Annotated in this window: 58 protein-coding genes and 1 riboswitch (2 of these 59 only partly in view); of the genes, 31 read left to right on the top strand and 27 right to left on the bottom strand. The window is 72.2% G+C overall.

Annotated elements, in window-relative coordinates; translation table 11 throughout:
* The 9 genes from ACGF3J_RS27035 to ACGF3J_RS26995 all read left to right on the top strand — a co-directional run.
* Positions 1-650: the end of a mannose-1-phosphate guanyltransferase gene (locus tag ACGF3J_RS27035; RefSeq protein ID WP_161327925.1), read on the top strand. 1,846 nt of this gene lie to the left of the window's left edge; 650 of the gene's 2,496 nt are visible here — the last part of the coding sequence; its start codon lies beyond the left edge, outside the window; it ends in the stop codon at positions 648-650.
* A 167-nt stretch (positions 651-817) separates the two neighbouring features.
* The gene (locus tag ACGF3J_RS27030) at positions 818-1,654 is read left to right on the top strand and encodes a DUF881 domain-containing protein (protein WP_161327926.1); all 837 of its coding nucleotides are present in this window, start codon (positions 818-820) and stop codon (positions 1,652-1,654) included.
* Positions 1,651-1,983, top strand: coding sequence for a small basic family protein (locus ACGF3J_RS27025; RefSeq protein ID WP_003977440.1), 333 nt, complete (start codon positions 1,651-1,653; stop codon positions 1,981-1,983). The genes ACGF3J_RS27030 and ACGF3J_RS27025 overlap by 4 nt, the downstream gene beginning before the upstream one ends.
* A gap of 5 nt (positions 1,984-1,988) precedes the next feature.
* Positions 1,989-2,834 carry a DUF881 domain-containing protein gene (locus ACGF3J_RS27020; RefSeq protein ID WP_161327927.1) on the top strand — a complete coding sequence of 282 codons (846 nt, stop codon included), beginning with the start codon at positions 1,989-1,991 and terminating at the stop codon, positions 2,832-2,834.
* A gap of 61 nt (positions 2,835-2,895) precedes the next feature.
* Entirely contained in the window at positions 2,896-3,855 is a 960-nt protein-coding gene (locus tag ACGF3J_RS27015; RefSeq protein ID WP_161327928.1) for an FHA domain-containing protein, read from the top strand.
* Between the two features lie 22 nt (positions 3,856-3,877).
* Positions 3,878-4,615, top strand: a complete 738-nt coding sequence (locus ACGF3J_RS27010) for a MerR family transcriptional regulator (RefSeq protein WP_161327929.1) — start codon at positions 3,878-3,880, stop codon at positions 4,613-4,615.
* An 84-nt stretch (positions 4,616-4,699) separates the two neighbouring features.
* Positions 4,700-5,173, top strand: a complete 474-nt coding sequence (locus ACGF3J_RS27005) for a bifunctional nuclease family protein (RefSeq protein ID WP_030189411.1) — start codon at positions 4,700-4,702, stop codon at positions 5,171-5,173.
* Positions 5,174-5,305: 132 nt separating this feature from the next.
* A complete protein-coding gene (locus ACGF3J_RS27000) occupies positions 5,306-5,989 on the top strand; it encodes a MerR family transcriptional regulator (protein ID WP_161327930.1) in 684 nt (227 codons plus the stop codon).
* A gap of 78 nt (positions 5,990-6,067) precedes the next feature.
* Positions 6,068-7,447, top strand: coding sequence for a DNA polymerase IV (locus ACGF3J_RS26995; protein WP_393854965.1), 1,380 nt, complete (start codon positions 6,068-6,070; stop codon positions 7,445-7,447).
* A gap of 43 nt (positions 7,448-7,490) precedes the next feature.
* Here ACGF3J_RS26995 and ACGF3J_RS26990 read toward each other — a convergent pair whose 3' ends face one another.
* Complete coding sequence (locus ACGF3J_RS26990; RefSeq protein ID WP_125494522.1) at positions 7,491-7,868, bottom strand: PRC-barrel domain-containing protein; 378 nt, start codon at positions 7,866-7,868, stop codon at positions 7,491-7,493.
* Positions 7,869-8,017: 149 nt separating this feature from the next.
* A riboswitch (glycine riboswitch) is annotated at positions 8,018-8,113 on the top strand.
* A 176-nt stretch (positions 8,114-8,289) separates the two neighbouring features.
* Here ACGF3J_RS26990 and gcvP point away from each other — a divergent pair.
* Positions 8,290-11,175, top strand: coding sequence for an aminomethyl-transferring glycine dehydrogenase (gene gcvP / locus ACGF3J_RS26985; RefSeq protein ID WP_161326675.1), 2,886 nt, complete (start codon positions 8,290-8,292; stop codon positions 11,173-11,175).
* Positions 11,176-11,255: 80 nt separating this feature from the next.
* Here gcvP and ACGF3J_RS26980 read toward each other — a convergent pair whose 3' ends face one another.
* Positions 11,256-11,675 (bottom strand): molybdopterin-binding protein, encoded by a 420-nt coding sequence (locus ACGF3J_RS26980; protein WP_161326674.1) that lies wholly within the window; start codon positions 11,673-11,675, stop codon positions 11,256-11,258.
* Positions 11,676-11,804: 129 nt separating this feature from the next.
* Here ACGF3J_RS26980 and ACGF3J_RS26975 point away from each other — a divergent pair, with 129 nt between their 5' ends.
* Positions 11,805-12,461, top strand: a complete 657-nt coding sequence (locus ACGF3J_RS26975; RefSeq protein WP_161326673.1) for a DUF1707 domain-containing protein — start codon at positions 11,805-11,807, stop codon at positions 12,459-12,461.
* A gap of 99 nt (positions 12,462-12,560) precedes the next feature.
* Here ACGF3J_RS26975 and ACGF3J_RS26970 read toward each other — a convergent pair whose 3' ends face one another.
* The gene (locus tag ACGF3J_RS26970; protein WP_125494525.1) at positions 12,561-12,764 is read right to left on the bottom strand and encodes a DUF5999 family protein; all 204 of its coding nucleotides are present in this window, start codon (positions 12,762-12,764) and stop codon (positions 12,561-12,563) included.
* Between the two features lie 272 nt (positions 12,765-13,036).
* Positions 13,037-13,621, bottom strand: coding sequence for a hypothetical protein (locus tag ACGF3J_RS26965; RefSeq protein ID WP_161326672.1), 585 nt, complete (start codon positions 13,619-13,621; stop codon positions 13,037-13,039).
* 551 nt (positions 13,622-14,172) lie between these two features.
* On the opposite strand from ACGF3J_RS26965, the gene ACGF3J_RS26960 reads away from it, so the two are divergent.
* On the top strand, positions 14,173-15,690 hold the full coding sequence (locus ACGF3J_RS26960) for a glutamate--cysteine ligase (RefSeq protein WP_161326671.1): 1,518 nt from the start codon (positions 14,173-14,175) through the stop codon (positions 15,688-15,690).
* Positions 15,691-15,788: 98 nt separating this feature from the next.
* Positions 15,789-16,616, top strand: coding sequence for a CPBP family intramembrane glutamic endopeptidase (locus ACGF3J_RS26955; RefSeq protein WP_161326670.1), 828 nt, complete (start codon positions 15,789-15,791; stop codon positions 16,614-16,616).
* A gap of 22 nt (positions 16,617-16,638) precedes the next feature.
* Here ACGF3J_RS26955 and ACGF3J_RS26950 read toward each other — a convergent pair whose 3' ends face one another.
* Entirely contained in the window at positions 16,639-17,448 is an 810-nt protein-coding gene (locus ACGF3J_RS26950; RefSeq protein WP_161326669.1) for a PhzF family phenazine biosynthesis protein, read from the bottom strand.
* Positions 17,449-17,658: 210 nt separating this feature from the next.
* On the opposite strand from ACGF3J_RS26950, the gene ACGF3J_RS26945 reads away from it, so the two are divergent.
* The 4 genes from ACGF3J_RS26945 (at position 17,659) to ACGF3J_RS26930 (ending at position 21,319) form a co-directional block, all read left to right on the top strand.
* The gene (locus ACGF3J_RS26945) at positions 17,659-18,306 is read left to right on the top strand and encodes a PadR family transcriptional regulator (RefSeq protein ID WP_161326668.1); all 648 of its coding nucleotides are present in this window, start codon (positions 17,659-17,661) and stop codon (positions 18,304-18,306) included.
* 186 nt (positions 18,307-18,492) lie between these two features.
* On the top strand, positions 18,493-19,032 hold the full coding sequence (locus tag ACGF3J_RS26940; protein ID WP_161326667.1) for a Clp protease N-terminal domain-containing protein: 540 nt from the start codon (positions 18,493-18,495) through the stop codon (positions 19,030-19,032).
* A 150-nt stretch (positions 19,033-19,182) separates the two neighbouring features.
* Positions 19,183-20,187, top strand: coding sequence for an EamA family transporter (locus ACGF3J_RS26935; RefSeq protein WP_161326666.1), 1,005 nt, complete (start codon positions 19,183-19,185; stop codon positions 20,185-20,187).
* Positions 20,188-20,374: 187 nt separating this feature from the next.
* Positions 20,375-21,319, top strand: a complete 945-nt coding sequence (locus ACGF3J_RS26930) for a DMT family transporter (RefSeq protein WP_161326665.1) — start codon at positions 20,375-20,377, stop codon at positions 21,317-21,319.
* Between the two features lie 13 nt (positions 21,320-21,332).
* On the opposite strand, the gene ACGF3J_RS26925 is transcribed toward ACGF3J_RS26930, so the two are convergent.
* Entirely contained in the window at positions 21,333-22,019 is a 687-nt protein-coding gene (locus tag ACGF3J_RS26925) for a pyridoxamine 5'-phosphate oxidase family protein (RefSeq protein WP_161326664.1), read from the bottom strand.
* Positions 22,020-22,054: 35 nt separating this feature from the next.
* On the opposite strand from ACGF3J_RS26925, the gene ACGF3J_RS26920 reads away from it, so the two are divergent.
* Entirely contained in the window at positions 22,055-23,392 is a 1,338-nt protein-coding gene (locus ACGF3J_RS26920) for an aminotransferase class I/II-fold pyridoxal phosphate-dependent enzyme (protein ID WP_161326663.1), read from the top strand.
* Here ACGF3J_RS26920 and ACGF3J_RS26915 read toward each other — a convergent pair.
* On the bottom strand, positions 23,383-24,381 hold the full coding sequence (locus ACGF3J_RS26915) for a DMT family transporter (RefSeq protein WP_237552320.1): 999 nt from the start codon (positions 24,379-24,381) through the stop codon (positions 23,383-23,385). The two genes, ACGF3J_RS26920 and ACGF3J_RS26915, sit on opposite strands and share 10 nt — an antisense overlap.
* A 75-nt stretch (positions 24,382-24,456) precedes the next feature.
* Between ACGF3J_RS26915 and ACGF3J_RS26910 the strand changes: the two genes are divergently transcribed.
* The gene (locus ACGF3J_RS26910; RefSeq protein WP_161326662.1) at positions 24,457-25,395 is read left to right on the top strand and encodes a LysR family transcriptional regulator; all 939 of its coding nucleotides are present in this window, start codon (positions 24,457-24,459) and stop codon (positions 25,393-25,395) included.
* A 38-nt stretch (positions 25,396-25,433) separates the two neighbouring features.
* On the opposite strand, the gene ACGF3J_RS26905 is transcribed toward ACGF3J_RS26910, so the two are convergent.
* The 3 genes from ACGF3J_RS26905 to ACGF3J_RS26895 all read right to left on the bottom strand — a co-directional run bounded on the left by ACGF3J_RS26905 (position 25,434) and on the right by ACGF3J_RS26895 (position 28,866).
* Complete coding sequence (locus tag ACGF3J_RS26905) at positions 25,434-25,901, bottom strand: pyridoxamine 5'-phosphate oxidase family protein (RefSeq protein ID WP_161326661.1); 468 nt, start codon at positions 25,899-25,901, stop codon at positions 25,434-25,436.
* The gene (locus ACGF3J_RS26900; RefSeq protein ID WP_161326660.1) at positions 25,898-26,380 is read right to left on the bottom strand and encodes a Rieske (2Fe-2S) protein; all 483 of its coding nucleotides are present in this window, start codon (positions 26,378-26,380) and stop codon (positions 25,898-25,900) included. Before ACGF3J_RS26900 ends, ACGF3J_RS26905 begins: the two co-directional genes overlap by 4 nt.
* A gap of 167 nt (positions 26,381-26,547) precedes the next feature.
* Positions 26,548-28,866 carry a glycoside hydrolase N-terminal domain-containing protein gene (locus ACGF3J_RS26895; protein WP_161326659.1) on the bottom strand — a complete coding sequence of 773 codons (2,319 nt, stop codon included), beginning with the start codon at positions 28,864-28,866 and terminating at the stop codon, positions 26,548-26,550.
* 166 nt (positions 28,867-29,032) lie between these two features.
* On the opposite strand from ACGF3J_RS26895, the gene ACGF3J_RS26890 reads away from it, so the two are divergent.
* Positions 29,033-29,722 carry a GntR family transcriptional regulator gene (locus tag ACGF3J_RS26890; RefSeq protein ID WP_161326658.1) on the top strand — a complete coding sequence of 230 codons (690 nt, stop codon included), beginning with the start codon at positions 29,033-29,035 and terminating at the stop codon, positions 29,720-29,722.
* 12 nt (positions 29,723-29,734) lie between these two features.
* Here the strand turns inward: ACGF3J_RS26890 and ACGF3J_RS26885 are convergent, their stop codons facing one another.
* The 10 genes from ACGF3J_RS26885 to ACGF3J_RS26840 form a co-directional block, all read right to left on the bottom strand.
* Positions 29,735-30,595 carry an amidohydrolase family protein gene (locus tag ACGF3J_RS26885; RefSeq protein ID WP_393854964.1) on the bottom strand — a complete coding sequence of 287 codons (861 nt, stop codon included), beginning with the start codon at positions 30,593-30,595 and terminating at the stop codon, positions 29,735-29,737.
* Entirely contained in the window at positions 30,592-31,596 is a 1,005-nt protein-coding gene (locus ACGF3J_RS26880) for an aldo/keto reductase (RefSeq protein WP_161326656.1), read from the bottom strand. The genes ACGF3J_RS26885 and ACGF3J_RS26880 overlap by 4 nt, the downstream gene beginning before the upstream one ends.
* Positions 31,593-32,348, bottom strand: coding sequence for an SDR family NAD(P)-dependent oxidoreductase (locus ACGF3J_RS26875; RefSeq protein ID WP_161326655.1), 756 nt, complete (start codon positions 32,346-32,348; stop codon positions 31,593-31,595). Before ACGF3J_RS26875 ends, ACGF3J_RS26880 begins: the two co-directional genes overlap by 4 nt.
* Entirely contained in the window at positions 32,345-33,703 is a 1,359-nt protein-coding gene (locus tag ACGF3J_RS26870) for an enolase C-terminal domain-like protein (RefSeq protein WP_161326654.1), read from the bottom strand. Before ACGF3J_RS26870 ends, ACGF3J_RS26875 begins: the two co-directional genes overlap by 4 nt.
* A gap of 151 nt (positions 33,704-33,854) precedes the next feature.
* Positions 33,855-34,178, bottom strand: a complete 324-nt coding sequence (locus ACGF3J_RS26865) for an L-rhamnose mutarotase (RefSeq protein WP_161326653.1) — start codon at positions 34,176-34,178, stop codon at positions 33,855-33,857.
* Positions 34,175-35,773: a sugar ABC transporter ATP-binding protein gene (locus ACGF3J_RS26860; protein ID WP_161326652.1), complete on the bottom strand. Its 1,599-nt coding sequence runs from the start codon at positions 35,771-35,773 to the stop codon at positions 34,175-34,177. The genes ACGF3J_RS26865 and ACGF3J_RS26860 overlap by 4 nt, the downstream gene beginning before the upstream one ends.
* Positions 35,770-36,846 (bottom strand): ABC transporter permease, encoded by a 1,077-nt coding sequence (locus ACGF3J_RS26855; protein ID WP_161326651.1) that lies wholly within the window; start codon positions 36,844-36,846, stop codon positions 35,770-35,772. Before ACGF3J_RS26855 ends, ACGF3J_RS26860 begins: the two co-directional genes overlap by 4 nt.
* A complete protein-coding gene (locus ACGF3J_RS26850; protein ID WP_161326650.1) occupies positions 36,843-37,919 on the bottom strand; it encodes an ABC transporter permease in 1,077 nt (358 codons plus the stop codon). The genes ACGF3J_RS26855 and ACGF3J_RS26850 overlap by 4 nt, the downstream gene beginning before the upstream one ends.
* Positions 37,916-39,004 carry a mandelate racemase/muconate lactonizing enzyme family protein gene (locus ACGF3J_RS26845; RefSeq protein ID WP_161326649.1) on the bottom strand — a complete coding sequence of 363 codons (1,089 nt, stop codon included), beginning with the start codon at positions 39,002-39,004 and terminating at the stop codon, positions 37,916-37,918. Before ACGF3J_RS26845 ends, ACGF3J_RS26850 begins: the two co-directional genes overlap by 4 nt.
* Positions 39,005-39,041: 37 nt before the next feature.
* Entirely contained in the window at positions 39,042-40,130 is a 1,089-nt protein-coding gene (locus ACGF3J_RS26840; RefSeq protein ID WP_161326648.1) for a substrate-binding domain-containing protein, read from the bottom strand.
* 255 nt (positions 40,131-40,385) lie between these two features.
* On the opposite strand from ACGF3J_RS26840, the gene ACGF3J_RS26835 reads away from it, so the two are divergent.
* From ACGF3J_RS26835 to ACGF3J_RS26825, 3 genes are all read left to right on the top strand, one after another.
* Complete coding sequence (locus ACGF3J_RS26835) at positions 40,386-41,039, top strand: GntR family transcriptional regulator (protein ID WP_161326647.1); 654 nt, start codon at positions 40,386-40,388, stop codon at positions 41,037-41,039.
* Between the two features lie 67 nt (positions 41,040-41,106).
* The gene (locus ACGF3J_RS26830; RefSeq protein ID WP_161326646.1) at positions 41,107-41,862 is read left to right on the top strand and encodes a HipA family kinase; all 756 of its coding nucleotides are present in this window, start codon (positions 41,107-41,109) and stop codon (positions 41,860-41,862) included.
* Positions 41,859-42,242 carry a DUF3037 domain-containing protein gene (locus ACGF3J_RS26825; RefSeq protein ID WP_161326645.1) on the top strand — a complete coding sequence of 128 codons (384 nt, stop codon included), beginning with the start codon at positions 41,859-41,861 and terminating at the stop codon, positions 42,240-42,242. The genes ACGF3J_RS26830 and ACGF3J_RS26825 overlap by 4 nt, the downstream gene beginning before the upstream one ends.
* A gap of 40 nt (positions 42,243-42,282) precedes the next feature.
* Here ACGF3J_RS26825 and ACGF3J_RS26820 read toward each other — a convergent pair whose 3' ends face one another.
* Positions 42,283-42,984, bottom strand: coding sequence for a hypothetical protein (locus ACGF3J_RS26820; protein WP_161326644.1), 702 nt, complete (start codon positions 42,982-42,984; stop codon positions 42,283-42,285).
* 263 nt (positions 42,985-43,247) lie between these two features.
* Here ACGF3J_RS26820 and fabG point away from each other — a divergent pair, with 263 nt between their 5' ends.
* The 5 genes from fabG (at position 43,248) to ACGF3J_RS26795 (ending at position 48,032) form a co-directional block, all read left to right on the top strand.
* Positions 43,248-44,009, top strand: a complete 762-nt coding sequence (gene fabG, locus ACGF3J_RS26815; protein WP_125494976.1) for a 3-oxoacyl-ACP reductase FabG — start codon at positions 43,248-43,250, stop codon at positions 44,007-44,009.
* Positions 44,010-44,052: 43 nt separating this feature from the next.
* Positions 44,053-44,814 (top strand): SDR family oxidoreductase, encoded by a 762-nt coding sequence (locus ACGF3J_RS26810; RefSeq protein ID WP_161326643.1) that lies wholly within the window; start codon positions 44,053-44,055, stop codon positions 44,812-44,814.
* Positions 44,815-45,023: 209 nt separating this feature from the next.
* Complete coding sequence (locus tag ACGF3J_RS26805) at positions 45,024-46,610, top strand: ABC transporter substrate-binding protein (RefSeq protein WP_393854963.1); 1,587 nt, start codon at positions 45,024-45,026, stop codon at positions 46,608-46,610.
* A 74-nt stretch (positions 46,611-46,684) separates the two neighbouring features.
* Positions 46,685-47,368: a uracil-DNA glycosylase gene (gene ung, locus ACGF3J_RS26800; protein ID WP_161326641.1), complete on the top strand. Its 684-nt coding sequence runs from the start codon at positions 46,685-46,687 to the stop codon at positions 47,366-47,368.
* Positions 47,369-47,489: 121 nt separating this feature from the next.
* On the top strand, positions 47,490-48,032 hold the full coding sequence (locus tag ACGF3J_RS26795; protein WP_161326677.1) for a hypothetical protein: 543 nt from the start codon (positions 47,490-47,492) through the stop codon (positions 48,030-48,032).
* Positions 48,033-48,061: 29 nt separating this feature from the next.
* Here ACGF3J_RS26795 and ACGF3J_RS26790 read toward each other — a convergent pair whose 3' ends face one another.
* The 3 genes from ACGF3J_RS26790 to ACGF3J_RS26780 all read right to left on the bottom strand — a co-directional run bounded on the left by ACGF3J_RS26790 (position 48,062) and on the right by ACGF3J_RS26780 (position 49,869).
* A complete protein-coding gene (locus tag ACGF3J_RS26790) occupies positions 48,062-48,574 on the bottom strand; it encodes a hypothetical protein (protein ID WP_393854962.1) in 513 nt (170 codons plus the stop codon).
* Between the two features lie 112 nt (positions 48,575-48,686).
* Positions 48,687-49,199 (bottom strand): DinB family protein, encoded by a 513-nt coding sequence (locus tag ACGF3J_RS26785; RefSeq protein ID WP_161328021.1) that lies wholly within the window; start codon positions 49,197-49,199, stop codon positions 48,687-48,689.
* Between the two features lie 43 nt (positions 49,200-49,242).
* A complete protein-coding gene (locus ACGF3J_RS26780) occupies positions 49,243-49,869 on the bottom strand; it encodes a TetR/AcrR family transcriptional regulator (RefSeq protein ID WP_393854961.1) in 627 nt (208 codons plus the stop codon).
* 91 nt (positions 49,870-49,960) lie between these two features.
* Between ACGF3J_RS26780 and ACGF3J_RS26775 the strand changes: the two genes are divergently transcribed.
* A complete protein-coding gene (locus tag ACGF3J_RS26775; RefSeq protein WP_393854960.1) occupies positions 49,961-51,142 on the top strand; it encodes an FAD-dependent monooxygenase in 1,182 nt (393 codons plus the stop codon).
* A 13-nt stretch (positions 51,143-51,155) separates the two neighbouring features.
* Entirely contained in the window at positions 51,156-52,061 is a 906-nt protein-coding gene (locus tag ACGF3J_RS26770; protein WP_161331959.1) for a Gfo/Idh/MocA family protein, read from the top strand.
* Here the strand turns inward: ACGF3J_RS26770 and lnt are convergent.
* Entirely contained in the window at positions 51,985-53,559 is a 1,575-nt protein-coding gene (gene lnt, locus ACGF3J_RS26765; protein ID WP_161331958.1) for an apolipoprotein N-acyltransferase, read from the bottom strand. The genes ACGF3J_RS26770 and lnt overlap by 77 nt on opposite strands.
* A gap of 153 nt (positions 53,560-53,712) precedes the next feature.
* Between lnt and ACGF3J_RS26760 the strand changes: the two genes are divergently transcribed.
* Complete coding sequence (locus ACGF3J_RS26760; protein WP_161331957.1) at positions 53,713-54,453, top strand: SDR family oxidoreductase; 741 nt, start codon at positions 53,713-53,715, stop codon at positions 54,451-54,453.
* Between the two features lie 34 nt (positions 54,454-54,487).
* Here ACGF3J_RS26760 and ACGF3J_RS26755 read toward each other — a convergent pair whose 3' ends face one another.
* A complete protein-coding gene (locus tag ACGF3J_RS26755; protein ID WP_161331956.1) occupies positions 54,488-54,667 on the bottom strand; it encodes a hypothetical protein in 180 nt (59 codons plus the stop codon).
* Between the two features lie 63 nt (positions 54,668-54,730).
* Positions 54,731-54,800, bottom strand: partial view of an undecaprenyl-diphosphate phosphatase gene (locus ACGF3J_RS26750; RefSeq protein ID WP_125493726.1) — the 3' portion only. The gene runs 806 nt beyond the window's last position; 70 of the gene's 876 nt are visible here — the last part of the coding sequence; its start codon lies beyond the right edge, outside the window; it ends in the stop codon at positions 54,731-54,733.

The following is a 54,800-nucleotide window of genomic DNA, read 5'->3' as shown; positions in this document are numbered from 1 at the left end:
TGCGGTTCGACCCGGTCGGCGAGAGGCTGTCGCTCGTCGACGAGAAGGGCCGCATCATCGAGGACGACCGGGCGCTGCTGGTGCTGCTCGACCTGATCGCGGCCGAGCGGCGCAGCGGGCGGGTCGCCCTGCCCGTGACGACCACCAGGATCGCCGAGCAGGTCGCCGCGTACCACGGCACCCAGGTGGAGTGGACGACCACCTCTCCGGACGACCTGACGCGGGTCGGCGGCGAGGAAGGGGCCATCTTCGGCGGCGACGGCAAGGGCGGGTTCATCGTCCCCGAGTTCAGCAGTGTCTACGACGGTACGGCGGCCTTCGTGCGGTTGATCGGGCTCGTCGCACGGACGCAGCTCACACTGAGCCAGATCGACGCGCGGATCCCCCGGGCGCACGTCCTCAAGCGTGATCTGGCGACGCCGTGGGCCGTCAAGGGCCTCGTGATGCGGCGTGTCGTCGAGGCCGCCGGGGACCGCTCGGTCGACACGACCGACGGTGTGCGCGTGGTGGAGACCGACGGACGCTGGGTGATGGTGCTCCCCGACCCGGCCGAAGCGGTGACCCACCTGTGGGCCGAGGGGCCCGACGACGCCTCCGCCCAGGCGCTGCTGGACGAGTGGGCCGCGGTGGTGGACAGCGCCGGCCGGTAGAACACACCGCACGCGTGCGTGCCGGACAAGTGTCCCCAAGGGGGCCTGTCCGGCACGCCGGTGGGGCCATTCGGAGGTAGTGGCGGCGGCGTGCGACGATGTGCGGCATGCCGCAGCAACCCCCCGTTCGGAGCACATCCACGCGGCCCGCGCGCCCGGACGCGTCCATGTCCTTGCTCACCAACGTCATGGACCACAGCCTCGACGACGGCTACGCCGAGGCGGCCGCGCGAAAGAAGGCCGAGGGCGGCGGCGGTATGCCGAGGACCCTGCGGGCCAAGCTCGGACTGGCCGCAGGCCTGGTGCTGGCGGCCCTGGTCGTCACGGTCGGGGCGGCTCAGGCACGGGTCGCCGCTCCCGTGGTCGCCAAGGAGCGCGAGGAGCTGATCGACCGCATAGAGGGGGAGACCTCGGCGGCCGACGAGCTGGAGAAGAGCGTCGACGAGCTGCGGGACGAGGTGAGCGCGCGGCAGCGCGAGGCGCTGGACAAGAGCGGCGCCGGCGACCGGGCCGACCTCGTGGGCATCCTGTCGGGCGCGGTCGAGGTGCACGGCCCGGGCGTGAAGCTCGTGGTGAACGACGCCAAGGACGTGGGCACGGGCGGTGACGGGCAGCCGCGCGGCACCTCCGGCTTCTCCGACACCGGCCGGGTGCGGGACCGGGACATGCAGCGCGTGGTCAACGGGCTGTGGGAGTCGGGCGCCGAGGCGATCTCCATCAACGGACAGCGTCTGACGGCACTGTCGGCGATCAGGGCCGCCGGTGACGCGATACTGGTCGACAACAGACCGCTGGTGCCGCCGTACACGGTGCTCGCGGTGGGCGGCGGCGAGCAGCTGAGCAGCACGTTCCAGGACAGCGCCGATGGGCTGTACCTGCACGCCCTCCAGGAGAACTACGGCATCCGGACGGCCATCTCCGTGGCGAACGACCTACGGCTGCCTGCCGCACCGAGTGTGATCGTACGTACAGCACAGCCGATAACCGAGAAGGGCACATCGTGATCGCCGTACTGGGCCTCGTCGTGGGAGTCGTGGCCGGACTGTTGGTCCGGCCCGAGGTGCCGGCGGCCGTGGAGCCGTACCTGCCGATCGCCGTCGTGGCGGCGCTGGACGCCGTCTTCGGTGGACTGCGGGCCATGCTCGACGGCATCTTCGACGACAAGGTCTTCGTGGTGTCCTTCCTGTCGAACGTGGTCGTGGCCGCGCTGATCGTGTTCCTGGGCGACAAGCTGGGCGTCGGTGCCCAGCTGTCCACCGGTGTCGTGGTCGTCCTCGGCATCCGGATCTTCTCCAACGCCGCGGCGATCCGACGACACGTCTTCCGGGCGTGAGGCCGATGAGCGACCACGACCAGCAGCCGGCGAACCGGCTCCGCAAGGAACTGCCCGACGAGGTGGTACCGGCGCAGGACGCACCGGCCGCCGACACTCCCGAGGACCCGCAGCCGGTGCAGGGCGGGCCGAGCGGCCGGGACCGGCTGCTCAAGGGCCTGTGGCCGCCACGTCTGACCAGGGCCCAACTCATCGTGGCCCTGCTCCTGTTCGGGCTCGGATTCGGGCTCGCGGTCCAGGTGGCGTCCAACAGTGAGAGCGACGGCGCGCTGCGCGGTGCCCGGCAGGAGGATCTGGTCCGCATCCTCGATGAACTGGACGACCGTACTCAGCGTCTTGAAGACGAGAAGCAGGGCCTCGAGAAGCAGCGCGACGAGCTGGAGAACAGCTCCGACCAGGCGGAGGAGGCCCGCAAGCAGACGCTGGAGAAGGAGCGGCAACTGGGCATCCTCGCGGGCACCGTGGCCGCGCAGGGGCCCGGCATCACGGTGACGGTCCAGGACACGAAGGGAGCGGTCGAGGCCGACATGCTGCTCGACGCGATCCAGGAGCTGCGTGCGGCGGGCGCGGAGGCGATCCAGGTGAACGGTGTGAGGGTCGTCGCCGGCACCTACCTCGCGGACTCCGACAAGTCCGTGAGCGTGGACGGGAACAAGATCAACGCGCCCTATCGTTTCCAGGTCATCGGCAAGCCGCAGGACCTCGAACCGGCTCTCAACATTCCTGGAGGCGTGGTGCAGACTCTGGAAAAAGAACAGGCCACCGTTACTGTTGAGCGGTCGAGCAAGATCGTCGTGGACGCCTTGCGAGCGGCGGAGCGGCCTGACTACGCTCGGTCGTCCTCCCAGTGAACCGGCGGTGCATGGGGGACGTCCGGCGAGGGCATGAGGTTGCGGGGGGTCGGCGCACCGATTGGGTGGTGCGTGGTGGAAACTGTCTGGTGGAGACGGACGTTGTGAAGATGTCCGGGTCGGTCAGTACGGTCAGTCAGGGTTCGTCCTGCCCCACGGGCGGGTCTGTTTCGGTCAAGGGGAATCGCCCGTGAAGTTGTTTGCGAAGTTGTTCGGCAAGAGCGCGCGAGAGGGCAGCGACAACGCGACCGCCCGCCATCGCGCCCAGCCCGACGCGGAGGGCCGACGCCCGATGTTCCGGGACCAGGTGGGTGGTCCTGGCGGGGACATTTCCGGTGGTCAGGGCGCGCCGTCTGTTGACCCTGCACAGTCCGGCGGCATAGGTTTCGGGCAACCGTCGACCTCAGGTACGGGTGGAGGGTTCAACCCCGGTCCGTACGCGTCGAACGCCCCGGCGGGGCAGCCGCGGCAGGAGGATCCGTCCATGTCGGCCCTGGTGTGTACGAGGTGCGGTAACCGCAACGCGGAGAACAGCCGCTTCTGCTCCAACTGCGGTGCGCCGCTGCGTGCCGGCGCGGTTCCGGAGCGTGCCTCCGAGACGACCTCCACGATCTCCATCTCCGGTCTCGAGGCGTACGACGCCGAGGTCACCGGTCAGACCGCGGTCCCGGCGCTCTCGCCCGAGGCGCAGGCGGCCGTGGACGCGCTGCCGCTCGGCTCCGCGCTCCTGGTCGTGCGCCGCGGTCCGAACTCGGGCAGCCGCTTCCTGCTGGACGGTGAGCTGACCACCGCCGGGCGTCACCCGCAGAGCGACATCTTCCTTGACGACGTGACGGTCTCGCGCCGGCACGTGGAGTTCCGCCGCAGTCCGGACGGATCCTTCACGGTCGCCGACGTGGGCAGCCTGAACGGTACGTACGTCAACCGGGAGCGCATCGACCAGGTCGCCCTGTCGAACGGTGACGAGGTGCAGATCGGCAAGTACCGGCTGGTGTTCTACGCGAGCCAGCGGGGTTACTGACCCGAACCTCCAGGGAAGGTCCATGCTGCATACACCGAGCGGCGGTGCCGGTCACGGCGCCGCCGCCACGGACAGTGGGCTGATGAGCATCGGCACGGTGCTGAACGTGCTGCGTGACGAGTTCCCCGACATCAGCATCTCCAAGATCCGCTTCCTGGAGTCCGAGGGCCTCGTCGAGCCGCGGCGGACCCCGGCCGGGTACCGCAAGTTCAGCGCGCACGACGTGGAGCGTCTGGGCCGGGTGCTGCGAATGCAGCGGGACCACTACCTGCCGCTCAAGATCATCCGTGAGCACCTGGACGCCGTGGAGCGCGGTGAGGCGGTGTCGCTGCCCACGGTCGGCCGGCAGCGGGACGGAGAGACCGCGCCGGAGCCCGTCGAGAGCCCGACCGTCGCCCGGATCGGACGGGACGAGCTGCTCACCGCGGCCGGGATCGACGACCAGGAGCTGAAGGAGTGGGAGTCCTACGGGCTCCTCGCCCCCCTGCCCGACGGGGCGTACGACGCCGAGGCCGTCACCGTGGCGTCACTCGTGACGCAGCTCGGGCGCTTCGGGATCGAGCCTCGGCACCTGCGGGTGATGAAGGCCGCCGCCGACCGGGACGCCGGGCTGGTGGACCAGGTGGTCGCCCCGCTGAAACGACACCGCAACCCCCAGACCAGGGCACACGCGGAAGCGCGTACCAAGGAGCTGGCGGGCCTGGCGGTGCAGCTGCACGCGGCGCTGGTACAGACCGCGCTCGGCGTGCGGCTTCCCTGAAACACGCCTGTTCGGAGCCCCGGATCGCCCAGCCGATCCCGGCCCGACTACCCAAACGTCCCGGGCACGGCCTAGGGTTGCTGTGTGAACGAGCTCGATGTCGTAGGTGTCCGGGTCGAGATGCCCTCCAACCAACCGATCGTGCTGCTGCGCGAGGTGGGAGGCGACCGCTACCTTCCCATCTGGATCGGACCGGGTGAGGCGACGGCGATCGCCTTCGCCCAGCAGGGCATGGCTCCGGCACGGCCGCTGACCCACGACCTGTTCAAGGACGTGCTGGAAGCCGTCGGCCAGGAGCTCACCGAGGTGCGCATCACCGACCTGCGCGACGGGGTGTTCTACGCCGAGCTGGTCTTCGCCAGCGGCGTCGAGGTCAGCGCCAGGCCCTCCGACGCCATAGCGCTGGCCCTGCGCACCGGAACGCCGATCTACGGCAGCGACACGGTCCTCGACGACGCGGGCATCGCGATCCCGGACGAGCAGGAGGACGAGGTGGAGAAGTTCCGCGAGTTCCTCGACCAGATCTCGCCGGAGGACTTCGGGACGAGCAACCAGTAGGGTTTCCCCGAATCGGGGCACGCGAAACCACTCTTAGGGTGATTATCACTCGGCGTGCCGAGTGTGGCGATCGTTGACGCACCCTTGGTGACTGCCTACCTTCGAGGAGGCAGGTCAAGGACGGAGGTCGGCGTGAGGATCAGCGGCGACGGTACGGCTGGGGGTGGCCCCGGGCACGGTCTCGGGGCGAGTGGTCCGTACCCTCCCCAGGACTCTCGGCTCCGCACGGGCGGGGGGTACGCCCAGCAGGCCGGCGTGCCCGATTCCGCTCCGCAGCGGCCGGCCGCCGTGCCGACCAGTGGAGGGACGGCGGCCATGACGTCCGAAGAGATCGGCTATCGCGGGCCGACGGCCTGCGCGGCCGCCGGCATCACCTACCGGCAGCTCGACTACTGGGCCCGCACGGGACTCGTCGAGCCCAGTGTGCGGCCGGCCCACGGGTCGGGCACGCAGCGTTTGTACAGCTTCCGCGACGTGGTCGTGCTGAAGATCGTCAAACGCTTCCTGGACACAGGGGTGTCACTCCAGAACATCCGGACCGCCGTCCAGCACCTGCGGGAGCGCGGCTTCCGCGACCTGGAGCGGATGACGATGATGAGCGACGGCGCCACGGTCTACGAGTGCACCTCCCCGGACGAGGTGCACGCCCTGCTCCAGGGCGGACAGGGCATCTTCGGGATCGCCGTCGGCGTGGTCTGGCGGGACGTCGAGAGCGCGCTGTCCCAGCTGCACGGAGAGCGGATCGACACCGGGGAGACCCTGGTCGGGCACAATCCGGCGGACGAGCTGGCGCGACGCCGCAACAGGGCGGTCTGAGCGACGCGCCGGTCCGCCCGGCGCGCGGGCCGACCGGTGGCGGCCGCATTGTCAGTGGCGTAGGGCAGCATCGGAGATGTGAGAACCGCGCCCACGATCCTCCATCTCGACATGGATGCCTTCTTCGCCTCGGTGGAGCAGGCGTCCAAGCCGAGTCTGCGCGGGAAGGCCGTGGTCGTGGGCGGCCTGGGGCCGCGAGGCGTCGTCGCCACCTGCTCGTACGAGGCGCGCGTCTTCGGCGTCCACTCGGCGATGCCGATGGGCCAGGCCAGGCGGCTGGCGCCCAACGCCGCGTATCTCGTCCCGCGGTTCGAGCTGTACCGGTCGATCAGCGAACAGGTGATGCGGCTGCTCAGGGAGTTGTCGCCGCTGGTGGAGCCGCTGAGCCTGGACGAGGCGTTCGTGGACCTGGAGGCCGGCGGGACGGCCTGGGACGCGGCGTCGGCGCGGCTGGCCGGGACGAAGCTGCGCACGGACATCCGCGCCGTCACGGGTCTCACCGGATCCGTGGGACTGGCCGCCTCCAAGATGCTGGCCAAGATCGCCTCCGAGGAGGCCAAACCCGACGGGCTGGTCCTGATCCCGCCGGGGACGGAGCGGGCCATGCTGGAGCCCATGTCCGTGCGGACCCTGCCCGGCGTCGGCCCGGCGACCGGCGACCACCTGCGCCGGGCCGGCATCACCACGGTCGGGGAACTGGCAGAGGCGGGCGAGGACGAGTTGGTGCGGCTGGTGGGCAAGGCGCACGGACACGGCCTGTACGCCATGGCCCTGGCGCTCGACGAGCGGCCCGTGGTGGCCGAGCGGGAGACCAAGTCCGTGTCGGTCGAGGACACCTACGACGTGGACATCCACGACCGGGTGCGGGTCGGCGTGGAGGTGGGCCGGCTGGCCGACCGGTGCGTGCGACGGCTGCGCGCGTCGGGGCTGTCCGGGCGGACCATCGTGCTCAAGGTGCGCAGATACGACTTCTCCACGCTGACGCGCTCCGAGACGCTCCGCGGGCCCACGGACGATCCGGCGGTGGTGCGGGAGGCCGCCGCCCGGCTCCTGGACTCGGTGGACACCACGGGCGGTGTGCGGCTGCTCGGGGTCGGCGTCAGCGGCCTGGCCGACTACACGCAGGAGGACCTGTTCGCGCAGGCGGCGGGGGGCGGAGCCGAGGGCCCCGCCGAGGAGCCGGAGTCCGAGCCCGCCGCGGAGCACCGCCCGGCACCCGCGGAGCGCCGCTGGCCGTCGGGGCACGACGTGCGGCACACGCGGTTCGGGCACGGGTGGGTCCAGGGGAGCGGGCTGGGGCGGGTCACCGTGCGCTTCGAGACGCCGTACTCGCGGACCGGCCGGGTACGGACCTTTCCGATGGACGACCCGGAGCTGACGCCCGCGGCTCCGCTGCCGCTGGTTCTGTCCGAGACGCGAAGACCCGGTGAGGGTCCGGCAAGACCGGTGGCCGGTTAGCCGTACGTCCCGTGCGTGCCGGATCGGTCGCGGGGGCGGAGCGTCAGGTCTCCTCGTTGCCCTTGCCCGCCAGCTTGCCGAAGTCGTGGTCGGGGAGCGGGGGAGCGGCGGCCACGTCGAGGCCGTAGTGGTGGTACAGCTGGAGTTCCTGTTCCGGCGACAGGTGGCGGCCGACGCCGAAGTCCGGTGCCTCCTTGATCAGGGCCCGCTCGAAGGGCACGCGCAGGGTGCCCTCGACCAGCTCGCTGGGCTCCAGGGGCACGAAGGCGTCCCTGCTGAAGAGGCCGGTGCGTATCGCCGCCCATTCGGGCACGCCGGTGGCGTCGTCGAGGTACACCTCGTCCACGGTGCCGATCCTGGTGCCTTCGCGGTCGAACGCCTTGCGGCCTATCAGGTTCCGCGGGTCGATGTCAGTACGCACGGGCCCTCCACTTGGTCACCACTTGGCCGCACTGGGGTCGCACACCAGCCCGCCGAATCATCCGTAAGTACTACGAAAAACTACATATGACCGGTCGGCCACTCGAAGGTTCGTGCCGCGGGCTCGCTGGTACGCTGGCAAACGGCTGCTGACCCCGCGCGGGAGAGTCCTCCGGACACCATCGGAGGCGCCGAAGGAGCAAATCCTCCCCGGAATCTCTCAGGCTCACGTACCGCACGGACGAGGTCACTCTGGAAAGCAGAGCGGGTGTCGACGGCTTCCGCTCTCACCGACGGTGAAAGCCGGGACGCCCTCGGGCCGCCCCGGTGAAGCTCTCAGGTTGAGATGACAGAGGGGGAGGCCGTCCGGGTACCCGCGCCGTGGTGCCCCTCGAAGGTCGTCAGACCAGGAGGCCTCCGCAATGACCGCCCACCGCACTCCGCTCACCGAACTCGAACAGGCAGCGCCGTTCGAGCAGCGCCACATCGGCCCCGACCACGAGGCCCGCGCCAAGATGCTCGCGCAGGTCGGTTACGGTTCGCTCGACGAGCTGACGGCCGCCGCGGTGCCGGATGTGATCAAGAACGCCGACGCGCTGGACCTGCCGGGCGCGCGCTCCGAGGCGGAGGTGCTGGCCGAGCTGCGCTCGCTGGCCGACCGCAACCAGGTCCTGGACTCCATGATCGGCCTCGGTTACTACGGCACCTTCACCCCGCCGGTCATCCTGCGCAACGTCATGGAGAACCCCTCCTGGTACACCGCGTACACGCCGTACCAGCCCGAGATCTCCCAGGGCCGCCTGGAGGCCCTGCTCAACTTCCAGACCATGGTCGCCGAGCTGACCGGCCTGCCCACCTCCGGTGCCTCCCTGCTGGACGAGGGCACCGCCGCCGCCGAGGCGATGGCGCTCTCCCGGCGCATGGGCAAGAACAAGAAGGGCCTCTTCCTGGTCGACGCGGACGTGCTGCCGCAGACCATCGCCGTGATCCAGACCCGTGCCGAGCCGACCGGCGTCGAGGTCGTCGTCGCCGACCTGAGCGAGGGCATCCCGGCCGAGGTCGCCGAGCGGGAGATCAACGGCGTCCTGCTGCAGTACCCGGGTGCCTCCGGTGCCGTACGCGACATCAAGCCGGTCGTCGATCGGGCGCACGAACTGGGCGCGCTCGTCACCGTCGCCGCCGATCTGCTCGCCCTCACCCTGCTCACCTCGCCCGGCGAGCTGGGCGCGGACATCGCCGTCGGCACCACCCAGCGCTTCGGCGTGCCGATGGGCTTCGGCGGGCCGCACGCCGGCTACATGGCCGTGCACGAGAAGTTCGCGCGGAGCCTGCCCGGCCGCCTGGTCGGCGTCTCCGTGGACGCGGACGGCAACAAGGCCTACCGCCTGGCCCTGCAGACCCGCGAGCAGCACATCCGCCGCGAGAAGGCCACCAGCAACATCTGCACCGCCCAGGTGCTGCTCGCCGTCATGGCCGGCATGTACGCCGTCTACCACGGCCCCGAGGGCCTGCGGGCCATCGCCCGGCGCACCCACCGGTACGCCTCGATCACCGCCGCAGGCCTCGCCGCGGGCGGCGTCGAGATCGTCCATGGTGCTTACTTCGACACCGTCACCGCATGGGTGCCCGGCCGGGCCGACGCGATCGTGCACGCCGCCCGCGAGAACGGCATCAACCTGCGGCTCGTCGACGCCGACCACGTCTCCTTCGCCTGCGACGAGACCACCACGCGCGCCCAGGTCGGCGGCGTGTGGCACGCCTTCGGCGTCGAGGGCGACATCGAGGCGCTGGACGCGGAGACCGCGGAGACGCTGCCCGAGGCCCGGCTTCGCACCGACGAGTTCCTGACCCACCCGGTCTTCCACCAGCACCGCTCCGAGACGGCGATGCTGCGCTACCTGCGCCGCCTATCCGACCGGGACTACGCGCTGGACCGCGGCATGATCCCGCTGGGCTCCTGCACCATGAAGCTCAACGCCACCACCGAGATGGAGCCGGTCACCTGGTCCGAGTTCGGCGCGCTGCACCCCTTCGCGCCCGCCGAGCAGGCGCAGGGCTACCTGACCCTCATCCGTGAGCTGGAGGAGCGGCTCGCGGAGGTCACCGGGTACGACAAGGTCTCGCTGCAGCCCAACGCCGGGTCGCAGGGCGAGTTCGCCGGCCTGCTCGCCGTACGCGGGTACCACCGGGCCAACGGCGACGAGCAGCGCACCGTCTGCCTCATCCCGTCCTCCGCGCACGGCACCAACGCGGCCAGCGCCGTGATGGCCGGCATGAAGGTCGTCGTCGTCAGGACCGCCGAGGACGGCGAGATCGACGTCGAGGACCTGCGCGCCAAGATCGAGCAGCACCGCGACGAGCTGGCCGTGCTGATGATCACGTACCCCTCCACGCACGGTGTCTTCGAGGAGCACGTGGCCGACATCTGCGGCCGGGTGCACGACGCCGGCGGCCAGGTCTACGTGGACGGCGCCAACCTCAACGCCCTGGTCGGCCTCGCCAAGCCCGGCCACTTCGGCGGCGACGTCTCCCACCTGAACCTGCACAAGACGTTCTGCATCCCGCACGGCGGCGGCGGTCCCGGCGTCGGCCCGGTGGCCGTACGGTCGCACCTGGCGCCGTACCTGCCCAACCACCCGATGCAGCCCGCGGCGGGCCCGCAGACGGGCGTCGGACCGATCTCGGCGGCCCCGTGGGGCTCGGCCGGCATCCTGCCGATCTCCTGGTCGTACGTGCGTCTGATGGGCGGCGAGGGCCTCAAGCGCGCCACGCAGGTGGCCGTGCTGTCCGCCAACTACATCGCCAAGCGGCTGGAGCCGCACTTCCCGGTGCTGTACACCGGTCCCGGCGGGCTGGTCGCGCACGAGTGCATCATCGACCTGCGTCCGCTGACCAAGGCGACCGGCGTGAGCGTCGACGACGTCGCCAAGCGGCTGATCGACTACGGCTTCCACGCGCCGACGATGTCCTTCCCGGTAGCCGGCACGCTGATGATCGAGCCGACCGAGTCCGAGGACCTGGCCGAGCTGGACCGGTTCTGCGAGGCGATGATCGCCATCCGCGCGGAGATCGAGAAGGTCGGCTCCGGCGCCTGGCCCGCCGACGACAACCCGCTCGGGAGCGCGCCGCACACCGCCGCGGCCCTGGGCGGTGCCTGGGAGCACGCGTACACGCGTGAGGAGGCCGTCTTCCCGGCCGGGGTGTCCGCCGCCGACAAGTACTGGCCGCCGGTGCGCCGCATCGACCAGGCCTTCGGTGACCGGAACCTCGTCTGCTCCTGCCCGCCGCTGGACGCCTACGAGGACTGATCCCCCCGTACGCCCAGTACGTTCAGTACGACAAGAGGCTCCGTACCGCCCATCGGGCCGGTGCGGAGCCTCTTGTCGTGTCAGGCGGTCGCGAGCGACACCTCCGTCGACTTGATCAGCGCGACGACGGGAGCGCCGACGGACAGGCCCAGGTCCTCGGCGGCCTCCTTGGTGACGACGGCGGTCAGCGCGCCGCCCTCGACGGCGATCCCGACGGACGCCATCGCACCCCCCGTGGTGAGTGCGGTGACGGTGCCGGGCAGCCGGTTGCGGATCGACAGGCCCTCGGCGCGCCCGGTGGCCAGGGCGACCTCCGTGGACTTCACCAGGGCCCGGACGGCCGTACCGGCGGCGAGCGCCAGGTCGTCGGCGGCGTCCCGGGTGATCGCCGAGGTGAGGTCCTGGCCGCCGGAGAGGCGGACCTTGACCGTCGCCATGGCCTCGCCCGGGGTGACGGCGGTGACGGTGCCCGGGAGCTGGTTGCGGATGCTCAGGGTCATGGGGGGACCGTAGCCCTGGAACGGGACGCGTGCCGGGCACCCGGGGCGTTGGGTGTAACGCGATATAGCGCTAGTATGTCGCGTGACGGGGCGCACACGGGATGCCCCCTGGGAGATCGGGGTGGAGCGATGTCGGTACAGCCCTCACCGGGAGGCGGGGCGCTCGCGCTCCGGGCCTCGCACGCGGACCGTGACAGTGCCGTGGATGTCCTGAGTGCCGCCGCCGGCGACGGCATGCTGACCGCCGAGGAGCTGGACGAGCGGGTCGGCGCGGCGCTCTCCGCGCGCACCCGGGGCGAGCTGGCGGCCCTGACGGCCGACCTGCCGGTGGCGCCGGAGGGACCGTTTCAGGCCGAGGCCAAGGACGTCGTCCGTATCGAGCAGGTAGGCGCGTCCACCCGGAGGGGTGACGGGTGGGTGGTGCCGCGGCGGATGGAGATCCGGTCGGACTGGGGAGAGGTGACGCTCGACCTCGCCCGCGCGGTGATCACGCACGACACCCTCCACATCGACCTGGCCCTGCGCGGCGGCACGCTGAAGCTCGTGACACGGCCCGGCATCGTGGTGGACACCGACTCGCTGATCGCGAGCTACGCCAAGGTGAAGGTGGCTCGGGCGGCCGGTGCCGGGGCCCCCGTGACCCTGCGGGTGGCGATAGCGGGAGAGGTCAGCTTCGGGCAGGTCGTGGTGCGTGCGCCGGGTCGGCGGTTCGGGCGGAGGGCCGGCCGGGGAGGGCTTGGGGGAGACAGCCGTGACCGCGTCGGCATGGCGGATTACGCGGGGTGATCGTCCTTGGACACACATCAGGGCCGGTTCGCAACCGTGGCTGCGGGCCGGCCCCATGGTGCGCCGGGCGGAGTGATGTCACCCCGGCCGGTGGGGTGCTCAGGCGGCGGTGATCAGACCCGCGCCGACGGGGCGGTGCGGGGCGATGATCTGGCCGTCCGGCAGAAGCTCACCGGTGTCCTCGAAGAGGACGACGCCGTTGCACAGCAGGCTCCAGCCCTGCTCCGGGTGGTGCGCCACGAGGCGGGCGGATTCCCGGTCGGCGGAGTCGGCTGACGGGCACGGTGGCTGGTGCTGACACATGAGTGGGGTCTCTCGGTCTGTGGTGATGGGTGAGTCTGCTGTCTTGTCTGTCCCGCGGCGTGAAGCGTTGTTCATGGCCGCCCCCCGTATGTTTAAGTCGGTCCGAACCCAGTGTTGCCCCACGGGCGCCGATCCGCAGGTATTTCGCAGCACCGCTTCTCACAGGTTGATGACGCATCACCCGCGCGGACGGTTCAGCCCAACTGCACTGTCACTTCGGGTGGTTCGGCATGGCCGAATGGGGCTAGTCCGCGCGGGTGGACGCGATGCGGTCAGGCGGGCGAGCCCAGCAGCCCCGTCGGTGTCACCCGGTGCGTGAGGACCGGCAGCAGCTCGGCGACCCGGTGCGGGCGGTGGGCCGCGATGCCCGGAGGCGCGGGCGCCAGCGGAATCAGCAGGTCGGTGGCGGCGGGGTGACCGGCGGCGGCGTCCGCGGCGCAGTCGCCGTGCAGCCACAGGGTGAGCATGTACAGCTCGGGTACCGACAGCAGACGCGGCTGGTAGGGCTGGGGCACCGACTCGGCCTGCCGCAGCGCGCGTTCGGTCGAGGCGACGTAGGGACCCTCGAAGAAGTGCGAGAACGCCCAGCCGTCCGGGGTCAGCATGGTCTCCGCGGCCGCCACCACCCGGTCGCCGCTGCGGATCAGGAACCGCCACCCGGCCAGCCGCGTCGCCGTCGCGCCGTCCGCCGTGACCCGGTCCAGGACGTGCACGGGCAGCGGCAGTTCGGGCGCGACGGGGCCCTGGGCGCCGAGCAGCGAGGGAGTCCGGGCCTCCCGGACCGCGGTGGGCGAGGAGAGGGCGGTGAGGACGGAGCGCAGGGCGGGCTTGGGGGCCGGCGGGACACGCAGGGGCATGGTGGGTCGCCTCTCATTCGAAGGCACGGTGGCGCGAGGGCGGAGCGGGGCGGACGACGCTGTCAGCTCACGGGGCTGGGGAGGCAGGGGCCGGGGTCCGGGAACCGAGAAGGGGGTGAGGTCTGCCGCGTGTCAGCTCGACGACGGCATCCTTCGACCGTGGGCGCCGGTCTTCTGCCTTGTCCGCGGAGTTTATACGACATGTGTTCAGACTGTGTTTCGGCTAGCTGATTCCGGCAACCAGTACAAGGTTGCATTCGGTCGTGGAGATGCGGGATTTCTCCACATTTTCGGGCCGGTGCACGACGGTGACCTCGGGGAATGTTCACCGAGCGGTCGGCCAATTGTCGTCGGCGTTTTTCACGAGTTACCGGACCCGGAAACTGCTCCACGCGCCATGCCTGGTGAATGTGCCACCGGTCACATCGGCACAGCGTAGCGGGTGCCGGGCCGCCGCGGGACGTTATCGATCGCTTCGGCTGGGCATCATCCAACCTGACCGGCCACCGGCGGCCGGATCTTCGACTGCCGCTCGCAGAAGGGAAGCTTCCATGGGGGAGAAGGTCGTGGCAGGTCAGTTCGACCTGTCCGATCGCCAGCGCTACCGCGAGAAGCTGCAGCGGTGCCTGACGGGTCTGGAGCGGCTTCTGGCGGAGAAGCGGTTCGACGAACCGAAGAACCTGATGGGGCTGGAGATCGAATTGAATCTCGTCGGTGCGGACGGGATGCCGAAAATGTTGAATGCGCAAGTCCTCGAACGCATCGCGAGCCGGGACTTCCAGACAGAACTCGCCATGTTCAACCTGGAAGTCAACATCGCCCCCCACCGGCTGGGCGGCCGGGTATTCGACCGGCTCGCCGAGGAGATCCGGACGTCTCTGGCATATGCGGACCGCAAGGCCGGCGAGGTCGACGCGGGAATCGCGATGATCGGAATTCTGCCGACGCTGGACCGGGACGACCTCGTTTCCTCCAATCTCTCCGCGGTGGACCGCTACGCCCTGCTCAACGACCAGATCGTGGCCGCCCGCGGTGAGGACTTCACCCTCGACATCGAGGGGGTCGAGCGTCTGACCTGCACCTCCAAGTCCATCGCGCCCGAAGCCGCCTGCACCTCGGTGCAACTGCACCTCCAGGTCACCCCGGACCGCTTCGCCGACGTGTGGAACGCAGCCCAGGCGGTCACCGCCGCGCAGATCGCCGTCGGCGCCAACGCGCCGTTCCTGTTCGGCCGCGAGCTGTGGCGCGAGTCGCGCCCCCCGCTGTTCCAGCAGTCCACCGACACCCGCCCGCCCGAGCTCCAGGCCCAGGGCGTCCGGCCGCGCACCTGGTTCGGGGAGCGCTGGGTGACCTCGGCCTACGACCTGTTCGAGGAGAACCGGCGCTATTTCCCGGCGCTGCTGCCGATCTGCGACGACGAGGACCCGCTGGAGGTCCTGGACGCCGGGGGTGTGCCCTCGCTCGCCGAACTCGTCCTGCACAACGGCACCGTCTACCGCTGGAACCGCCCCGTCTACGACATCGCCGACGGCGTCCCCCACCTGCGGGTGGAGAACCGCGTCCTGCCCGCCGGACCCACCGTCACCGACGTCATCGCCAACGCGGCCTTCTACTACGGTGTGGTGCGCGCGCTCGCCGAGGAGCCCCGGCCGGTGTGGACCCGGCTGCCGTTCGAGGCCGCCGCCGCCAACTTCGAGGCCGCGTGCCGGCACGGCATCGACGCCCGCTTCGAGTGGCCGCGCCGTGGCCGGCTGGGCGGCACCACCGAGGTCGACGCCGCCGTCCTCGTACGCGACGAACTGCTGCCGCTCGCCGAGGCGGGGCTGGACGCGTGGGGCGTGGAGCCCGCCGACCGGGACCTGTACCTCGGTGTGATCGAGGAGCGGTGCCGGCGCCGGGTCAACGGCGCGTCCTGGCAGGCGGCCACGTTCCACCGGGGGCTGGAGGCGGGGCTGTCCCGGGAGGACGCGCTGGCCGCCACGACCCGCCGGTACGTCGAGCTGATGCGCGAGGGTGATCCCGTGCACCTGTGGCCGGTGGGCCTGCCGGAGCCGGCGGCGCTGGGCTGACCCGCACCGGGCCGACGCCGGGTCGGACCCGGGCCCCGCCGCGCACCGTCCCATACTGATCGGGCAAGCTGTGACGTCCCAGCTGGAGGCAGGTGTGCATGGCGGAGGCGGGCCCGGTGGACGATTCGTTCCCTCACAAGCCGGTCGTCGGGGAGCAGGGTCCCCCGGAGCGGCTCTCACGGCGGACCCTGCGTGACGAGACGCTGCTCGTCCTGGCGCTGTCGCTGGGCGCGAGCGGCGTGTCCGCCCTCATCAGCTTCATCGGCTCGGTCACCCGGCCCGGCGGGCTCAGGGACCAGGCGGCCACCCTCAACGCCTCGGCGGCGCCCGGCCGTCCCTGGCTGGACCTGGCCTGGCAGCTCTTCGGCATCACCACGGCCCTCGTCCCCGTCGCCCTCGTCGCGCACCTCCTGCTCCGGGAGGGCAGCGGCCTGCGCGCCCTGGGCTTCGACCGCACCCGGCCGTGGCCCGACCTGGGCCGCGGGGCCGCCGTCGCCGCCGTCATCGGCAGCACCGGCATCGCCTTCTACCTGGCCGCCCGTGGGCTCGGCTTCAATCTCACGGTGGTGCCCGAGGCCCTGCCCGACGTGTGGTGGAAGTACCCCGTACTGATCCTCTCGGCGGTGCAGAACTCCGTCCTGGAGGAGGTCATCGTGGTCGGCTATCTGCTGCGCCGCCTCGACCAGCTGGGCTGGAGCGCGGGCGCCTCGCTGGCGGCCAGCTCGGTGCTGCGCGGGTCGTACCACCTCTACCAGGGCATCGGCGGCTTCATCGGCAACATGGTGATGGGCGTCGTCTTCGTGTACCTGTACCGCCGTTGGGGGCGCGTGGGTCCGCTGGTGGTGGCGCACTCGCTGCTCGACATCGGGGCCTTCGTCGGATACGCGCTGCTGGCCGGCAAGGTGGGCTGGCTGCCGACGGCGTGAGAGTCCCCGCCCCGACGGACGGTCAGGCCAGCAGCTCACCCTCGATCACCGTCACCGCGCTGCCGCTGAGCAGCGTGCGCCCGCCCCGCAGTTCCGTGCGGACCAGGCCGGAGCGGGGCGATGCCTGGAGCCCCGTGAGGGCGGGGCGGCCCAGTCGCTCGGACCAGAAGGGCGCGAGGGCGGTGTGGGCACTGCCCGTGACGGGGTCCTCGTCGATGCCGACGTTGGGGAAGAAACAGCGGGAGACGAAGTCGTACCCCCGGGCGGGGTCGTCCGCGCGGGCGGTGGCGATGACACCCCGCGCGGAGTGGGCGCCCAGCGCCTTGTGGTCCGGCGTCAGGGCGCGCACGGTCCCCTCGTCGGCGACCTCGACCAGCAGGTCGCCGATGTTCGGTCCGGTGTCGAGGACGGTGAGCGGTTCGGCGCCGAGGGCCTCGGCGACGCCCGCCGGGGTCTCGATCGGAGTCAGCGGCGCGGTGGGGAAGTCCAGGGTGACGGAGCCGTCCTCGCCGGGCGTCGCGACGAGGACGCCGCTGCGGGTGGCGAACCGCACCGGGCCCTCGTGGGCGCCGCTGGTGTGCAGCACGTGGGCCGTGGCGAGGGTCGCGTGGCCGCACATCGCGACCTCGGTGGCCGGTGTGAACCAGCGCAGCGCCCAGTCGGCCTCGCCGCCCGCGGGCAGGGGGTGGGCGAACGCCGTCTCGGCGTGATTGACCTCCAGGGCGACCCGCTGCAGTCGGTCGTCGTCCGGGAAGGCGTCGAGGAGCAGGACCCCGGCGGGGTTGCCGGCGAAGGGCCGGTCGGTGAAGGCGTCGACGATTCGGATACGCATGCCCCGACGCTAGACGTCGCGGGGCGCCGCGGACCAAGGCCAATCGGCGATGGCTGGACCGGATTCCGCCTGGACCGCGGTCTCCGCACGGTCCATCCGTCCAGAGCCGTCAGGGGTCGGTCGGGGAGTGATCGAGGGCTTGCTCTGCGATAGGTTCCGATATATCGTTGAGGCATCGCGACAGATCAACGACTGAATGGAGTGATTGCGATGCGTACCCACGGATACGAGCGTGGACATGGTGGACAGGGCCGCGGCGAAGGCGGCCCCTACGGCCGTGGTGGCTTCGACGGGCGGCGTGCGGCCTTTGGTCCCTTCGGGCCGGGTGGTCCCGGTGGCGGCCCCGGTGGTCCGTTCGGGCCGGGCTTCGGTCACGGCGGCCCCTGGGGAGGCCGAGGGCGCGGCGGGCCCAGGGGAAGGGCACGGCGGGGTGACGTGAAGGCGTCGATCCTGGCCCTCCTGAAGGACCGGCCGATGCACGGTTACGAGATGATCCAGGAGATCGCCGAGCGCAGCGGCGGGGCGTGGAAGCCCAGCCCCGGCTCGGTGTACCCCACCCTCCAGCTGCTGGAGGACGAGGGTCTGATCGCCAGTGAGAGCGAGGGCGGCAAGAAGCTGTTCGCGCTCACCGAGGAGGGCCGCGCCGCGGCCGAGGAAGGCCCCGACGCACCCTGGGAAGACGCTTCGAAGGGCGTCGACTGGGAGGCCCTGAACGACATCCGGCAGGCCGGGTTCGGGCTGATGGAGGCGTTCGGCCAGGTCTGGAAGACCGGCAGCAAGGAGCAGCGGGAGAAGGCGCTCGCCGTCATCGGCGACGCCCGGAAGAAGCTGTACCTGATCCTCGCCGACGAGGACTGACGGAGCACGGAGTGCCGGGGTGCCTCGCGGAGCGATCCGCGGGGCACCTTCGCGTGGCTGCGGTGAAACGGCTTGATCTCATCCGCAAGGAGGAGATTCCGGCCGCGCGGGTCCACTCTGTGTGGGACGCCGAAATGCTCCCCCTCGGGGATGACGCACACGTCCGGGACTGGTGAGCTGGAAGATGTGCAACCCCGTATCCCCCGGCAGTCGGCCGGCGAGCAGGACGCCCGGCGCCCGGACGGCACCGACCTCGATCACCGGTTCACCGCGGAACTGGCGTCGGCGGTCTCCGGTGCCCGCCGCAGGGCGGTGCGGGACGGGGACCGGCAGGTCGACACGGCCCATCTGCTGCACTCCCTCCTGGAATCCGACGGCGAGGTCCGGGCGGTGCTCGGGGACGGGCCCCGGATCGCCCGGCTGCTCGGCTACCTCGTGCAGCGCAGCATCGGCTACGGCCTGCGCTGGCAGAGCGCCGTCGAGGACTCCGGCGCCGTCCCCCTCGTGACCGGCGTCGCCGGATTCTCGCCGCTGGCCGCGGCCGCCATGGAGGAGGCCGGTGCGCGTGCCGCACGGCGCGGGCACGTCCGGGCCTGTGGTGTCGACCTGCTCGCCGCCCTGGTCGCGGACCCGCACGCGCGCGCCGTCGAGATCCTGGCCCGGGTGGCCGTCGAGCCGCGCACGGTGGTCGCCGACGTGGACCGGTACTTCGAACCGGCCTCCTGAGCCCGGGGTTCGGCTGCTCGGCCTCAGACGTCGCCGGGCCGACCGTCCGGCGCGTGCCGTCCCGCCCCCACATCTCCGGCCCGCCCCGGACGTCCAGTCGGTGAGACAGGTGTCATCGGGGGTGACGGTCATGTCGACCCCTGTCATCATGTGCCGGTGCATACGTCTGACAGCGCCCGCGGCAGCCGCGGCAAGGGGACCGGGCTCGGCCTGGCGCTCGCGTCCGCGGTCGCCTTCGGCGGTTCCGGAGTCGCGGCCAAGCCGCTCATCGAGGCGGGCCTCGACCCGCTCCACGTGGTCTGGCTGAGGGTGGCCGGCGCCGCCCTGGTGATGCTGCCGCTCGCCGTGCGCCACCGCGACCTGCTGCGCCGCCGCCCCGGACTGCTCGCCGGGTTCGGTCTGCTGGCCGTGGCCGGTGTGCAGGCCTGTTACTTCGCGGCCATCTCCCGCATCCCCGTGGGCGTCGCCCTGCTCGTCGAGTACCTCGCGCCCGCCCTGGTCCTGGGCTGGGTCCGGTTCGTGCAGCGGCGGCCGGTGACACGGGCCGCCGCACTCGGCGTGGTCCTCGCGGTCGGCGGTCTCGCCTGCGTGGTGGAGGTCTGGTCGGGCCTGCGCTTCGACGCCGTCGGGCTGCTGCTCGCGCTCGGCGCCGCCTGCTGTCAGGTCGGCTACTTCGTCCTGTCCGACCAGGGCAGCGACGCCGGTGACGAGGCCCCCGACCCGCTCGGCGTGATCGCCTACGGCCTGCTCGTCGGGGCGGCGGTGCTCACCGTCGTGGCCCGCCCCTGGTCGATGGACTGGTCCGTCCTCGGTCACACCGCCTCCATGGACGGCACCCCGGTTGCCGCGGCCCTGCTGCTCGCCTGGATCGTGTTCATCGCCACGGTCCTCGCCTACGTCACCGGCGTGGTGTCCGTGCGCCGGCTGTCTCCGCAGGTCGCCGGCGTCGTCGCCTGCCTCGAAGCGGTCGTCGCGACCGTGCTGGCCTGGGTGCTGCTCGGCGAGCACCTCTCCGCCCCGCAGATCGTCGGCGGCGTCGTGGTGCTGGCCGGTGCCTTCATCGCCCAGTCCTCGACGCCCGCCAAGGGCTCCGCGGAACCGGTGGCGAGCGGCGGGGAGGAAAGGGAGTTGTCCCGGCGGGGAACGGCGGCCTAGGGTGCGGATCATGCACTCCGACGTACTCGTCCTCCCGCCTCCGGCCGCCTGAGGCGGGCCCCTGTGACGAGCCCGGCGCGTGGTCGCCGGGCCGGACGGTGCCGCCCGCAGACGCAGTCCTAGCGCCCCGGCAGCTCCGGGGCCGCGCCGAACTTCCGCGCCTCGTGCGTGTCTGCGGAGAGAACTCGTGTCGAACGCCGTCTCCGGCCTGCCCGTCGGGCGTGGCCTCCTCTATCTGATCGTCGCCGGTGTCGCCTGGGGCACGGCCGGTGCCGCCGCCTCGCTGGTCTACCGGTCCAGTGACATGGGCCCCCGCGCCCTGTCCTTCTGGCGCTGCGCCGTGGGACTCGTCCTGCTGCTCGCCGTCCGTCCGCTGCGTCCGCGTGGGCGGAGGGCGGCCGTGGCCGAGCCGTTCGCCCGCAAGGCGGGGCGGGCGCTGGTCACCGGCCTCGGTCTCGCGGTGTTCCAGACCGCCTACTTCGCCGCAGTGCAGTCCACCGGGCTGGCCGTGGCCACCGTCATCACCCTGGGCGCCGGGCCGGTGCTGATCGCGCTCGGCGCGCGCATCGCCCTCGGTGAGCACCTCGGCCTGGGCGGTGCCGCCGCCGTCGTCGGCGCGCTCGCCGGGCTCGTGGTACTCGTCCTCGGCGGAGGGAGCACGAGCGTCCGTCTGCCGGGCGTACTCCTCGCGCTGCTGTCCGCCGCCGGGTACTCGGTGATGACACTGCTCACCCGCTGGTGGGGCCGCGACGGCGGGGCGGACGCCGGGAGCACGTCGGTGGGGGCCTTCGCCGTCACCAGCCTGTGCCTGCTGCCGCTCGCCCTCGCAGAGGGGCTGCTGCCGCACACCGCCGAACCGGTCCGGCTCGGGTTGCTGCTCGCGTACGTCGCCGCCGTGCCGACCGCCCTCGCCTACGGGCTCTACTTCGCCGGAGCGGCCGTGGTCCGGTCCGCCACCGTCTCCGTGATCATGCTCCTGGAGCCGGTCAGCGCGGCGGCGCTCGCCGTCCTGCTGCTCGGGGAGCACCTCACGGCGGCGACCCTGGCCGGCACGCTGCTGATGCTCGGCTCGGTGGCGGGGCTCGCGGTGGCGGAGACCAAGGCGGCACGGACACGACCGGCGCCCGCCTAGGGGTGGACCAGCGTCACAGCGCCGACAGGTAGCCGGGCAGGGCGGTGCCGGCGTCGAGGTCCGGGTCGGCGACCGGGGCGTCGTACCCCTTGCGCACCGGGACCAGACCCGCCCAGTGGGGGAGGGCGAGGTCCTCCGGTTCGTCGTTCACACCGCCGGTGCGGAGCTTGGCGGAGACCTCGTCCAGGTCGAGGCGGATCACGGCGGTGGCGGCCAATTCCTTCTTGTTGGCGGGCCGGGAGTCCCGCGAGCGGCCGGGGACGACGTGGTCGACCAGGGCGTCCAGGGCGGTGCGCCGCTCCTCGGGGTCCGTCACCTCGTACGCGGTGCCGTGCACGACCACCGACCGGTAGTTGATCGAGTGGTGGAAGGCGGAGCGGGCCAGCACCAGCGCGTCCACGTGGGTCACCGTCAGGCACACCGGCAGGCCCGGGTCCGCGGCGCCGGTCATCCGCAGCGGGCGCGAGCCCGTCGAGCCGTGCACGTAGAGCCGCTCGCCCACCCGTCCGTAGAGGGTCGGCAGGACCACCGGGGCACCGTCCCGGACGAAGCCGAGATGGCAGACGTAGCCCTCGTCGAGTATCGCGTGCACCAGTTCCCTGTCGTACGAGGCCCGGTCGGGGGAGCGGGTGGGGACGGTGCGGTCGGTGGACGGATAGGCGGTCGTGGGCTGCGACGGCGTCTGCGCGGTCCCCTGCATGGCGTTCTCCATTGTACTAGTGCATAATGCTGTTTGTGCTAGGAGAGTATCTGATCGCGGGACGGGGCGCAGCGGAGATTTCCGCGAGCGTCGAGCGTGCGGTGGGCTCGGGGGAGTTGGAGCCGGGACAGCCGCTGCCGCCGATGCGGGAGCTGGCGGAGCGGCTCGGGGTGAACCCGAACACCGTCGCCGCCGCCTACCGCACCCTGCGCGAGCGCGGAGTGATCGAGACGGCCGGGCGCCGGGGCAGCCGGGTGCGGGCGAAGCCCGCCACCACGGGCCGCGAGTTCATCCGGGTGGAGGTGCCCGACGGGGTGCGCGACCTCTCCGACGGCAATCCGGACCCGGCACTGCTGCCCGCGCTGGGCCCGGTGTTCGCCGCGGCCGCCGAGCAGGGCGACCGGGATCCGGTGATGTACGGGCACGCGGCCGTAACCGCCGAACTCGAGCGCGTCGCCCGGGCCGAACTGGACGCCGACGGAGTGCCCGACGGGCCCGTGGTGGTCACCTCCGGCTCGCTGGACGCCATGGAACGGGTACTCGCGACCCACCTCAGGCCCGGCGACGCCGTCGCCGTGGAGGACCCGGGCTGGGGCAGCCTCCTCGACCTGGTCCCCGCGCTCGGACTGCGGACGGTCCCCGTCCGCGTGGACGACGAGGGGCCGCTGCCCGAGGACGTACGCCGGGTGTTGGCGGCCGGCGCCCGCGCGCTGGTCGTCACGGTCCGCGCGCAGAACCCGACGGGTGCGGCGATCGGAGCGGCGCGCGCGGCCGATCTGCGGTCCGTGCTGAGCGACCATCCCGAGACCCTGCTGATCGAGGACGACCACGGCCACCGCATCGTCGACCTGCCCCCGCACCCCCTCGCCGGTACGACCCACAGCTGGGCCTTCGTGCGCTCGGCGGCCAAGGCGTGCGGGCCCGACCTGCGGCTCGCCGTGTTCACGGGGGACCCCGTCACGCTCGACCGGGTCCGCGGCCGGCAGCGGCTGGGACCCGGCTGGGTCAGCCACGTCACCCAGCGGGCCGTGGCCCTGCTGTGGGCGGGCGGCGCGGTGGACGCGCAGGCGGTCGCGCCGGTGTACGGGCGGCGCCGGGACGCGCTGCTCGCCGCCCTCGCGGACCACGGGGTCGCCGCGCACGGCCGCAGCGGCATGAACGTGTGGATCCCGGTGCCGGACGAGACCGGTGCCGTCGCCCGGCTGCTGCACGCCGGCTGGGCCGTGGCCCCCGGAGCACGCTTCCGCGTCGGCGCCCCGCCGGGCATCCGGATCACGGTCTCGACGCTGTCCGACGAGGACATCGGTCCGCTGGCGGCGGCGGTCGCGGCGGCGGTGGGGCCGGGCACGGAAGCTTCGCGGAGCTACGTCTGAGACGCGGTGCTCCGAGGGCGCTCCTTGAGCTTCGCGTCCTCACGCTCCGGGACCGGGGCGGCGATCGTGGGCGCCCCGGCGGCCCTGGGCCGCGACTGGGTCAGCGCCGCCCCGGCGAGGACGACGAGCGCGCCGACCGGGGTCGACCAGGACAGCGACTCGCCGAGGAGCGCGACGCCCGCCGCGGTGGCGATGACGGGGGTGAAGTACGTGACCATCTGGGCCGTCGTCGGTCCGACCTCCGCGACCAGGTCGTACTGGATCAGGAAGGCGAGCCCGGTGCCGAGGATGCCCAGGGCCGCGACCGACAGCAGGGGCAGGACGGGAAAGCTGGTCGGGACCGAGGTGAACAGCGGAGTCACGACGGCCAGTTGCAGCGTGGCGAGGCCCAGCTGGGCGCCCGTCAGTGAGAGGTGGGAGTGGCTGGAGCCGGCCAGGGTGCGGCGCACGTAGATCCAGCCGACCGGATAGCTGAGCGAGGCCAGCAGGGCCAGGGCGGTGCCCGTGACGTCCAGCCCGTCGAAGCCCTGCCAGACGCCCAGCACCGTCAGCACGCCCAGGAACCCGATGCCGAGCCCTGCCACCCGCCGCCGCGTCGGCCGGTCCTCGGAGAGGGCGACCAGCGACAGGGCCATGCCCCACAGCGGCGAGGTCGCGTTGCAGATGCCGGCGAGCGACGACGGGATCGTCAGTTCCGAGAAGGCGAACAGCGAGAACGGCAGCGCGTTCAGCAGGAACCCGGCGACCGTCAGATGCACCCAGGTCCAGGCGCCGCGCGGCAGCCGCTCCCGCTTCACCGCCATCGCGGCCGCGACCACCGCCGTACCGAACGCCAGCCGCCCCAGCGTGACCTGGAACGGGGCGAAACTCTCCGTCCCGACCTTCATGAAGAGGAAGCTGAAACCCCAGACGAGGGAGAGGAACCCGAAGCGCAGCCGCCAGTCGAGGACGCGACGGGCCGCGGGCGAGGACGTACCACTGCTGCTCATGCGAGCAACGATGGAGCAGAGCATCCTCGTAGCACAATCGAGATTTCGCACCGAATATCTCGTAGTGTTGCTTACATGTTGAACCTGGAGCGCCTGCGCACCCTCGACGCCCTCGCCCGGCACGGTTCGGTGAGCGGCGCCGCCGCCGGTCTGCACATCACCACCTCCGCCGTCTCCCAGCAGATGGCCAAGCTGGAGCGCGAGGCCGGCCAGCAACTGCTGGCGAAGAACGGGCGCGGCGTGCGCCTCACCGACGCGGGCCGACTGCTCGCCGAGCACGCGGCCCGCATCCTCTCCCAGGTCGAGCTGGCCCAGGCCGATCTGGAGGCGCAGCGCGGGCAGGTGGCGGGCGAGCTGCGGCTGTCCGCGTTCCCGACGGCCGCCCGCGGGCTCTTTCCCACGGCTCTCGCCGCCCTGCGCACCGAGCACCCCGCGCTGCGCCTGCGCTCCTGCGAGCTGGAACCGGAACGCGGCATCAACGGCGTGGTCCGCGGCGACCTCGACCTGGCCGTCGTCCTCGACTGGTACAACAAGCCGATGCCGCTGCCCGACGGCCTGGTCAAGGCGCCGCTCCTCGACGACCCCGCCGACGTGGCCATGCCGGCCGGCCACCGGCTCGCGGGTCGGGACGAGGTGGACCTCGCCGAGTTCGCCGAGGACGAGTGGATCACCTGGGGCGAGGGCGAGTTCTGCCACGAGTGGCTGATGTTCACGCTGCGCTCGAAGGGCATCGAGCCGATCGTCGGACACCGCGCCGCCGAGACCCACACCCAGCTCGGCCTGGTCGCCGCCGGGCTCGGCGTGTGCATCGCGCCCCTGCTCGGGCGCCTGCCGATGCCCGCGGAGGTCGTCACCGTCCCCTTGAAGCAGCGGGTGCGCCGGCATGTGTACGTCGTGTGGCGCGCGGACGCGGACCGCCGCCCGTCGATCCGGGCGGCGGTGGACGCGCTGCGGGCGACCGCGGCGAAGGTGGGACAGGCGGGCCGAGTCCGCCACGGCGAACGCCAGGAGTGACGGATCGCCACGACGAACGCCACAACCGACGGAGTCCGCTACGGTGACGCCAGCTTGCGGAAGTCCCAGCTGACGACCTTCTCCGGCGTCAGCCGCAGCCAGGCGTGCCGGCCGTCGTGGGGCAGCTCCTCCAGACCGAAGTTCTTGCGGGCGAACAGCGTCTCCGGGAAGTCGAGTTCGGCGCAGAGCTCACCGGTGCGCGGTACCTCGCCCACGAACTCCACCCGGCCGGACAGCTCCGCGCCCCGCAACTCGTCGTACTCCTCACCGGTGTCCACCACGATCGCCACCCGCGGATCGCGCCGCAGATCCGTCCAGCGCCTGCTGCGCACGACCGAGTACAGCCACATCGAGGCACCGTCCCAGGCGAACCACAGCGTGCTCACGTGCGGGGCGCCGTCGGCCGAGACCGTGGCGACCCGGCAGGTGCGCTGGGTGGTCAGGAACGCCTCCAGCTCGCCGGGGGTCATCATGATCTTCCGGCCCCGGCGCTGGGCCACGGTCATCCGGCCAGCTGGATCGAGTCCCCGCTGACCGTGATCTGCACGGCGGGCAGCGGCTTGAGCGCCGGACCGCTCTGCACGCTGCCGTCGGTGATGGAGAAGTTGCTGTTGTGGCAGGGGCAGTTGATGACCCCGTCCGACACGCTCTTCACGGCGCAGCCCTGGTGGGTGCAGGTGGCGGAGAACGCCTTGAACTCGCCCGCGGAAGGCTGGGTGACCACGACCTTCTGGTCGGCGAAGACCATCCCGCCGCCCTCGGGGATGTCGGCGGTCGCCGCGAGAGCCGCTCCCGCACCGGCGTCCTCACCGCCGCCCGTGTCCTCGGACGCCGAGCCCGGGGGAGCGGTCGCGGGGTCGGTCGACGCGTCCTCGTCCGAGCCTCCGCACGCCGCCAGCACGGCGGTGAGCCCCGCCGCTCCGGCCGCCGCCACGACGGTACGACGGGCCGGTCCGGCGGCGGGATGAAACGATGCGCTGGTCATGCTGGGGTTCCCTTCGGGGGGATGCGTGATGATCTGCCGAGAGGTACGGCCCCGTGGCACGTGCTGTTCAGACCGTGCGGTGATGCTGTCGGTTCGGCGGTCGGGCGGGCGTAAAACACGGCTGTCGATTCGCTGTCGACGGCTGGCTCGGAGCGCCGCCGGTGGGTTCACCGCTGGTCGGGCGTGTGCTCCGCGGGCGACACGGTCACGAAGCCGGACGCGGGAATGGTGACCCGGTGGCTCCGGTCGCCGAGGACGACGGTGGTGGTGCGGCCCGGGGCGCCGTGCAGGGTCGCGGCGGTCACCCGCCCGGACTTCCAGGCCACGTCGACCGTGAAGCCGCCGCGTATGCCGATCCCGGTGACCGATCCGGTGGCGGCCCAGGCGTCCGGAAGAGCGGGGAGCAGCTCGACGCGGCCCGGGCGGGACTGGACCAGCATCTCGATCATCGCCACCGGTGTGCCGAAGTTCGCGTCGATCTGGAAGACGGAGCTGCCTCCGAACGAGTACATGTCGAAGAAGTTGCCCGCAGTGCCGTTGCCGAAGTCCACGGACGGCTTCATGACCGTGAGCAGGCACTGGTACGCCTTGTCGGCGTGCTTCAGCCGTGCCCAGCACATGGACCGCCATGCGGTGGCCCAGCCGAAGCTGTCCATGCCGCGCTCCTCCAGCAGCTTGGTGGCACCGCCGATGAGTGAGGCGGGGGAGTCCCGGAGGTCGACCCGGTCGCCGGGGAAGAGGCCCACGTGCGCGGACAGGTGGCGGTGCGTGGTCTCGCCGAGGTCCTCCTCGCCCATCCACTCCGCCAGCCGGCCGCTGCCGGCACTGACTTCGGGCAGGTGGAGCTGGTTCCGCAGACCCTCGATCGTGGCGGCGTACGCCGCGTCCCTGCCCAGCTGGGCGGCGGCCTCCCGGTAGTTCCTGAACAGCTGCCAGACCAGTTCCTGCGCGTAGGTGATGCCGCGGGCGTCCTGCGGGCCGTGCTCCGGTGACCAGTCGTGGTCGTCGACGAGGACCTCTCGCCCCGCCACCGTCGTCGTGACCAGTCGCGCTTCCCAGAATTCGCAGGCGCCCTTCAGCAGCGGGTAGATCTTCTCCAGGTCCGCCGGGTCCTGGGTGTACTCGTAGTGCTCGTAGAGCGAGTTGCACACCCACGCGTTGCCCGCCGGGTGCCACCACCAGCCGTTGCCGCCCCAGACGTTGGTGGAGATGGCGAGCGTCCAGCCGCCGACCTTGCCGGAGGTGTTCCGGAAGCCGTTGCGGGGGTCCTGGAAGAGGGCCTGCGTGGTCGCCCGCCAGCCCGGCAACTGCGCCACGCAGTAGTCCGTGAAGGCGTCGAAGCACTCGGAGAGCCCGGCCCGGTCGGGCAGCCAGTAGTTCATCTGGACGTTGATGTCGGTGTGGTAGTCGCTCATCCACGCCGGGGTGTTGCTGTCGAGCCACAGGCCCTGGAGGCCGGCGGGCAGGCTGTCCCGGGAGCCGCAGATGGTCAGATATCGGCCGAACTCCAGGTAGGAAGCCTCCAGTTCGGGGTCGGGGGTGGCCCCTGCCTCGGCGCGGGCGGCGAGTCGGACGGGGGTCTCCATGGCACGCTGGGCGGCGCTGGAGCTGCCCAGGTTCACCGTGGTCCGCCTCTGCAGCCGCTGGAAGTCGGCGACGTGACGGGCGAGCAGCGCCGGGCCGCCGGCCCTCGCGGCCCGGGCGGCCTTGTCGCGGGCGACGGCGAGTGGAACGAGGTCCGCGTCCTTGTACGCGACGGACGCGTCCGCCTTGTAGTTGGTGCCGCCCGCGACGATCAGCACGACCTCGGCGCACTCGCTGAAGGTCACCTTCGCACCGGTCGCGGAGACGGTGCCGCCCTCGCCCGCCGCCTTGACGAGGGTCGCGTACCTCAGCGAGTTGGTGAACGTCGCGGCGAAGGACGCCTCGGCGGCGCCCGCGTCGGCGGTCACCTTCTCGTCGCGTGTCCCGGCCAGCGTCAGGGAGCCGGTGTAGGAACCGCCGCCGCTCTGGGACAGGCGCACCACGACGACGTCGTCCGGGTGGCTGGAGAACACCTCGCGGCGGTAGGTAACGCCGCTCAACTCATAGGTGACGGTCACCAGTCCGTTGCTCAGGTCGAGCGTGCGGCGGTAGCCGGCGACTGCCGTGGTGGTGTGGGCGGGGATGTCGACGCAGGCCTTGGCCAGCATGCCGAAGGTCCCGAAGTCCTCGATGCCGTAGGGGAACTGGCCGTCGGACTGCAGCGCGGCGTTGGCGTGACCGGTCCACAGGGTTGCGTCGGCGAGGACCAGGACGTCCCGGGACGGGTGGCCGGTGGCCAGGGCGCCGAGCCTGCCGTTGCCGATGGGCAGGCCCTCCTCGATCACGTTCTCCTCGGCGCCGGGCTTCGTGTACCAGAGGGTGACCGCCTCGCTCTCCGGCACCGGCGACACCGCGCGGGTGTGCGGCACGGCGGGGGAGGGGGTGCGGGAGCGATCGGACATCGGGATGCGGCTCCTTGCGAGGGGGAGGATGCGGGACTCCGCGACGGCAGCAGTGCAGCCGGGCGGAGCGGGTGGTGTCAACACCTCTGAGGGAGGGCGGATGCCCTCACATCGATAAACTGCTGCCGGCCCCAGCCCCCACCGCACCGACCAGTAGGAGACCCGGATGCCGGCGCACGACCCGTCCGTCCCGCCGGTCCGTCAGGTTCTGTCCGACAGTGTCTACGAGGACATCAAGGCCAAGGTCATGGACCACGAGATCGCTCCGGGCGCCCGCGTCGGCATCGAGGCACTGGCCCGTGAGCTGGGCGTCTCACCGACCCCGGTGCGCGAGGCGCTCGCCCGGCTCGAGTCCGACGGCCTCGTGGTCAAGCGCTCGCTGTCCGGGTACCGGGCGACCGAGCTGCTCACCCGCCAGGGCGTGGAGGAACTGTTCGAGATGCGGCTGCTCCTGGAGCCGCGCGCCGCGGCCCTGGCGGCGCACAACGCCGAGGAGAGCCAGCTCGACGCCCTGGAGGTCACGCTGGAGGGCATGCAGGCGCACCCCGGGCCCACCGGACCGTACGCCTCCTACCGGGACTTCGCCGCGCTGGACCAGCGCTTCCACGACACCGTCGCGGAAGCCGCCCACCGGCCGTTGCTCGCGGACGCGGTGGAGCGGCTCCACACCCACCTGCACATCTTCCGTCTCAGCAACGTCCAGAACATCCGGGAAGCAGACGATCCGACTCTGGGCGAACACGAACGCATCGTGCGAGCGATCCTGCGCCGCAGGGCCGAGCACGCGGCGGCAGCGATGGCCGAGCATCTCAACCGCAGCCTGGAACGCCAGCTGAGCCGGTTCGACGAGGAGTGATGCGGCCTCCCGTCACCCCGGGTGTGCGCCGGGCACGCGGTAGACGCGCCGAGCGGTGCCGGACCACACCTCGGAGCGCTCGGCCGGGTCCAGTCCGGCGGTGAGCCTCCGGGCCGCGTCGACGACCGCGCCGTAACCCCCGGCGAGCGTGCTCACCGGCCAGTCGGAGCCGAACATCAGCCGCCGGGGGCCGAAGGCGTCGATCACCGTGCCGGCGTACGGCCTGAGGTCGTCGACCGTCCATGACGACCAGTCGGCCTCGGTCACCATGCCCGAGAGTTTGCACACCGTGTTGGGCAGCGAGGCCAGCTCCCGTACCCGCCCGGCCCAGGGCTCCAGCGCCCCGGAAGCGATCGGCGGCTTGCCGAGATGGTCCAGGACGAAGGTGAGGCCGGGCACCGCGGCCGCCGCTCGCGCCGCGGCGGGCAGCTGGTGCGGCAGTACCACCAGGTCGTAGACGAGTCCGGCCCCGGCGACGGCACGCAGGCCGCGCAGGACCTCCGGGCGGGTCAGCCAGTCGGGGTCGGGCTCGCCCTGGACCTGGTGCCGGATCCCGCGCAGGAAGTCACCACCGGGCAGTGACCGCAGCGCGGCGAGCGCGTCGGCGACGTCCGGGGCCGTCAGGTCGGTCCACCCCACGACCGCCCCGATCAGGTCGCTGTGGGCGGCCAGGGACAGCAACTCGGGTGTCTCCTCGGCGATGTTGACCGTCTCCACCAGCACCGTGGCCGTGACCCCCGCGGCGCCGGTCGCGGCCGCCAGGTCGGCGGGGACGAAGGAGCGCCGCAACGGAGCGAGCCCGGGACCGCCGAGCCACTCCTGGTCGCGTACGGCGAGATCCCACAGATGGTGGTGGGCGTCGATGACGGTCACCCCGGGCTCCCCTCCAGCACCGGCTCCGGCACCGGCACTCCGTCGGGCAGCAGGCCCTGAGCCCGCAGATCCTCCCATACGGCCCGGGGGGCGGGCCCGCGGACCTGTGCGACGGCGTCCACGACCTGGGCCGCCGAGCGCGCACCCACGAGGACCGAGGCGACCGCCGGATGCCCGAAGGGGAAGCGGAGCGCGGCGGCCCGCAGCGGCAGCCCGTGCGCCTCGACAACCGCGCGCATCCGTACCGCCCGGTCCAGGAGGTCCGCGGGCGCCGCAGCGTAGTCGTACGTGGCGCCGGGCGCGGGGTCGGCCAGCAGCCCGGAGTTGAACACACCGCCGACGATCACGCTCTTGCCCGCGGCGGACGCGGCCGGCAGCAGCGTCTCCAGGGCGCCCTGTTCCAGCAGGGTGTAACGCCCGGCGCAGAGCACCGCGTCGACGTCCGTGTCGGTCAGGAACCGGGTCAGCATCCGGCTCTGGTTCATCCCCGCGCCGATCGCCCGGACGACCCCCTGGGACCGCAGCTCCTCCAGCGCCGGGTACGCCTCCCGGAAGGCCTGTTCACCGTGGTCGTCGGGATCGTGGAGCAGGACCAGGTCCACGCGGTCCAGCCCGAGGCGGGTGAGGCTGTCCTCCAGTGAGCGGCGTACGCCGTCGGCGCTGAAGTCCCAGCGGCGCCGGTGGGTCGCCGGTACCGCGAAGCCGTTGGCCCGGTCGTCGCCGCCGCCGTCGTGCGGTTCGAGTACCCGGCCCACCTTGGTGGAGAGGACGAAATCCGCCCGGGGCCTCGTCCGCAGGGCCGCGCCCAGCCTGCGCTCCGAGAGGCCCAGACCGTAGTGCGGGGCGGTGTCGAAGTAGCGGATGCCCACGTCCCAGGCCGCCTCCACGGTGGCCGCGGCCTCGTCCTCGCCGGCGTCCTCGTAGAGTCCGCCGATGGCGGCGGCACCGAGGCCGAGGGCGGTGACCGGCACGCCGCCGCCTCCCAGGACCGCCGCCCTCACCGTCCCTCCGGGCGCAGCCGCAGGCCCTGCATGCCGCCGTCCACGGCCAGGACCGTGCCGGTGACGCTCGCGGCGGCCGGGCTCGCCAGGTAGACGATGGCCGCGGCGACCTCTTCGGCGGTGACCAGACGGCCCATGGGCTGGCGGGCGTTGAGCGCCGCCCGCTCGGCCTCCGGGTCGGGCGCCCGGTCCAAGAGACGGCCCACCCAGGGAGTGTCCGCCGTCCCGGGGTTCACGCAGTTGACGCGGATGCCCTCGCGGACGTGGTCCGCCGCCATGGCGAGGGTGAGGGCCTGGACCGCGCCCTTGCTGGCGCTGTACAGGGCCCGCTGCGGCAGGCCGGCCGTGGCCGCGATCGAGCAGGTGTTGACGACGGCGGCGTGCGCGGAGGCACGCAGGAGGGGAAGGGCCGCCCGGGTGGTGCGGACGACGCCGAGGACGTTCACGTCCAGGACCCGGTGCCACTGGGCGTCGTCGTTGTCCTCGACCGTGCCCGTCGCGCCGATACCGGCGTTGTTGACCAGGATGTCGAGGCCGCCGAGTTCGTGGGCCGCGGCGGCGACGGCGGGCCGTACCGAGGCGTCGTCGGACACGTCGGCGGCGTAGCCGCGCAGGGGCTTGTCCACGGACGACGGGTCGAGGTCGAGGACGGCGACGTCGGCGCCGCGGGCGGCCAGCAGGACGGCGGTGGCCCGGCCGATGCCGGAGGCGCCGCCGGTCACCAGGGCCTTGAGCCCGGACAGTTCGCTCATGAGGGGGTTCCCTTCTCCTGTGCGGCGAGGTCGGCGGCCCAGAAGACGCCGTCGGGATAGCGGTAGGTCGCGATGGACCCGGGGTGCATCCGGGACGAGAAGCCGGGCGAGGTGGGCGCCGTGTAGTGGCCGTCGGTGATGACCACGGGGTCGTCGAAGTGCTCGTGGAGATGGTCGACGTACTCGATGACCCGGTCCTCGGTGGTGCCGGACAGGGCGACGAAGTCGAACATCGAGAGATGGCGGACCAGTTCGCACAGCCCGACTCCGCCGGCGTGCGGGCAGACCGGGACGCGGTACTTGGCGGCGAGCAGCAGAATGGCCAGGTTCTCGTTGACGCCGCCCACCCGTGCCGCGTCGATCTGGAGGACGTCGATGGCCTCGGCCTGCAGCAACTGCTTGAAGACGATGCGGTTCTGCACATGCTCGCCGGTGGCGACCTTGACGGGCGCGACGCCCCGGCGCACGGCCGCGTGACCGAGGATGTCGTCGGGGCTGGTGGGCTCCTCGATCCAGTACGGGTCGCTGTCGGCCAGCGCCCTGGTCCACTCGACGGCCTCGGCGACGTTCCAGCGCTGGTTGGCGTCGACGGCGATGCGGATGTCCGGGCCGACCGCCGCACGGGCCGCGCGCAGCCTGCGGACGTCGTCGGCCAGGTCGGCACCGACCTTCAGCTTGATCTGCGGGAAGCCGTCGACGACGGCCTGCTTGGCGAGCCGCACCAGCTTCTCGTCGGAGTAGCCCAGCCAGCCGGGGGAGGTGGTGTACGCCGGGTATCCGCGCGACAGCAGCAGGGCCTCCCGTTCGGCGGCGCCCTTCTTCCCCTCACGGAGGAGGGCCACGGCCTCCTCGCGGGTGAGCGCGTCCTCGATGTAGCGGTAGTCCACCTGGTCGGCGAGCCACTCGGGCTCCGCGTCGGCGAGCAGCCGCCACACCGGCTTGCCGGCCCGTCTGGCCGCGAGATCCCAGACCGCGTTGACCACGGCGCCGACGGCCATGTGCATCACGCCCTTCTCCGGGCCGAGCCAGCGCAGTTGGCTGTCACCGGTCAGGGCCCGGCTCACCGTTCCCGGATCGGCGCACACCGCGTCCACGGACCGGCCGACGACATGGGGGCGCAGCGCGTTGACGGCCGCCGCCTGCACCTCGTTGCCGCGTCCGATGGTGAAGGTGAAGGCGTGCCCCTCCAGACGCCCCAGCGGGCCTTCCTCCGCGTCGGTCCGCAGGACGACGTAGGCGGCCGAGTAGTCGGGGTCGGGGTTCATCGCGTCCGAGCCGTCCAGCTCACGCGAGGTGGGGAACCGGACGTCGACGACCTCGACATCCGTGATGCGGGCCGTGGGGTCGGTCGTCATCGCGTCCCCACGCATCCTCGAAGGCTCGACGCCGGCGGCCGAGACCAACGCTCTCCAGTTCCACCGTTCAGCAGTTTCACGTGTTCTCCTCGCGGTCGCGGCACGGGCGGTGCCGCGGGGTCGGTGCGGTCGGGCTCGGTGGGCCGGTGCGCTACTCCATGAGGAAGACCTGTGTCATGGACGCCCACCACTCGCCGGGCGCGGCCTCGTCGACGGGGCGCTGACAGGGCGCCGTCCGGCGCCACCACTCCTGGGTGGGCGGGTCGTCGGCCATCAGGGCGAGGTCCGCCGCCAGGTCGTCGCCGTGGTACTCGAAGTAGCCGAACAGCCGGTCGCCGAGCAGGTGGATGGAGTAGTTGGTGATGTGGCAGGCCCGCAGGCGGGCCAGCACCGGTTCGGGTACGTCGCCGTGCAGGTCCCGGTACTCGTCCACCTTCTCGGGCCGGACGTGGATGACCTGGGCGACGCGCTTCACGGCGTTCCGCCCTTCGCGGTGACGGCGGAGTCGGTGACGGCGGAGTCGGCGACGGCCGAGCTCGCACGGTCGTGGATGACGCGGATGATCCGCCCGCTCATGCGCTCGTAGTCGTGGTCGTTGGCCACCTCGCCGCGGACGCGGTGGTCGGCCATGACCACCACCCGGTCGGCGAGCGTGATCATCTCCGTCAGGTCGCTGCTGATCAGCAGGATGGGCAGGCCGCCGCGGGCCAGCTCCCAGATCAGCTCGTGGAAGGCGTGCTTGGTGCGTACGTCCACACCCACGGTGGGCTCGTCGACGATCAGCAGCCGGGTGTCGGCGGCGAGCCACTTGGCCAGGCTCACCTTCTGCTGGTTGCCGCCGGACAGTTCACCCGCGTTCTGCGCCAGACCGGAGATCCGGATGCCGAGGCGGTCGACGAGGTCCTGGGAGACCTCCCGTTCCCGCCGCGAGGAGATGTCGCCGAGGAAGCGTCCCAGCTTCCTCCACACCGTCACGGTGATGTTCCGGTGGATGGGCTGCTCCAGGAAGACGCCCTCCTCCTTGCGGTTCTCGGTCAGGTAGCCGATGCCGTACGTGTGGAGGGCCTCGCGAGGGGACCCGATCCGGGCCGTCCTGCCGTACACCTTGATCTCGCCGCCCGTGATCCGGTCCAGGCCGAGGACGGCCTTGACCAGCTCGCTGCGTCCGGCGCCGACCAGGCCGTAGAGGCCGACGATTTCTCCGGGTGCGACGTCGAGGGAGATGTCGCGGTGGCCGGCCGCCGTCGAGAGGCCGGAGAGGGAGAGCGCCGGTGGGGCGGAGGCGTCCACCGTGCGGGGGGCCATGCCGGTCACCGAGTGGGCGCGGCCGACCATCAGGGTGACCACGTCGTCCTGCGCGTACTCGGAAAGGGGCGCCGACTCCAGTACCGACCGGCCGTCTCGCAGGACGGTGACGGTGTCGCAGACGGCGAAGACCTCCTCCAGCTTGTGGCTGACGAACACCACACAGGTGCCGCGTGCCGTGAGCCGGCGCACCACGCCGAAGAGGCGCTCCGCCTCCTGCGGGGAGAGCGAGGCGGTGGGTTCGTCGAGCAGCAGCACCTCGCTCTCGGTGTACAGCGCCTTGGCGATCTCCACCAACTGCTGCTGTGCCACCGACAGTTCGCGCACCGGGCGGCGGGGGTCGAGGTCCAGTCCCAGCTCGGCCAGACAGCGCTCGGCGGGAGCGGTCATCGCCTCCGGGTCGATCAGCCCCCGGCGCGAGGGCGGGCTCTGCAGGGTGATGTTCTCCGCCACCGAGAAGCCGGGGATCAGGTTGCGCTCCTGGTGGACCACGCCGATGCCGGCGCGGGTGGCCTCCAGCGGGGAACGCAGCCGGGTCTCCCTGCCCCGCCGCAGCAGGCGGCCGCCGTCGGGCGGGTGGACACCGGTGATCACCTTGATCAGCGTGGACTTGCCGGCGCCGTTCTCGCCCAGCAGGGCGTGCACGGAACCCGCGGTCAGCTTCAGGCCCACGCCGTCGAGGGCACGTACCCCGGGGAAGACCTTGACGATGTTCTCGCACTCCAGCAGGACACCGCTCCCGTCCGTCGGCCGTACATCGCTCATCGGACGCCTCCCTTACCCGGCAGGGCGGCGGCCGGCTGTGCGCCACCGCCGGGCGGCGCCGGGGGCGTACGGCCGGGTGCCCTGCCCCTCTTCTCCAGGTGCGTCTGGTGGACGCGGCCGCCGACGACGGTGCCGAGCACGACCAGGCCGATGAGGAAGTTCACCCAGCTGGGGTCGAGGGAGAACTGGGCCCGCGCGGTGTCGATCAGCCGCATCACGAAGGCGGCCAGCACCGTGCCGAGCACCGCCACCGACCCGCCGGTGAGCGCGACGCCGCCGATGATCGGGGCGGCGAAACTGGGCAGCAGCCAGTCCCCGCCGACACTGCGGTTCACGCCGGGCAGCGAGGCCGTGGCCACGGCGGCGGCGATACCGACGAGCAGACCGGACAGGGTGTGGGCGACCACGATCTGGCGGTCGGACGAGATGCCCGACAACCGCGCCGCGAGCGGGTTGCCGCCGGCCGCCAGCAGCCGCCGCCCGGCGATCGTGCGGTACATGAACGCGGCCAGCAGCGCCGCGGCGGCCAGCGCGGCGACGAAGACCAGCGGGATGTTCAGCGGCGCCGAGCGGCCGAGGTCGCGCAGCGTCTCGGAGTACCCGTCGATCGTGCGCGTGCCGGAGAGCCGGTACTGGGCCCCGAGCAGGATGGTCATCGTGCCGAGGGTGACGATGAAGCCGTTGATCCGGGTGGCGACGATGAACACCCCGGTCAGCAGGCCGGTCAGCGTCGCGATGAGCACGCCGGCCGGCACGGCGAGGCCCGCGGGCACCCCGTGGTCGGCCATCAGCACGCCCATCAGGCAGGCGCTGAAACCGCCCAGCGCACCGACGGCGAGGTTGAGCTGCCCGACGCACAGGGCGACCATCTGGGCCAGCCCGATCAGGACCGGCGTGGCCAGGTACATCAGGAACGTGCGGAGCGAGGAGCCCTCGAAGAAGGAGCCGGACGAGGCGATGCCGAGCCCCACCCAGCCGACGGCCACCACGACCAGCAGCGTCGTCGTCGTGGACCGCGAGAGGCGTCGCAGTGCCGGAAGGGCCAGGGCTCCCTTGTCGCGGAGCGTCGTCATGTGGAGCGCACCACCTTGCGGTAGGACACCACGGTGCGCACCCGGTCCGCGGACAGGGCGAGGAGCAGGACGCAGCCGAGGTAGATGTTGAGGCTTTCGAGGCCGACCCCGAGCAGGTCCAGGCCCTTGCGGATGACACCGACCAGGGCGGTGCCGAGCAGCGCGCCGAGCACGGAGACGACGCCGCCGGTGAGCAGCGTGCCGCCGAGGACCGCGCCGAGGAACGACGGGAGCATGAAGTCGTCGCCGATGGAGGCGCGGAAGGTGCCCGTGCCCACGGCGGCCATGAAACCGGCGAGGGCGGCCAGCAGGCCGGACAGCGCGTGGGCCAGGACGACACGGCGGCCGGTGGGGATGCCGGACAGCTCGGCGGCGGCGGGGTTGGCGCCGGTGAGCAGCAGCTCCCGGCCCATGCGGGTGCGGGCGTAGAGGAAGCAGAGACCGACGAGGGCCACCACGGTGAACTGGGCGATCTGCGGAACGGCCGCCGAACCGCAGACGGGGCCCGCGCAGATGTCCGCGAGCGAGTACGACCGCAGCTCGGCGAGCCCGTCCGGCCGCGTGGTGAACGCGGCGTTGTCCGTGAGGGCCGAGTAGAGCAGGGACACCAGGCCCAGCAGGGCGAAGTCCATGGCCAGCGTCACGACGAAGGAGTTCACACCGGTGCGGGCGATGATCCAGCCGGTCAACGCGCCGATGGCACACCCCGCGAGGAGGCACAGCACCAGGCCCAGCGGCAGCGGCAGTCCGAGCCGGTCGTAGCCGAACCCGGCGAAGAAGGCGCCGAAGGCGGCCATGCGTCCGACGGCCAGGTTCATGTGCCCGACGGACAGCACGACCATCTGCGCGAGCGCCACCACGGTGAGCGTCGAGACGTCCCTCAGGAGCGGGAAGAGCACCAGCCGCTCGTCGAGGAAGGCCGGGCGCAGGACGCCGAAGAGCGCGGCGAGCGCGACGACGAGCACCAGCAGCCCCAGCCGCTGGTTGACCCAGAACGGCAGCCGGTGAGCCGGCCGGGCCCCGTCGGCCGGGCGGTCGGTGTCGCGGCCGGCGGGGGTGACGGCGGTCTTCATGACACCCTCCGGTCCTCGATCGCGTCCATGTCCCAGTCGATGCCGATGCCGGGCTCGTCCGGCGCCACGGCGTGGCCGTCGCGCAGGACCATCTCGGTGCGGGTGACGGCTCGCAGTTGCGGGATGTACTCGACGTACGCGCCGTTGCTCACCGCGGCGACCAGGCTGACGTGCAGTTCCATCAGGAAGTGCGGGCACACCTCGACGTTGAAGGTCTCCGCGAGGTGGGCGACCTTCAGCCACGGGGTGATGCCACCCACCCGCGCCACGTCGACCTGCACGACGGAGGCGGCGCCCCTCTCCAGATAGCCGCGGAACTGCATCGGCGAGTACATCGACTCACCCACGGCGATGGGGATCCGGGTCGAGCGGGCGAGCCGGGCGTGGCCACCGATGTCGTCGGCGGGCATGGGCTCCTCGAGCCAGTAGGGGTCGTACGGTTCGAGCGCGGCCGCCAGGCGCGCGGCGGAGGAGAGCGACTGGGACTGGTTCGCGTCCGTCATGACGTGCAGCGCCGGACCGACCGCCTCACGGACGGCACGCAGCCGCTCCGCGTCCTCGGCGACGTGCGGCTTGCCCACCTTGATCTTGACGCCGGCGAACCGTGCCTTCTGGGCCGCGAGTGCGGACTCGACCAGCTCCTCGGTGCCGAGGTGGAGCCAGCCGCCCTCGGTGTCGTAGACGGGGATCTCCCGGCGGTGCCCGCCGGCCAGCCGCCACAGCGGCTCCCCGGCCCGCTTGCAGCGCAGGTCCCACAGCGCCGTGTCCACCGCCGCGAGCGCGAGGGAGGTGAGGGCACCGGTGGTCGTGGCGCGGGTGTGGGCGAACAGGGAGTGCCACAGCCCCTCCACGTTGCGGGCGTCCCGGCCCGCCAGCAGCGGCAGCAAGTGGTCGCGCAGCAGGGCCAGGACGGAGCTGCCGCCGGTGCCGATCGTGTAGGCGTAGCCGGTGCCGGTCAGGCCGTCGGCGGTGGTGAGGGTGACGAGTACGGTCTCCTGCTTGACGAACGACTGCACGGCGTCCGTGCGGTCGGTCTCCACGTCGATGTCGGCCAGCAGGGCCGTGGCGTCGATGATGAGGGTCATGCGCGAGGGCCGACCTTTCTGTCCGTGACCGGGGTGGTCAGCCGCAGGAGAGGAACTCGTCCGCGAACTGCTTCTTCAGCTCGGCGGTCCTGGCCCGGCGCGCGCTGTCGTAGCCGTCGACGTTGTCCTTGGTGACGACGAAGGAGCCGGAGTCGACGACCTTGCCGGGCTGCTTCATGGAGCACTGCCCGGTCTGCAGCAGGGCGAGCGCCCAGGCCCCGATCTCCGCCTGACCGACCGGGTTCTGCACGACCGTGGCGGTGGCGGCACCGCTCCTGATCGAGGAGAGGATCTTGGCGTCGTCGTCGATGGCCACGACCTTCGCCCCGGAGCCGGACTCCTGTACGGCCTCGGCGGCGGCGACGGCCGGGTTGTAGGCGGTGGAGACGATGCCCGCGATCTCGGCGCCCTTGGCGGCGAGCAGGTCGGACACGGCCTTCTGGGCGGTCTGGAGGTCCTTGTCGATGTCGGTGACGGTCTGCAGCACGGTGACCTTGCCGCCGGTCTCCCGCACCGCCTTCTCCACGCCCCGCTTGCGCAACTGGGTGTTGGCGTCGACGTTGTTGCCGGTCAGGTGGACGAGGGCGCCCTTGCCGCCCATGGCCTCGACAGCGGCCTGCGCGGCCTTGTAGGCGGCCAGCTCGACGTCGGTGGAGAGGCAGAAGTCCGCCTCGTTCGTGTTCCCGGCCGGGCAGGAACCGAGCGAGGCGACGGCCATCCCCTGCGACTTGAGGTCGGTGAAGGTGGTGTTGATGTCGGTCGGGGAGACACCGAAGACGCCGAAGGCGTTGTAGCCGCGGGCGGCCAGGGTCGACACCAGGTTGTTCTGCTTCTGCTGGTCCCACTCGGCGGTCTCGTCGAAGGTGACGTCGCCCAGCCCGAGCGACTTCCCGGCCTTGGCGCCGGCCGTCCTCCAGGGCTGGAAGTAGGGGTGGGCGCCGCCCGGGATCAGCGCGACCTTCACACCGGAGCCGTCGGCGAGCTCGGCGGTCCCGCCGCCGCCCCTCGCCGAGGCGCCCGCAGCGGCGCCGGGCTCGTCCGAGTTCCTGATGGTGCAGGCCGACGAGACGGCGGCGAGGAGGACCAGGCCGATGGCGGCTGACACGGCTGTTCTGCGACGGCTCATGAGGCTGCCCCACTAAAATCAAATAGGATTTCGTTGACGCGATGCTGGGGCAGTGGTGGTGGTCACGTCAAGGGTCGTACCGCATCGCATGCGCAGCTCACGTTGGAATTTCAGCGAAAGGTGATGGGTGCATGGCGCCCCTCGGATGCATCGGGCGAGGTCACTGCGCGTGGCGAGGGTCGCGCTGGATCATATAGAACAGACAGGGCGAGGCCGTGGATCGGCCGATGCCGTTCCCGAGGGGAGAGCTCGACGATGCCGGTGCTGACGGTCAGCGTCTACGAGGCGGTCAAGGCCATGGTCATGGACCATGTGATCCAGCCCGGCGCACGGGTCGGCATCGAGGCCGTCTCGCGGTCCCTGGGAGTCTCGGCGACGCCGGTGCGTGAAGCGCTCGCCCGCCTGGAGTCGGACGGGCTGGTGGTGAAGCGTTCGCTCTCCGGATACCGGGCCACCGAACTGCTCACCCGGCAGGGGGTGGAGGAACTCTTCGAGATGCGTCTGCTGCTGGAGCCGCGGGCCGCCGCGCTGGCCGCCGAGCACGTGGGCGAGGCGGCGCTGGACCGGATCGAGGCCGTGGTCGAGGAGATGCAGGGGCTGCCGGACAAGGGGCACAGCTATGCCGAGTACGGGCGCTTCGCGGTGCTGGACCAGCGGTTCCACGACGCGCTGGCCGCCGCGTCCGGGCGGACGATGCTCGCGGCGGCGGTGGAACGGCTCCACACTCACCTGCACCTCTTCCGGCTCAGCCCCGTCTCGGGCGGCAGTCCGGCCACCGTCATGGAGCACGGCCGCATCCTCCGGGCGGTGCTGCGGCGCAGTCCCGAACGGGCGTCGGAGGCCATGCGCGAGCATCTCGAGTCGAGCCTGCGGCGCCACCGCGACCGGTACGCGGAGGGCGGGGCGTGACGACCGGCCCCGATCACTATGCTCACTGCATGCGCGACGCAGACTCACCGACGGATGGCCCGGGAACATGCTGAAAGAGGTCACCGCGACCCGCTACATCACGCCCCTGCGGGAGGGCGGTTCGCTGCCGGGGCTCGTCGAGGCCGACGATCTCGGGACGTACGTCCTGAAGTTCACCGGCGCGGGGCAGGGCCGCAAGACGCTGGTGGCGGAGGTGGTCTGCGGGGAGCTGGCCCGGCGGCTGGGTTTCCGCGTCCCCCGCATCGTGACGGTCGACCTCGATCCCGTCCTGGGGCTCGGCGAGCCCGACCAGCAGGTGCAGGAGCTGCTCAAGTCGAGCGGCGGCACCAACCTCGGCATGGACTTCCTCTCCGGCGCGCTCGGCTTCGACCCGCTCGCCTTCGAGGTGAGCCCCGAGGAGGCCGGCCGGATCGTCTGGTTCGACGCGCTGGTGAACAACGTCGACCGGTCCTGGCGCAACCCCAACCTGCTGCGCCGGCGGGGCGAGACATGGCTCATCGACCACGGCGCGACCATGATCTGGCAGCACAACTGGCCCGGCGCCGAGACCTCCGCGGCCCGCGCCTACGACGCGTCCGACCACGCGCTCGCGCGCTTCTCGCCGGACGTCCGCTCGGCCGCCGCCGCGCTCGCGCCGCTGGTCACCGAGGAACTCCTCGCGGAGGTCACCGCCGAGATCCCGGACGTGTGGCTGCGGGACGAACCCGGCTTCGCGACCCCCGACGACCTGCGGCGGGCCTATGCCCGGCCGCTGCTGGCCCGAGCCGCCACGATCCACGAACGCGTCAAGGGGGACCGGTGAGCGACCGCCACGTCTTCGAGTACGCGCTGGTGCGCGTCGTACCCCGCGTCGAGCGCGGGGAGTGCGTCAACGCCGGCGTCCTCGTGTACTGCCGGGCCAAGTCCTACGTCGGTGCGCGCACCCACCTCGACGAAGCCAGGCTGCTGGCTCTCGACCCGGGGGTGGACCTGCCGGGCGTACGTGCCGCGCTGCGCGCCGTGGAAGGGGTGTGCACCGGCGGGGACGCGGCGGGCCAGGCGGCCCAGGACGATCCGGGCCGCCGTTTCCGCTGGCTGATCGCACCCCGCTCGACCATCGTCCAGCCGGGCCCCGTGCACACCGGCCTGACCGCCGATCCGGCGGCCGAGGCGCAGCGGCTGCTCGACCTGCTGGTGCGGTGACGCCGGGCGGGTTCGCTCCGGCCCGGAGCCGTGGCGGGTGTCAGGCGCGCCGGCGGCGCCTGAGCGCGTAGCCGGCGGCGAGCGTGGCGCTGGCCACGCAGCCCAGTCCGATGGCGATGTCCGAGCGGCTCGGCCCGCCGCTGAAGGAGCCGCCCAGGCCGCCCTGGGTGCCGCGCGTCGGAGCGACGGTGGGGGAGGCCGACGGGCTCGTGGCGGTGGTCGGTGCGGGCGTGACCGGCAGCGGCACCGAGGTCGAGGAGGTGGTCGGGAGCGAGGCGATCTGCACCTCGACCCGCTGGTTCTGCTCCACCCGCTGGTTCTGCTCCACCTGCCGGCCCTGGTCGCCCCGGTCCTCGTCCCGGCCGTCGTTGTTCCCGCCCTGGTCGAAACCGCCCTGGTCGCCCCGGCCCTCGTCGTGCCGGCCGTCGTTGAACCCGCCCTGGTCCGCTCCGCCCTCGCCGAACCCGCCCTGGTCGTTTCCGCCCTGGTCGTTTCCGCCGGGGTCGAAGGAACCCGCGTCGAGATCGCTTCCCTCGGGTTGGCCCTGGTCGAGTGGGTCCGGGGCGAACAGATCCTCGGTGAACGCGTCCGGTTCGTTCGGATCGCTCTCGAAGGCGGCCTGGCCCGCCTGCTGCTGGGTGAGACTCCGGGACTCCAGGTCCTGGGTGTGTGCGGTGTCGGCCATCGGCACGATCGCGGCTATCGCGACGGCTATGCCTGCGGCACCGGTTAGACGGCGCATGGACGTCTCCTTTCCGGCCACGAGTGGCTCGCGCTTCGACGCTAGGGGCCCGGGGCCCGGGGGGCGCGCAGCGCTGGTCCGATCGGGTAGGCCGGGGGTGGTGACGCACCGGGGAGCCCGGGTAATGGATCACACCGGCCCGGTGTCCCGTTGACACCGGGTGCCAGGGCTTCTAGCGTCACGTCTGCGGAAGGTACTAAGCGGTCGCTCACCCAGGGCGCACGCTCCGCACGGGCCGCATCCCCAGGACGAGGAGAGCAGCAATGTCCACCACTGAGCAGCGGGTCGCCGTCGTCACCGGAGCCGCGCGCGGCATCGGCGCCGCGACCGCCGTACGACTGGCCGCCGAGGGCCGCGCCGTCGCCGTCATCGACCTCGACGAGGCCGCCTGCAAGGACACCGTGGAGCAGATCACCGCGGCCGGCGGCAAGGCGATCGCGGTCGGTTGCGACGTCTCCGACGAGGCGCAGGTCGAGGCGGCCGTCGCGCGGATCGCCGGGGAGCTGGGCGCGCCGACGATCCTCGTCAACAACGCGGGCGTACTCCGCGACAACCTGCTCTTCAAGATGAGCGCCTCCGACTGGGACACCGTCATGAACGTGCACCTGCGCGGCGCCTTCCTGATGTCCAAGGCGTGCCAGAAGCACATGGTGGACGCCGGCTTCGGCCGCATCGTCAACCTGTCCTCCTCGTCCGCGCTCGGCAACCGCGGCCAGGTCAACTACTCCGCCGCCAAGGCCGGTCTCCAGGGCTTCACCAAGACCCTCGCCAAGGAACTGGGCAAGTTCGGCGTGACCGCCAACTCCGTCGCTCCGGGCTTCATCGCCACCGAGATGACCAAGGCCACCGCCGACCGCGTCGGCATGGGCTTCGACGACTTCAAGGCCGCCGCCGCCACCCAGATCCCGGTCGCCCGCGTCGGTGAGCCCGACGACATCGCCAACGCCATCGCCTTCTTCACCGGCGAGGCGGCCGGCTTCGTCTCCGGCCAGGTGCTGTACGTGGCCGGCGGACCGCTCGACTAGGGACCCGGAGACCAGGGAACACGGACACTAGGGAAACACGGACATGACTGAACTCCCCGTACTCTCCGGCAAGGTCGCGCTCGTCACCGGCGCCAGCCGCGGTATCGGTTACGGCGTCGCCGAGGCGCTCGTCGCGCGCGGCGACCGGGTCTGCATCACCGGCCGCAACGAGGACGCCCTCAAGGAGGCCGTCGAGAAGCTCGGCGCCGACCGGGTCATCGGTGTCGCCGGCAAGGCGCACGACGAGGCCCACCAGGCCGTCGCCGTCGAGCGCACGATGGAGGCCTTCGGCCGCGTCGACTTCCTGGTCAACAACGCCGGCACCAACCCGGTGTTCGGGCCGATCGCCGACCTCGACCTGAACGTCGCGCGGAAGGTCTTCGAGACCAACGTGATCTCGGCCCTCGGCTTCGCCCAGCGCACCTGGCACGCCTGGCAGAAGGAGAACGGCGGCGCGATCGTCAACATCGCGTCCGTCGCGGGCCTCTCGCCCTCGCCCTTCATCGCCGCGTACGGCGTCAGCAAGGCCGCGCTCATCAACCTCACCGCGCAGCTCGCGCACGAGTTCGCGCCGAAGGTGCGGGTCAACGCGATCGCTCCGGCCGTCGTGAAGACCAAGTTCGCCGCCGCCCTGTACGAGGGCCGGGAAGAGGAGGCGGCCGCCGGATACCCGCTGGGCCGGCTCGGCGTGCCCTCCGACATCGGCGGTGCCGCCGCCTTCCTCACCTCGGCGCAGTCCGACTGGGTCACCGGTCAGACCCTCGTCGTCGACGGAGGTATTTTCCTGAACGCCGGCGTGGCCTGATCTCGCCTGCCGGCAGCGCCGAGGACCGGCCTGGGACACGGGCGCCGTTGACGGAAACGGCGCCCGTGTCCGCGTATCGAGACCACCGGGAGGATGACAACGTAGTCATCGTCAAATGATCAAAACCCCTGTTCAGAAGGGGGTTCAGGGGGCACGGCGCTGCGGTATGGTCTGCCGACTCTTGGCACGGCGGATCGAGGAGCGTGCGCGTGTTCAACCGGAACCGAGGCCTGCGTCGGGTGGCGGCCATCGTGTCCATATCGTCGCTGGTCACCGGCTGCGGCATTCTGTCGTCCGACGGCTCGGAGGACGAGGGGCCGATCGTCGTGGGGACGACGAGCGCGCCCAGCACTCTGGACCCGGCGGCCTCCTGGGACGGCTCCTGGGAGCTGTTCCGGAACATCTACCAGACGCTGCTCAGCTACCCCAACGGTGCGACCGCGCCCCAGCCCGACGCCGCCGAGGAGTGCGCCTTCACCGACTCCACGAACCAGGTGTACCGCTGCGAGCTGCGCGACGGCCTGACCTTCTCCAACGGGGACCGCCTCGACGCGCGCGCCGTCAAGCACTCGATCGACCGGATCAAGGACATCAACGTCAACGGCGGTCCGGCCGGACTGCTGGGCAGCCTGGAACGCGTCCAGGCGCCGAGCGAGCGCGAGGTGGTCTTCCACCTCAACAAGCCCGACGCCACCTTCCCGTTCGTGCTCGCCACGCCCGCCATGTCGATCGTCGAGCCCGGCAGCTACCCCGCGAACGAGCTGCGCGAGGACGGCCAGGTCGTGGGCTCGGGACCGTACACGCTGGAGTCGTACGAGGACGGCGAGCGCGCCGAGCTCGTGCGCAACGACCGCTACGAGGGCTTCGCCGACCGGGAGAACAAGGCGGTGACGATCCGCTACTTCAAGGACTCCGCCGGCATGGTGAAGGCGCTGCGCGACGGCGACATCCAGGTGACCTACCGGGGACTCGCGGCCGACGACGTCGTCACGCTCCAGGGCAAGGCCGGCCGGGACGAGGAACTCCAGCTCGTCGAGGGCAGCGGCACGGAGATCAGCTACCTGGTGTTCAACCCCGAGGACCCGTGGGCGGGCCGCAAGGAGGTCCGCCGGGCCGTCGCCCAGGTGATCGACCGGGCGGCGATCGCGCACACGATCCACCAGGACACGGTCGACCCGCTGTACTCGATGGTCCCCAAGGGCCTGACCGGACACACCACGGGCTTCTTCGACGACTACGGCGACCCCAGCGTCCCCAAGGCCCGCGAGATCCTCAGCGGCGCGGGCATCACCGAGCGGGTCCCGCTCACCCTCTGGTACACCACCGACCGGTACGGCTCCGAGACGGCGAAGGAGTTCAAGGAGATCAAGCGGCAGCTCGACGCCTCGGGCCTGTTCCGGGTCACCCTGAAGAGCCGTCCCTGGAAGACGTACGTCACGGGCTACCAGAAGGGCGAGTATCCGGTCTTCGGCCGCGGCTGGTCCCCGGACTTCCCGGACGCGGAGAACTTCATCGCCCCGTTCGTCGGTGAGCAGAACGCGCTCGGTACGCCCTACGCCGCGCCGGAGATCACCGGTGAGCTGCTGCCGCGCTCCCGCCGGGAGAGCGACCGGGCCAACGTGGAGCGGGAGTTCGAGCGGGCGCAGCAGATCATGCTGGACGACGCGCGGTTGCTGCCGTTGTGGCAGGGCAAGCAGTACGTGGCCGCGAATGCCGACATCTCGGGCGCGGAGCAGGCCATGGACCCGTCGACGATCATGATGATGTGGCGGCTCTCCCGGAAGACCAGTTGGTAGGCGGCCCGGTTGTCAGTGGTCGCCGGTAGGTTCGTGAGGAGTGGAAAGCGACCGCACAGCGTAAGGAAGTTGACGTGACCGACACCGCCATGCTGCCCGAGTCCTGGCGCGAGGTGCTGGGCGACGAGCTTCAGCAGCCCTACTTCAAGGAGCTGACGGAGTTCGTCGAGGAGGAGCGGGCGAACGGCCCCGTCTACCCGCCGCGCGAGGAGGTCTTCGCCGCGCTGGACGCCACGCCGTACGACCGGGTCAAGGTGCTGGTCCTCGGGCAGGACCCGTATCACGGCGAGGGCCAGGGGCACGGGCTGTGCTTCTCGGTCCGGCCCGGGGTGAAGGTCCCGCCGTCCCTGCGGAACATCTACAAGGAGATGCACGCGGAGCTGGGCACGCCCGTCCCGGACAACGGATACCTGATGCCCTGGGCGGAGCAGGGCGTCCTCCTGCTCAACGCGGTGCTCACGGTCCGGGCGGGCGAGGCGAACTCGCACAAGGCCCGCGGCTGGGAGCGCTTCACCGACGCGGTCATCCGCGCGGTGGCCGACCGGCCGGACCCGGCGGTGTTCGTGCTGTGGGGCAACTACGCGCAGAAGAAGCTGCCGCTGATCGACGAGACCCGGCACCGGGTGGTCAAGGGCGCGCACCCGTCCCCGCTGTCGGCGAAGAAGTTCTTCGGTTCGCGTCCGTTCACGCAGATCAACGAGGCGGTCGCGGCCCAGGGCCACGACCCGATCGACTGGACCATTCCGAACCTGAAGTGACCCGGAGGCGCGGGCCGGGTCCGCCGTCGGTGGGCCCCGCCTCCCGGTGCCGCCTGACCCGGATCGTGGCCACCGGCGGTTAGCGTCGGTCGTGACAGCCGACGAGGGCACGGAGGACGTGGTGGCCAAGGGACGGGAGCGGGCGGCGCCGGATGCCGTGCTGACGCGCATCGGTCAGGTCGTCATGCTGCATCACGCGGGCGACCGCGAGGAGGCCCGGGACCGCTTCCTCGGCCTGTGGGCGGAGATCGGCGAGCACGGCGACCCCCTGCACCGGTGCACGCTGGCCCACTACCTGGCCGACACCCAGGACGACCCGGGCGACGAACTGGCCTGGGACCTGCGCGCGTTGGCTGCGGCCGAGGAGATCACCCAGGATCCGCTCGCCGACTCCCACGAGGGCACGCTCGCCGCGCGTGCCCTGTACCCCTCGCTCCATCTGAACCTCGCGGACGACTACGACCGCCTCGGCCACCGCGAGGCCGCCCGCCTGCACCTGCGGCGCGCCCGGGGCGCGGCCGAGTCGCTGGCCCCCGACCGTTACGGCGAGGGTGTGCGCGCGGCGATCGGCCGGCTGGAGAGCCGCCTGGAGGGCGCGGGCCGTGGCACGGACGGGCCGGAGAGTCCCGGTGGATGGCCGAGACCACCGCGGCAGCGGCCGTAGGCATGCGTGGCGCCCGTGCGCAGTCCCGCTCAGGGGCCGTACGCCTGCTCGCAGATGCGGGATTCCGGGCTGCCGGGGCGCCAGCCGCCGTACCGCTTGCCGAGCGAGCACACGTCCGTGTTCCGCCCGGTGTCCCCGCCGGACGAGGGAGCGTGGGGGAGTGCGGGTACCTCGGGGCCCGGCACCCTCGGCCGCGCGGTCCGCGCCGGCGTCTCGGGCCGGGCGGGCCGTGGCCGCTGTTCCGGGCGGGCCCGGGCGGCCGGCGTCTCCTGCGGGGGCGGCCCGGCGGCCGGGGGTTGCGTACCGCGCGGTTCCCGCGCCTCGCGGGCCGGGGTCGGCGAGGGGCCGATCATCTCCAGGGCCTCCCGGGCCGGGGCCTGGACGTCCCGCGGTTCGGCCGGTCCGTCGGGGCGCGGCGCCAGGGAGCGGGCGCCCGCCGAGGCCGGGTCGGCGGCGGCCGGGCCCTGGACCGTCGTACAGCCGGTCAGGGCGGTGACGGCCACGGTCACCAGGAGCGTCGCTGTGGTCCTCGTTCGATGCACCCGCGTCACTCTGCTGGTTCGGGTCCGTTCCGCGATGCCGGACAAGCGGAGGTTGCCCCGCACGGGTGATCTCCGGCCCCGTACGGAGGCCCGGTGGCCGTCGGGGGTGACGTCAGTCGCCCGTGGCACCGTCCAGGCACTCCCGGATCAGGTCGGCGTGGCCGTTGTGACGGGCGTACTCCTCGATCATGTGGGTGTGGATCCAGCGCAGGCTGAAGCGCTCACCCGTGCGGGCGTGCTTGCCCCGGCCCATGTCGTCCAGGGGGAAGCCGGCCGCGTTGCGCCGGGCCGCCTCGATCTCGGCCTGCCAGGTCGCGCGGGCCTCCTGCCAGGTGTCCGACGCGGTCACCCGGAACTCGCCGTCCGGGTCCGCGTCCGAGTAGTAGATCGGCCCGGCGTCCTCGGCCGCCAGCACCCTGCGGTACCAGCTGCGCTCCACCTCCGCCATGTGCCGCACCAGCCCCATCAGGGTCAGCCCCGACGGCTTCACGGAAGCCGTCCGCAGCTGTTCGTCGGTGAGGCCCTCGCACTTCCACGCGAGGGTCTGGCGGTGGTACTCGAGCCAGCCCTCCAGCATGGTGCGTTCGTCGGCGTCGGTGTCGGGCTCGCGGCGTTCGGTAGTCATTCCGGCATCCTCGCCCGGCGCCGTCCCCGTGCGCCAGGGAGTTTCAGGCGCCCAGCATGCCGCCCAGGATCTCCCGCAGTCCCGACCGCACGTCCTGGAGGCCGGGCACCTCGGCGTGGAAGCTGCCGGCCACGCAGCTGAACATCAGTCCGTCCGCCCAGGCGACCAGCGACAGCACGTGGCGCTCCGGGTCCGGCGAGCCCAGCTCCGTGACGAGACCGCCCAGCCGCTCCCGGAACCGGGCGCCCGCCGCGTCGAAGTGGGCCCGCAGCTCGGGGCGGCGGGTGGCCTCCAGGGCCAATTCGTAGCGGGCGAGCGTCAGCTCCCGGTTGAGGGTCAGCGCGCGGTGCGTCGCCAGTGCCAGCGCGTCCACCAGGGAGTCGAGGCCGGCGCGCGGGTCCGGCATCTCGTGCAGCGCCAGCACCCGTTCCTCCCGGTCGGCCAGGCGTCGCACCGCCAGTTCGAGCAGCGCCTGCCGGGTGCGGGCGAGGTTGGAGGTGGAGCCCTGCGGGAGCCCGGCCGTCTCGTCGACCGCGCGGTGCGTCAGCCCGCGCATCCCCCGCTCGGCGAGCAGGGCCAGCGCCGCGTCGGCGACCAGGTCGGCGCGGGAGGCGGCAGCGGCGGTGGCGGGGGCCGCGGAGGGCAGGGAGGCCGGTGTGGAGGGGGGCATGGAGGCCAACCTACCCGACGACACTACGGCTGTAGTACAGTCGGCGGCAGGAGCTACTACATCTGTAGTGAAGGGAACGGTGGGGAGAGCCATGGCACGGACAAGGCGGGTCGTCGTGATCGGCGGCGGCATCGGTGGCCTCACCGCGGCGGTGGCCCTGTTCCAGGACGGACATCGCGTCACCGTCCTGGAGCGCGCCGCCTCCCTGCGGCCGATCGGCGCGGCCATCTCCCTGTCGCCCAACGCCCTGCGCGCCCTGGACGTCGTCGGCCTCGGCGACGAGATCCGCGACCTCGCCGCCTGGCAGGGCGACGGGGGACTGCGCACCCCGCGCGGCCGCTGGCTCTCCCGGTCCGGCGCGGAGGCCGCCGCGGCCCGGTTCGGCGGCCCGCTGGTGCTGCTGCACCGGGCCACCCTCATCGACCGCCTGGCCGAGCGGCTGCCCCCGGACGCCGTCCGCACGGCCGCCGACGCGATCCTCGCCGACCCCGGCGACCACGACCGCCCGGCCAGGGTGCGCACCGCGGACGGCGAGTGGGAGGCCGACCTGGTCGTCGCCGCCGACGGCATCCACTCCGCCGTACGCCGCACGCTGTTCCCGGCCCACCCCGGCACCGTCTACTCCGGCTTCACCACCTGGCGGGTCGTGATACCGCTGCCCGGCGTCGAGTTCGCCTCCCACGAGACGTGGGGGCGGGGCCGCATCTGGGGCACGCACCCGCTCAAGGACGGCCGGGCCTACGCCTACGCCGCCGCCGTCGCCCCGGCCGGCGGACATGCGGCGGACGAGCGGGCGGAGCTGCTGCACCGTTACGGCGACTGGCACGACCCGATCCCCGCGGTGCTCGCCGCGGCCCGCCCCGAGGACGTCCTGCGGCACGACGTGCACCACATCGCCGCACCGCTGCCCGCCTACCACCGCGGCCGGGTCGCCCTGCTCGGCGACGCCGCGCACGCCATGCCGCCCAACCTCGGGCAGGGCGGCAACCAGGCCATCGAGGACGCGGTCGTCCTCGCCCACCACAGCCGGGACCTCGCCGCCTACACGGCCGCCCGGCAGCCCCGGGCCAGTGCCGTCGCCCGCCGGGCCGTCCGGGTCGCCCGCCTCAACCTGATGACCGGCCGCGCCGGGATCGCGGCCCGTGACGCCGCGCTGCTCGCGCTGTCCAGGGCGGCGCCCGGCCTGTTCCTGCGGGGCTTCGACGGCATCGCCGACTGGCGGCCACCGCAGCCCCCGTATGCTTCAGCGCGGACCCGGACCGGCGAACGATAGAGGAGCACACCCCGTGAAGGTCGGCTGCATCGGACTCGGCGACATCGCGCGGAAGGCCTACCTGCCGGTGCTCTCCGCCCTGCCGGGGGCCGAACTGCACCTGCAGACCCGCACCCCCGCCACCCTCACCCGGGTCGCCGACGAACTGCGCCTGCCGGACACCCAGCGCCACGCCGACCTCGGCTCACTGCTCGCCCAGGGCCTCGACGCCGCCTTCGTGCACGCGCCGACCGCCGTCCACCCCGAGATCGTGACCGGGCTCCTGGAAGCCGGCGTACCGACCTACGTCGACAAGCCGCTCGCCTACGAACTCGCCGAGTCCGAACGGTTGGTGGCCCTCGCCGAGGAGCGGCGGACCAGCCTCGCCGTCGGCTTCAACCGCCGTTACGCGCCCGGATACGCGCAGTGCGCCGAGCACCCGCGCGAGCTGATCCTCATGCAGAAGAACCGCACCGGGCTGCCCGAGGAACCGCGCACGATGATCCTCGACGACTTCATCCACGTCGTGGACACGCTCCGCTTCCTGGTGCCGGGGCCGGTCGACGACGTGACCGTGCGCGCCCGCGTCCAGGACGGCCTCCTGCACCACGTCGTGCTCCAGCTCGCCGGGGAGGGCTTCACCGCGCTCGGCGTCATGAACCGGCTCAGCGGTTCGGCGGAGGAGATCCTGGAGGTCTCCGGCCAGGACACCAAGCGCCAGGTGGTCAACCTCGCCGAGGTGATCGACCACAAGGGCCAGCCGACCGTGCGGCGGCGCGGCGACTGGGTGCCGGTCGCCCGGCAGCGCGGCATCGAGCAGGCGGTGCTCGCCTTCCTCGACGCGGTGCGCGCGGGGCGGCTGCTCAGTGCCCGGGACGCGCTGGAGACCCACGATCTGTGTGAGCGGGTGGTACGCGCGGTCCACGAGCGTTCCGCCTGAGCCGCACCGCCCGTACGCCCTCGCCGGCGCCCCACGCCGCGAGGATCACCAGCGCCGCGTGCACGGTCCAGTCGCCGAGCCGCACGTACGGCGTGGTGCCGTGCGTGAGGGGGAGCTCGTACACCCGCGCGGTGCTCGCGTCGGTGCCGAGCCAGGAGCCGATCCGCTTCCCGTTCGCGTCGTACACGGCGGAGACGCCGGTCAGCGTCGAGTGCACCATCGGCCGGCCGGTCTCCGCGGCGCGCAGCGCGGCGAGCGAGGCGTGCTGCTCGGGAGCCCAGGTGCGCTGGAACGTCGACGTCGACGACTGGGCGACCAGCACCTCCGCGCCGTCGGCGGCCAACTGGCGGCTCATGTCGGGAAACGCGCTCTCGAAGCACACCATCGGGCCGATCCGCAGCCCGTCCCCGACGTTCATCACCACCTGCTCGGTGCCCCGCCTGCGGTCCTCGCCCGCCGCCTCGCCGACGGAGGTGGCCCAGCCGAGCAGCGAACGGGCCGGCACGTACTCCCCGAAGGGCACCAGCCGCATCTTGTCGTACCGGTCGCCGGTCGGGCCGTCCGAGCCGACCAGCACCGAACTCTTGTAGATGCCCGGCTTGTCCGAGCGCCGCGCGTCCACGTTGACCAGGATCTCCGCGCCGGTCTCCCGGGACAGCGCCGCCAGCCGGCGGGCCAGGTCGGGCCGGTCGTCCAGGTCGAAGCCGACGCTGCTCTCGCCCCAGACGATCAGATCGAGGTCCCGGTCGGCCAGCCCGCGGGTGAGCTGCTCCTCGCGGTCGAAGCGCCGGTCGGCGCTGTCCGCGCCGTCCACGATGCCGGGCTGCACCACGGCGATCGCGGCCCGCTCGTCGGTGTCGGGGCGCGGCGACCAGACCCAGGCCGCGGAGGTGGCGGCCGCGGTGGCGACGAGCCCGGCCAGCGCGGGCACCCGCGCCCGGCGGACGGCGACGAGCACGGCGACGGCGACGTTCACCGCGACCACCAGGAAGCTCAGCAGCCAGACCCCGCCGACGGAGGCCAGCCGCAGCGCCGGGGCCACCTCCCACTGGCTGGACCCGAGCATCCCCCAGGGTCCGCCGAGCCCCTGCCAGGAGCGGACCAGTTCCGCGGCCAGCCAGCCCGACGGCAGCACCAGGAGCGCCGCCGCGATCCGGCCGGCCGAGGGCGCGCCGCCCAGCAGCCGCCGCACCAGCCAGCCCCACGGCGCCCACAGCGCGCCGAGCAGCGCCGCGATCACGAAGGTGAACACGTGCAGGTTCGGCAGCAGCCAGTGGTGCATGGCGAGCATGAAGCCGAAGCCGGCGCACCACCCGTCGTACGCGGCCCGCTTCCCGGTCGGCGCGGTGCGGGCCAGCAGGATCCAGGGGACCAGGGCGAACCAGGCCCACCACCACAGGGCGGGGCCCGGGAAGGCGAGTACGGGCAGCGCTCCGGCGAGTACGGCGGCGGCCGAGCGCCACCAAGGGGAGGCGAGCCGGCGGTCGAGCGTCTTCATGGGCGCCTCCCTACCCCCCGATGTCTACAGTGTGCCCCCGTGACGAGGGCGAATTTCAGTTGATCACACCGGGTGCCGATGGTGCGCAAGACATGTGCAAGGCGTTCCTCAGGTCCTAGAGTGATCGATGATCGATCAAACCGGAGGTGCTCCATGAACCGACCCATCACCGTGGTCACCGGCGGCAGCCGTGGCATCGGCGCGGCGACCTGTCTGCGCCTCGCGGCGGACGGACACGACCTGGCCGTCGGCTACGCGCGGGACTCGGCGGCCGCCGAGTCCGTCGTCGCGGGTGTGCGCGAGGCGGGCGGACGCGCGGTGGCGGTGCGCGCGGACACGGCGGTCGAGGCCGACGTCGAGCGCCTCTTCGACGTGGCGGAGGAACGGCTCGGGCCGGTGACGGGCCTGGTGAACAACGCGGCCGTGACCGGGCCGCTGGGACGCCTCGCCGACAGCGACACCGGCGACCTGCGCCGGGTCCTGGACGTCAACCTGCTCGGCGTGCTGCTGTGCGCCCGGCGCGCCGCCCGGCTCATGACGGCGCGGGGGAGCGGTGTGATCGTGAACGTCTCGTCGGGCGCCGCGACCCTCGGCAGCCCGGGGGAGTACGTCCACTACGCGGCGGCCAAGGCGGGCGTCGACACGCTGACGCTGGGCCTCGCCAAGGAGCTGGGGCCGGACGGTGTCCGGGTCAACGCGGTCGCGCCCGGCGTCATCGACACCGAGATGCACGCGGCGGCGGGCGCGCCGGACCGGGCGCGGCGGATGGGGGCGGCGGTGCCGATGGGCCGTGCCGGACGGGCGGAGGAGATCGCGGCGGCGATCTCCTGGCTGATGTCGCCCGACGCCTCGTACACGACGGGGACGGTGCTCCGGGTGGCCGGCGGGCGCTGACGGCGGGTGGGCGCCGGGGCGGGGCGGCTCCGGGTCAGGCGGCCTCGATGACCTCGCCGCGGATCGCTCTCGCCCACTCGACCACCAGCAACTCGTACTCCACACGCTCCTGTGCCGACAGGGTCCCGCCCGCGCGGCGCCAGAGCGCACGGATCTTCTCGTTCAGTTCCGCGGCGGAGCGCGCGGAACCAGGAGTCGCGTAATCGGGGGACATGCGGACAAGCCTAGGGGTAAGCACTGACGGTGCGCTACCGGACGGCTACAGAAGCGGTGGCCCTCAGCCGGCCGACTCCGCGGCGTGCGGGCTGAGCGCGCCCGTGCTGACCAGGGCGATGATGACGATGCCG

Source organism: Streptomyces sp. NPDC048171, assembly GCF_043202655.1.
Taxonomy (GTDB): Bacteria; Actinomycetota; Actinomycetes; order Streptomycetales; family Streptomycetaceae; genus Streptomyces.
The sequence above is the reverse complement of the archived record's forward strand: the minus strand, read 5'-3'. Positions and strand labels throughout refer to the sequence as shown.

What these genes read in the sequence shown, in the direction of transcription:
- ACGF3J_RS27030 (WP_161327926.1), top strand. Translation starts at nt 818, where the DNA reads ATGTCCTTGCTCACCAACGTCATGGACCACAGCCTCGACGACGGCTAC.
- ACGF3J_RS27020 (WP_161327927.1), top strand. Translation starts at nt 1,989, where the DNA reads ATGAGCGACCACGACCAGCAGCCGGCGAACCGGCTCCGCAAGGAACTG.
- ACGF3J_RS27010 (WP_161327929.1), top strand. Translation starts at nt 3,878, where the DNA reads ATGCTGCATACACCGAGCGGCGGTGCCGGTCACGGCGCCGCCGCCACG.
- gcvP (WP_161326675.1), top strand. Translation starts at nt 8,290, where the DNA reads ATGACCGCCCACCGCACTCCGCTCACCGAACTCGAACAGGCAGCGCCG.
- ACGF3J_RS26980 (WP_161326674.1), bottom strand. Translation starts at nt 11,675, where the DNA reads ATGACCCTGAGCATCCGCAACCAGCTCCCGGGCACCGTCACCGCCGTC.
- ACGF3J_RS26975 (WP_161326673.1), top strand. Translation starts at nt 11,805, where the DNA reads ATGTCGGTACAGCCCTCACCGGGAGGCGGGGCGCTCGCGCTCCGGGCC.
- ACGF3J_RS26970 (WP_125494525.1), bottom strand. Translation starts at nt 12,764, where the DNA reads ATGTGTCAGCACCAGCCACCGTGCCCGTCAGCCGACTCCGCCGACCGG.
- ACGF3J_RS26965 (WP_161326672.1), bottom strand. Translation starts at nt 13,621, where the DNA reads ATGCCCCTGCGTGTCCCGCCGGCCCCCAAGCCCGCCCTGCGCTCCGTC.
- ACGF3J_RS26960 (WP_161326671.1), top strand. Translation starts at nt 14,173, where the DNA reads ATGGGGGAGAAGGTCGTGGCAGGTCAGTTCGACCTGTCCGATCGCCAG.
- ACGF3J_RS26955 (WP_161326670.1), top strand. Translation starts at nt 15,789, where the DNA reads ATGGCGGAGGCGGGCCCGGTGGACGATTCGTTCCCTCACAAGCCGGTC.
- ACGF3J_RS26950 (WP_161326669.1), bottom strand. Translation starts at nt 17,448, where the DNA reads ATGCGTATCCGAATCGTCGACGCCTTCACCGACCGGCCCTTCGCCGGC.
- ACGF3J_RS26945 (WP_161326668.1), top strand. Translation starts at nt 17,659, where the DNA reads ATGCGTACCCACGGATACGAGCGTGGACATGGTGGACAGGGCCGCGGC.
- ACGF3J_RS26925 (WP_161326664.1), bottom strand. Translation starts at nt 22,019, where the DNA reads ATGCAGGGGACCGCGCAGACGCCGTCGCAGCCCACGACCGCCTATCCG.
- ACGF3J_RS26915 (WP_237552320.1), bottom strand. Translation starts at nt 24,381, where the DNA reads ATGAGCAGCAGTGGTACGTCCTCGCCCGCGGCCCGTCGCGTCCTCGAC.
- ACGF3J_RS26910 (WP_161326662.1), top strand. Translation starts at nt 24,457, where the DNA reads ATGTTGAACCTGGAGCGCCTGCGCACCCTCGACGCCCTCGCCCGGCAC.
- ACGF3J_RS26905 (WP_161326661.1), bottom strand. Translation starts at nt 25,901, where the DNA reads ATGACCGTGGCCCAGCGCCGGGGCCGGAAGATCATGATGACCCCCGGC.
- ACGF3J_RS26900 (WP_161326660.1), bottom strand. Translation starts at nt 26,380, where the DNA reads ATGACCAGCGCATCGTTTCATCCCGCCGCCGGACCGGCCCGTCGTACC.
- ACGF3J_RS26895 (WP_161326659.1), bottom strand. Translation starts at nt 28,866, where the DNA reads ATGTCCGATCGCTCCCGCACCCCCTCCCCCGCCGTGCCGCACACCCGC.
- ACGF3J_RS26890 (WP_161326658.1), top strand. Translation starts at nt 29,033, where the DNA reads ATGCCGGCGCACGACCCGTCCGTCCCGCCGGTCCGTCAGGTTCTGTCC.
- ACGF3J_RS26875 (WP_161326655.1), bottom strand. Translation starts at nt 32,348, where the DNA reads ATGAGCGAACTGTCCGGGCTCAAGGCCCTGGTGACCGGCGGCGCCTCC.
- ACGF3J_RS26870 (WP_161326654.1), bottom strand. Translation starts at nt 33,703, where the DNA reads ATGACGACCGACCCCACGGCCCGCATCACGGATGTCGAGGTCGTCGAC.
- ACGF3J_RS26860 (WP_161326652.1), bottom strand. Translation starts at nt 35,773, where the DNA reads ATGAGCGATGTACGGCCGACGGACGGGAGCGGTGTCCTGCTGGAGTGC.
- ACGF3J_RS26855 (WP_161326651.1), bottom strand. Translation starts at nt 36,846, where the DNA reads ATGACGACGCTCCGCGACAAGGGAGCCCTGGCCCTTCCGGCACTGCGA.
- ACGF3J_RS26850 (WP_161326650.1), bottom strand. Translation starts at nt 37,919, where the DNA reads ATGAAGACCGCCGTCACCCCCGCCGGCCGCGACACCGACCGCCCGGCC.
- ACGF3J_RS26845 (WP_161326649.1), bottom strand. Translation starts at nt 39,004, where the DNA reads ATGACCCTCATCATCGACGCCACGGCCCTGCTGGCCGACATCGACGTG.
- ACGF3J_RS26840 (WP_161326648.1), bottom strand. Translation starts at nt 40,130, where the DNA reads ATGAGCCGTCGCAGAACAGCCGTGTCAGCCGCCATCGGCCTGGTCCTC.
- ACGF3J_RS26835 (WP_161326647.1), top strand. Translation starts at nt 40,386, where the DNA reads ATGCCGGTGCTGACGGTCAGCGTCTACGAGGCGGTCAAGGCCATGGTC.
- ACGF3J_RS26830 (WP_161326646.1), top strand. Translation starts at nt 41,107, where the DNA reads ATGCTGAAAGAGGTCACCGCGACCCGCTACATCACGCCCCTGCGGGAG.
- ACGF3J_RS26820 (WP_161326644.1), bottom strand. Translation starts at nt 42,984, where the DNA reads ATGCGCCGTCTAACCGGTGCCGCAGGCATAGCCGTCGCGATAGCCGCG.
- fabG (WP_125494976.1), top strand. Translation starts at nt 43,248, where the DNA reads ATGTCCACCACTGAGCAGCGGGTCGCCGTCGTCACCGGAGCCGCGCGC.
- ACGF3J_RS26810 (WP_161326643.1), top strand. Translation starts at nt 44,053, where the DNA reads ATGACTGAACTCCCCGTACTCTCCGGCAAGGTCGCGCTCGTCACCGGC.
- ACGF3J_RS26785 (WP_161328021.1), bottom strand. Translation starts at nt 49,199, where the DNA reads ATGACTACCGAACGCCGCGAGCCCGACACCGACGCCGACGAACGCACC.
- ACGF3J_RS26780 (WP_393854961.1), bottom strand. Translation starts at nt 49,869, where the DNA reads ATGCCCCCCTCCACACCGGCCTCCCTGCCCTCCGCGGCCCCCGCCACC.
- ACGF3J_RS26775 (WP_393854960.1), top strand. Translation starts at nt 49,961, where the DNA reads ATGGCACGGACAAGGCGGGTCGTCGTGATCGGCGGCGGCATCGGTGGC.
- lnt (WP_161331958.1), bottom strand. Translation starts at nt 53,559, where the DNA reads ATGAAGACGCTCGACCGCCGGCTCGCCTCCCCTTGGTGGCGCTCGGCC.
- ACGF3J_RS26760 (WP_161331957.1), top strand. Translation starts at nt 53,713, where the DNA reads ATGAACCGACCCATCACCGTGGTCACCGGCGGCAGCCGTGGCATCGGC.
- ACGF3J_RS26755 (WP_161331956.1), bottom strand. Translation starts at nt 54,667, where the DNA reads ATGTCCCCCGATTACGCGACTCCTGGTTCCGCGCGCTCCGCCGCGGAA.